We start from the raw sequence: 55638 nt of genomic DNA on the forward strand, positions 1-55638 counted from the left end.
TCCGGGCCATCGCCAACCCGCGCACGAACGTCCTCGGGCACTGCACCGGACGGTTGATCGAGGGGGACCGCGGCACCCGGCCGGAGTCGACCTTCGACGCCGAGGTGGTCTTCGAGGCGTGCCGTACGTTCGGGGTCGCGGTGGAGATCAACTCCCGACCCGAGCGACGGGACCCGCCGACCCGGCTGCTGCAGCTGGCGATCGACATGGGGTGTGTCTTCTCCATCGACACCGACGCGCACGCGCCCGGCCAGCTGGATTTCCTGGCCTACGGGTGCGAGCGCGCCGAGGGCCTCGGACTCGACCCGGACCGCGTGGTCAACACCTGGCCGCTGGACCGGTTGCTGGCCTGGTGCGGAGGCGCTGCGACGGGCGACTAGGGTTCGGTCCGTGAATGATCTGAGTCTGGCCGCCGAGCTGGTTCGAAGTGCCGGGATGCTGGCGCAGAAGATGCTGACCGAGGGCCTGGAGACCGAATACAAGACGTCGGTCTCCGACGTGGTCTCCGATGCCGACCGGGCCGCTGAGGAGCTGGTGGCAAGCCGGCTGCGGGCTGATCGGCCGGACGACGGGTTGGTCGGTGAGGAGGGTGCGGCCAGTCCCGGCGAGCGCACCTGGTTCATCGACCCCGTCGACGGCACCTACAACTTCTTGTCCGGCGTGCCCTACTGGTGCTCGGCGGTGGGTCTGACCGACGCCGAGGGTTCAGTGCTGGGCGCGGTGTACTACCCAGCGGTCGACGAGCTGTGGCTGGGCGGCCGGGACCATCCCACCACCCTCAATGGCGTTCCGGTGGCCCCACTGACCCGCCGGCCGCTGGCCGAGGTATCGGTCACCAGCTATCTGCATCCGGCGTCGATGTCGACCAGTCCGTCGCGGCCCAGCTGGGAGGCGGCCGTGGCCGGAGCTGCCACCTTGCGGATGCTCGGCTCCGCCTCGATCGACCTGTCGTACGTCGCCGGCGGGCGGCACGGAGTCTTCCTGCAGCCCAACGTGAACGACTGGGACTGGTATCCCGGGGCCGCTCTGGTCATCGGTGCCGGCGGTGTGGCCGAGGTGCTGCAGGTCGGCGAGACCCGCTGGCACGTCGCCGGCAACGCGCAGGCGGTGGCCGACGTCATTGCGGCGCTGCGCAGCGTGGCGTGATCACCGGCTGAGCCGGCCCGAACACCCGAGAAGGCCCGGATCCTCTGGAGGATCCGGGCCTTCGTCGTTCGCGGGGTGCTGGTCGGTGCCGCTCAGGCCCCGGCGCCCTCCTGGGCCACCCCGGCGACCGAGGTCGGGTCACCCAACGAGTAGCGGGCGAACGCCTCGGCGGCCGCGGTCGGGTCATACTTCCCGTCCCGAGCCAACGTCTGCAGCGTTGCCACCACGATCGACTGCGCGTCGACGAGGAAGAATCGCCGCGCCGCAGCGCGGGTGTCGGCGAAGCCGAACCCGTCGGTGCCGAGCGAGCACCAGGCGTTCGGGACCCAGGGGGCGATCTGGTCCTGGACCGCACGCATGTAGTCGCTGACCGCGATCACCGGGCCGTGCGTGTCCTCCAGCGCGGTGGTCACGAACGGCACCCGGCGGTCCTCATCCGGGTGCATCAGGTTGTGGTGCTCGGTATCGACCGCGTCGCGCCGCAGCTCGTTCCACGAGGTCACCGACCAGACGTCGGCGGACACGTGCCACTCCTCGGCCAGGATCTTCTGGGCCTGCAGCGCTGCCGACATGGCCACACCGGAGGCGAGCAGCTGAGCGCGGGCGTTCTCGCCGTTGGGCTCGGCCGGTGCGAACCGGTAGATGCCCTTGAGCAGGCCGTTCACGTCCAGGTCGGCCGGGGCGCTGGGCTGGTGCACCGGCTCGTTGTAGATCGTCACGTAGTAGATGACGTTCTCGCCGTCCGGGTGCTCGGGATCGTCATGGCCGTACATCCGCCGCAGTCCGTCGCGGATGATGTGGGCGAGCTCGAACCCGAATGCGGGGTCGTAGTGCACCACGGCCGGGTTGGTCGAGGCCAGCAGCGGCGAGTGCCCGTCAGCGTGCTGCAGACCCTCACCGGTCAGGGTCGTCCGGCCGGCGGTGGCACCCATCAAGAAGCCACGGGCCATCTGGTCGGCCATGGCCCAGATCGAGTCGCCGGTCCGCTGGAACCCGAACATCGAATAGAAGATGTAGAACGGGATCATCGGCTCGCCCTGCGTGGCATACGCCGAACCCGCCGCGATCGTCGACCCCATCGCACCGGCCTCGGAGATGCCCTCGTGCAGCAGCTGCCCCTTCTCGGATTCCTTGTAGGACAGCAGCAGCTTGCGGTCGACCGACTCGTACGTCTGGCCGTGCGGGTTGTAGATCTTGGCCGTCGGGAACATCGAGTCCATGCCGAAGGTGCGGAACTCATCGGGAGCGATGGGCACGATCCGCTGGCCGATCTCCTTGTCCCGCATCAGGTCGCGGAGCAGCCGGACGAAGGCCTGGGTGGTGGCCACCTTGGTCTTCTCGCCGGGCGACTCCATCAGCGGGGCGTACACCTTGTCGCCGGGCAGAGTGAACACCTTGCGCTTCACCCGCCGCTCCGGGAGGTAGCCGCCGAGTGCGCGCCGCCGCTCCTGCAGGTAGCGGATCTCCTCGGAGTCCTCGCCCGGGTGGAAGTACGGCGGGTTGTACGGATCCTCGAGCTGGTCGTCACTGATCGGCAGATAGAGCCGGTCCCGGAAGGCCTTGAGGTCGTTGGTGTTGAGCTTCTTCATCTGGTGGGTGGCGTTCTTGCCCTCCAGCGCGTCGATGGTCCAGCCCTTGACCGTCTGGGCCAGGATCACCGTCGGCTGCCCGACGTGCTCAGTCGCTGCCTTGAACGCGGCGTAGACCTTGCGGTAGTCGTGGCCACCGCGGGACAGATGCTGGATCTGCTCGTCGGTCATGCCGGAGACCATCTTCTTCAGACGTGGGTCGCCGAAGAAGTTCTCCCGGATGTACGCCCCATCCTCGACCAGGTAGGTCTGGAACTGACCGTCCGGGGTGGTGTTCATCTTGTTCACCAGGGCACCGTCGGCGTCGGCGGCCAGCAGCGGGTCCCAGTCGCGGCCCCACAGCACCTTGATCACGTGCCAGCCGGCGCCGAGGAAGATCGACTCGAGCTCTTGGACGATCTTGCCGTTGCCACGCACCGGCCCGTCCAGCTGCTGCAGGTTGCAGTTGATCACCCAGGTGAGGTTGTCCAGCTCCTCGCGGGCGGCGAGGCCGATGGCGCCGAGGGACTCGGGCTCACCCATCTCACCGTCACCGAGGAAGGCCCAGGTGCGCTGCTGTGACGTGTCGGCGATGCCACGGTTGTGCATGTAGCGGTTGAACCGCGCCTGATAGATGGAGTTGATGCCGGTGAGCCCCATGGAAACGGTGGGGAACTCCCAGAAGTTGGGCATCAGCCGCGGGTGCGGGTACGACGACAGGCCGTTGCCCTGACCGCGCGAGACCTCCTGACGGAACCCATCGAGGTGGTCGCTGGTGAGCCGGCCTTCGAGGAAGGAGCGGGCGTAGACGCCGGGGGAGGCGTGACCCTGGATGAAGACCTGGTCACCGCCGCCGGGGTGGTCCTTGCCACGGAAGAAGTGGTTGAAGCCGACCTCGTACAGGCTGGCCGCACTCTGATAGGTGGCGATGTGCCCACCGACCTCAAGACCCTTGCGGTTGGCCTTGGACACCATGATGGCCGCATTCCAGCGGATGAACGCCCGGATCCGACGCTCGATGTGCTCGTCACCAGGGAACCACGGCTCAGCCTCGGCCGGGATCGTGTTGATGTAGTCGCTGCTGCGCAGGGCGGGCAGCCCGACGTGGCGCTCGCGCGCGTGCTCCAACAGCTTCAGCATGATGAACCGCGCGCGGTGCTTGCCCTTGTCGTCCAAAACGCCGTCCAGGGACTCCAGCCATTCGGCGGTCTCCTCTGCGTCGATGTCTGGAATCTGGGACGACAGACCTTCCGCGGTGATGGCCGGGCGGTGTCCGGGCTTAGCCATTAAGGCTCCTATCGTTGCTCCCAGCGTGGGTGATGCTGGCCTATCTGATGATGGATACCCCTATCCTGTCACTTCTGGCCTGAGAGGCGCAGACCGGACACCGGTTGGCGCCGTTGGGTGCCCCGCCCGCGAGCGAACGGGGCCCAGCTGACGGTGCGGGGTTCCCCATCGCAGGCCGCTCTGGCAGGCTTGCCCCCAAGGGAGAGACCTTCTCCCCATCTGAACAGGCGGTGCAGATGCGCTGAGTGGAGGCAGGGGCGTGAGTTCGCAGGCAGGGCCGGGGGAGCTGAAGACTTCGGCAGCAGGAAACAAGTTCGGTCTGACTGAGGGCCTGGTGGTTCAAGAACTGGGCTGGGATGAGGACGTCGACGACGCAGTCCGCGTCATGGTTGAGGAAGCGATCGACGGCGAGCTGATTGAAGAGGCCGTGGAGGCTGTTGACGCCGTGCTGCTGTGGTGGCGCGACGGTGACGGCGACCTCGTCGACGGGCTGGTGGACGCCCTTCCCGACCTCACCGAGTCCGGCTACATCTGGCTGATGACCCCGAAGGTGGGGCGCGACGGTTACGTCGACGCCACGGACCTCGCGGAAGGTGCGGTGACGGCCGGGCTGGCGCAGACCAACAGCGTCTCGGTGTCGTCCGACTGGGCAGCGACCAAGCTGGTGCGCCCGAAGACCGGGCGCCGGTGACGGTTCCCGCGATCGGCACCACCGCCCCGGACTTCACCACCCGCAACCAGCACGGCCAAGATCTCACCCTGTCCGGTCTCCGCGGCACCCCCGTGGTGCTGGTCTTCTTCCCGTTCGCCTTCTCCGGCGTCTGTACCGCCGAGCTCGGTGAGCTGCGTGATCACACCGCCAGGCTGCAGGACGCCGGCGCCCGGCTGCTGGCGGTGTCCACCGACGCCATGTTCGCGCTCCGGGTCTTCGCCGAGCAGCAGCAGCTCGGCTTCGACCTGGGATCTGATCATTGGCCGCACGGGGCCATCGGCTCGGCCTATGGCGTCTTCGACCCAGCGATGGGCTGTGACCAGCGAGGCACGTTCGTGCTGGACGCGGACCACACGATCGTCTGGAGTGTGGTGAACCAGATCGGCCAGGCCCGGGCGATCGGTGATCTGCTCGCGGCCCTGCCGCGTGCCGCCGTCGACTCGCGCCGATAACGGACGACCCGGAAGAACTGGCCCGACGGCGGCGGAGCCGATATCGTGAGCCGCTGCACAGAGCTTTGCGGGCGCATAGCTCAGTTGGTTAGAGCACTTGGTTTACACCCAGGGGGTCAGGGGTTCGAGTCCCTTTGCGCCCACCGTTCGGTCGACGATCCAACCCTGTCCCCGTGATCGGTGGGCAGGGTTGCTTCGTTGTGGTCCAGGTGAGTGTCGGATGGAGCCGGCCGGTGCGCTGGCAGAACTCGGCGTGCAGCCGGTCGGCCGGGGTGAGGGTGGTTTCGCAGGCGCCGGTGAACTCCGAGGTCGGTGTGCGATTCGCAGCCAGGGTGCAACGATGCCCGCGACCTCTTTTAGATATTCCGCTTCACGTTTCGTCACGTCCTTCGGTTGTTCAGGGCTGCCGTAAGGCGGGCGGGTCCGCAGTGGCGCGGATCTCGAAGACGGCGACGTTGTCGCTGGCGGCGGCGAAGTCGGCGGGGTCGGCGCTCTTGACGAGTCCGATGCGGATGAAGAACTGGACGCCGTGGGGCACTTCGGTGGGAAACGCGGTCATGACCTGTTTGCGCAGGGAAGGGTCTGTGACTTCGATGAGGTCGATGTCCTCGTACGTGCGTCCTCTGGTGAGTCGGGCGCGGCCCGCGGCGCGGGCGTTCTGAGCCCAGCTGGAGTTCGCGAGTCCGGCGATGACGAAGCGGTGTCCGTCGACGGTGAGGGGTGAGACAGGTGTCGATCGTGGTTCACCGGTGGTTCGGCCGGGGATCGTGATGATGTGGATGGTCCCGAGCGGCACCCCGAGGCGATGCAGGAGCTTCACCACGCGGTTTGCTGGCTTCAGCCATCCGGGCAACCGGCCGGTGTCGGACATGGGCGTGCTCCTTCGCGGGGTTGAAGTTCGGCCAATGCGAGACGGCCGTCGGCGGCTTTGGCGATGACAAGCGCGTAGTGGTCCGCGGCGGTGGGAGCGGCGTTGTGATACCCGCGCCTCCGCTAAGGTTTGATGCGGGAACATCCCAACCTGGTTAAATGCCAGACCGGGATAGTCCCGTATCGGAGATACTATGTCCGGAGGTGTGCGATGTCCAGTCCCAACAGTGCCCGCATCCAGAGAGCGCTCCAGGGCGCGCTGGTCAACGCGGTGCTCGGGAACGAGCGCATCGCGCGCGAGTTCGACCTGCTCGTCACCGACCTCCAGACGCTGCACCTGCTCGTCTTACGTGAGGACGTCCGTACGCCCAAGCAGATCAGTCAGACCACCGGCCTGCCGACAAGCACCGTGACCCGTGTGCTTGATCGCTTGGAGTCGGCGGGATACCTGCGCCGCGCACGCGACAGCCAGGACCGGCGCGGCATCAACATCGAACTCGACGCGGAGAGGATCGAGCCGATCATCAACCGCTACGGCCAATACACGGAAACGCTCGATCAGACCAACGCCGAGTTCACCGAAGAAGAGCTCGGCATCGTCGCCCGCTACCTCGAACAGACCAGCTCCACCTTCTAGCAGCGCTCACCCCAGTGCCCGGCGATCCGCTATTCGGCGACCGATGGAGCGCGCTTGCTCAAATCGAACAGAAGTTCGATACTGGGCCGGTGAGCAGATGGTTCCGGCAAGATCGCCGGATCATCTACGCCCCGGACGCACCGCGCATCCGGCACGTGTGGGTGGAGGCACCCGGTGGGCACGGTCCGCCGTCGCCGGGGTTGGTGATCGCCTGGCGGATGGAGTCGCAGCCGTCCAGCCTGGCCACCGGCTGGTCCGCCCAGGTCGCCGTCTGCCGTACCGTCGACCGGCTGAGCATCGAATGGGTGCCGGCCGAGAAGCTGCAGCCGGTGCGTGACCCGTCTGCCATGCCGCCCGACGGCTCGGATCGCCCACCGGCGCCTCCACGAGATGCCCGGGCAGCACCACCGCGAGGGGCAGCCTGATCCACCCGACATGGCCGACGTGACTCGGCTGCGGTCGTTCGTGGGCTACGTTGGACGCACCGTGAGCTGGGCCGCGGCAGGTACAACTGAACCTGACGAACGCTTCGGCGCTCAGCATCACCAGCTCCAGCAGCACCCCTGGGAGAAGGCCATGTCGAACACTCGCCTGCAGTTCTGCCTCGGGGCCCTCACCGGTCTCGTCTGCCTCGTCGCGATGATCCGCCTGATCGGCGGCGCCTTCAGCGGCCCGCTTTCCGTCTTCGCGTGGGTGTTCATCCTGCTCGCGATGATCCCGTGGACTGCGTACGCGGCCTGGCGTGCCCGCCACGGACACCTCACCAGCCGCGCCCGACTGGCTGTCGCCCTGCTGGTCGTGGTGGGCGGGGTGGTCGTCTGGACGTCGGTCCTGGGCGAGGTGGTCGCCCTGGTCTGCTCGCTGGCGGCCTTCGGCATCATCTGGGTGCACGACTGGCCGGTACGTGAGCCCCGCGGCGAGGACGTGTTCGTCCGGATCGAGGAGCTCGCCACCGACGAGCGCGACTGAATCTGGCTGGGGCTACTGGCGGAAGGCAAGCGCTGCGGCGCCGAGCAGGCCGGCGTTGTCCAGCACGGCGGCTCGGACCTCCAGCCCGACGACGTAGTCCAGCACGGCGAAGTCGCGCAGATGTCGACGGAGCGGGTCGAAGATGACCGCGCCGGCCTTGGAGACGCCACCGCCCAGGACGAACGTGCGTACGTCCAGCTCCGTCGCCGTGGTGGCGATGCCGGCCGCCAACGCCCGCATTCCCTGGTCGATCACCGACAGCGCCACCGGGTCCGAGTTGCGCGCATCGGCCGTCAGAGCCTGGGCGTCGTCGCCGCCGGTCCACCCTTGGGCCTGGGCCGCGGCGACCAGCGCCGGGCCGCGGGCGTACATCTCGACGCAGCCGTAGCAGCCGCAGACGCATTGCGGACCCCAGGCGTTCACGCTGATGTGGCCGAGGTGCACCGCGTTGCCGGTCTGACCGGCGAACAGCTCGTTGTTCAGCACCGCGCCACCGCCGACCCCGGTGGACAGGACGAGTCCGACCATCGAGTCGACATCGCGACCGGCGCCCAGCCAGTGCTCGCCGAGGGCGAAGCAGTGGCCGTCACCGGCCAGTCCGACCTGGGGTCGTACGCCCAATGCCGTCTCCACCACGGCCGCCGCGCGCTCGACGACCGGGAAGTCGCGCCAGGCGGGGATGTTGACCGGCGAGATCGTGCCCTCCGGGGTGTTGACCGGGCCGGCCGAGCCGATCCCCACCCGCAGCGGTTGCTGCGCAGAACGAGACAGCGACTCCTGCGCGGTCGGCGTCGACAACACAGCAACGATGGCCTCTGCGGCCGGTGCGAACACAGCGTCCGGATCGGACGAGGCGACCGTGGGTCGGACCGCCTCGGTCAGCACGGTGCCATCTGCGGCCACCAGCGCGACGGCGATCTTCGTCCCACCGATGTCGATCGCCAGCACCTGCTCGCTCATCCTGCTCCTGTCCTCGCCGGGTCGGACGAGGAGCCTAGCCAACCCCGCATCGGGTGCGAACGGTCGGTGCCGGTGGTGGGGTTGAGTAGAGTGGACGATCGTGGCTGGTCCTGACATCTCTGTATCCCTGCAAGAACTCGACATGGCGCTGAGCTCCATCGAGGCCGTCATCGACCCCGAGCGCAAGCGCGCCGAGATCGACGCCCTGCAGGAGGAGGTCGCCGCACCCGATCTGTGGGACGACCAGGAGAACGCGCAGCGGGTGACCTCGCGGCTGTCCTATCTCCAGTCCGAGCTGGATCGGCTGACCTCGCTGCGTGCCCGCCTCGATGACCTCGCCGTGCTGGTGCAGCTCAGCGAGGAGGAGAGCGACGCCGACAGCCTGGCCGAGGCGCAGACCGAGCTCACCTCGCTGCGCCGTTCCATCGACGCCCTGGAGGTGCGCACCCTGCTCTCCGGCGAGTACGACCAGCGCGAGGCGCTGGTGACGATCCGGTCCGAGGCCGGCGGTGTCGATGCCGCGGACTTCGCGGCGATGCTGCTCCGGATGTATCTGCGCTGGGCGGAACGGCACGGCTATGGCACCGAGGTCTATGACACCTCCTACGCCGAGGAGGCCGGCATCAAGTCAGCCACCTTCACGGTGCGGGCCCCGTACGCGTACGGCACCTTGTCGGTCGAGCAGGGCACGCATCGACTGGTTCGGATCTCCCCGTTCGACAACCAGGGCCGTCGGCAGACCTCGTTCGCCGGCGTCGAGGTGCTGCCGGTCACCGAGGAGACCGACCACATCGAGATCCCGGAGGCGGACATGCGGATCGACGTGTTCCGCTCGTCGGGCCCGGGCGGCCAGAGCGTCAACACCACCGACTCCGCGGTGCGGATCACCCACCTGCCGACCGGCATCGTTGTGTCCTGCCAGAACGAGAAGTCACAGCTGCAGAACAAGGCGGCCGCGATGCGGGTGCTGCAGTCGCGGCTGTTGGAGAAGGCGCGGCAGGACCGTGAGGCGGAGATGAACCTGCTCAAGGGCGACGGCGGCAACAGCTGGGGCTCTCAGATGCGCTCCTATGTGCTGCACCCGTACCAGATGGTCAAGGACCTGCGAACGGACTTCGAGGTGGGCAACCCAGAGGCGGTGTTCGACGGAGAGATCGACGGGTTCATCGACTCCGGCATCCGTTGGCGTCGCACCAGCGAGCTCGCCGCGGGCTGAGACTCGCCGGGACCCGGGCGGCGCGCAAAGCGTGGAGATCACAGAACGGTCACTTAGACTCGCCTGTGGCCGGTGCCCGGGATGGGTGCCGACCGTCACGTCGTCTACCCTCCCTGAGGCCAACTGTGATTCGTTTCGAAGGTGTGTCCAAGACCTATGACGGACAGCGTCGTGCTGCCCTGTCGGGCGTGGATGTCGAGATCGAGAAGGGCGAGTTCGTCTTTCTCGTCGGCGCCTCGGGCTCCGGCAAGTCGACCTTCCTCCGGTTGATCCTCCGCGAGCAGCGGGCGACCCGCGGCAAGGTCTTCGTCGCCGGCCGCGAGCTCAACCGGCTGCACAGCTGGAAGATTCCGGCCATGCGACGCCAGATCGGCACCGTCTTCCAAGACTTCCGGCTGCTCCCCAACAAGACGGTGACCGAGAACGTCGCCTTCGCTCTCCAGGTGATCGGCAAGCCGTCCGCGACGATCAAGCGGGTCGTTCCCGAGGTGCTGGACCTGGTCGGGCTGGACGGCAAGGGCGACCGGCTGCCGGAGGAGCTGTCCGGCGGTGAGCAGCAGCGGGTGGCCATCGCCCGCGCGTTCGTCAACCGGCCGATGATCCTGATCGCCGACGAGCCGACCGGAAACCTCGACCCGGCCACGAGTGTCGGCATCATGAAGCTGCTGGACCGGATCAACCGGGCCGACACCACGGTGCTGATGGCCACGCACGACTCCACCATCGTCGACCAGATGCGCAAGCGGGTGATCGAGCTCGACAACGGCGAGGTCGTTCGCGACCAGAGTCGCGGCGTCTACGGGTACCAGTGATCCCGATGCGCCCGTCCACGACTTCCACCCCTCGTCCAGCTGAGGAACTCTGATGCGTTTCCGTCACATCTTCTCCGAGACCGGTAGCGGCCTGCGTCGCAACCTGACCATGACCCTGGCGGTCATCATGACCATGTGGGTCTCGCTGTCGCTGTTCGGCGCCGGCCTGCTGGCCAACCAGCAGGTCGACCTGATGAAGGGCCGGTGGTACGACAAGATCGAGATCTCGGTCTTCTTGTGCACCGCCGACACCCGCGGCGACCAGTGCTCGCCCGGCCAGGAAGTGAGCCAGCAGCAGAAGGACGTCATCCGGCAGACGCTGGAAGGCAATCCCGAGGTGGCCAGCGTCTATTTCGAAGACAAGCAGCAGGCGTTCGAGGAATTCCGCAAGGCGTACGAGAACAACCCCATTCAGGACTCGCTGACCGTTGAGCAGATGCAGGAGTCGTTCCGGGTCAAGCTGAAGAACCCGGAGCAGTACGAAGGTGTGGTGAGCGCTGTCGCCGGCCTGCAGGGGGTGCAGGCGGTGCAGGACCTGCGGAAATATCTCGACCCGTTCTTCAGCTGGCTCAACCTGCTCCAGTGGGGGACCATCATCTCGTCCGCGCTGCTGCTGTTCGCTGCCGCGCTGCAGATCGGCAACACCATCCGGATGGCGGCGTTCGCACGGCGTCGCGAGATCGGCATCATGCGGCTGGTCGGGGCGAGCAACCTCTATATCACGCTGCCCTTCCTCTTTGAAGCAGTCATCTCCGCCCTCATCGGCGCAGGCCTCGCATGCGTCACATTGGCATCAGGCGTTTACTTCATCATCACGAAAAAGGCTGAACCCTCGATTCAGTCTTTACCTTGGATTGGGCGCAACCAAGCGCTTTTGGCCTGCGGCGGGGTTGCCATCGTAGGACTTCTGCTGGCTATCATTCCCACGCTGATAACGACCAGAAAGTACTTGAGAGTGTGACCTGAGCTAACCCTCAATCACACCTTGAGCCTCAGATCTCGGGACTGAGGTCGCCATCGAATGATTGGGGAAAGCTGTGGTTCCGGATCTTCCCTACGCTCGCAAGAGCGTTCCGGACGACGACGCATCACGACGTGGGTGCATCGCCCGGCTCACGTCGAGCATGACGCTCACGATGATGTCCGTGTCTGAGGGCGCGACCGACCGACTGGGTCGCGGGCTGCAGTCGCTGCGCGACTCGACGTCCGGCTCGCGCCGCACCGTGCGGGTGTCCCTTGCCGTCACGGTGGCGTCGGCGGTGGGGTTCACCATGCTCGCCCCGGTGGCTTCGGCTGACGAGCTGACTGACAAGCGCGAGCAGGTCAAGCAGCAGATCGCCAAGACCAAGCGGGACCTCAACGAGTCCTCCAACGAGCTGTCCGCCGCGGTCGTCGCGGTTCAGCAGGCCCAGGGCTCGCTGGAGATCGCGCAGGCGGCGCTGGCCCAGACGCGGCTCGAGCTGGCTGAGGCGCACCGCAAGGACGTCGCCATGGCCGCCAAGCTGAAGAAGGCGCAGGTCGAGCTGGCCAAGGCCAAGGCCGCTGTCGTGGCCGGGCAGAAGAAGCTGGACGCCGAGAAGGCGATGGCCGGCAACATGGTCCGCGACCAGTACCAGCAGCAGACCAACCTGCTGCCGATCGCCATCTTGGTGGAGAGCAACTCCACCTCGGATCTGCAGACTCGGCTGCAGTGGTCCACGACCATGTTCGACACCACCAAGGCACAGATCGACCGGCTCACCGAGCTGCAGCGTCAGCTGACCGCCCAGCGGGCGAAGCAGGCTGAGATCGAGAAGCAGATCGCCGCGGACCGCAAGGTCGCCGCCGAGAACCTTGCCGCCAAGAAGGTGCTCGAGCAGCAGGCGGTGACCCAGCAGGCCCAGGTCGCGGCGCTGCTGCAGCAGCGCACCGTCGCTCAGGCGGCTGCCTCCGCCGAGGTCGCCACCGACCAGCAGCGGCTCGACAACCTCGCCGCCGAGCGGGCTGCGGTGGAGAAGCGGATCGCCGATCGGATCGCCAAGGCCAAGGCAGAGGCGGCTCGGAAGGCCGCCGCCGATCGCGCGGCGAAGGCGGCCGCAGCCAAGGCGGCCGAGCGGGCCGCGGCGAAGGAACGGGCGGAGCGGGCCGCACAGAAGAAGGCGCAGCAGTCCAGAAGGTCCAGCTCCAACAGGGCCAACACCTCACCCAGGGTGAGCGCGCCGAAGAAGGCCAGCACGCCGAAGAAGAAGGCGACGAAGCGGAAGAAGAGCTCGTCGTCGGGATCCAGCTCCAGCTCAGTGACGCAGGGCTTCAGCTATCCGGTCAGCGCCCCGATCACGTCGGCCTACGGGATGCGCTTCCACCCGGTGCTGCACGTCTGGAAGCTGCATGACGGCACCGACTTCGGCGCCGGCTGCGGCACCGCGATCCGCGCCCCGTACTCGGGTCGGGTCTCGGAGAAATACTTCAACGCCGGCTACGGTAACCGGCTGATGATCGACCACGGTGTGGTCAACGGTCGCTACGTGACCACCGGCTTCAACCACGCGATCCGCTACACCGTGGGCGTGGGGGAGCGGGTCAGCAAGGGTCAGGTCGTCGGCTACGTCGGGACGACCGGCTACTCGACCGGCTGCCACCTGCACCTGATGGTGTGGCTGGACGGTGGCCTGGCCAACCCGATGACCTGGTACTGATCGACCTGGACCACGCCGCGCCCCATCCGTCTGGTACGGGTGGGGCGCTGCTGGCTTGTCCGACCGGTCAAGGTCCTGTGACACCCTGGGTCCACAAGTCGTTGGACTGGACAGAGATGATGGAGCAATGGCGAAGCAGGGCGAACGCAAGATGGTGGCGCAGAACAAGAAGGCGCGCCACGACTATCACATCCACGACACCTGGGAAGCGGGCATCGTGCTGGGCGGCACCGAGGTGAAGTCGCTACGCGAAGGCAGAGCCTCTCTGGTGGACGCGTTCGCGACGGTGGACGACGGCGAGGTGTGGCTGCGTGCCGCGCACATCCCGGAATACAGCCATGGCACCTGGACCAACCACACCGCCCGGCGTACCCGCAAGCTGTTGCTGAACCGGCGAGAGATCGCCAAGATCCAGCGTGAGCTGGCCTCCAACGGCACCACCCTGGTCCCGCTGGCGATCTATTTCGCCGACGGGTACGCCAAGGTCGAGATCGCCCTGGCCACCGGCAAGCGGGAGTACGACAAGCGGCAGACGCTCGCCGAGCGGGAGCACCGACGTGAAGCCGAGCGGGCGCTGGCTGCCCGGAACCGGGGGGAGTGAGGATGCCGCAGTCGCGAGTCGTTGCCGCACGACAGTCCCCGCTCGCCACGCCGGCGATCCGATGGTTCCTCGCCGCGCTGCTCGGGCTGGCGGTGTCGCTGGGGCTGACGGTCACCGCCCCGTCGCAGGCCCACGCCGCAGGCGACGTGATCGACAGCTTCGACATTCGCTACGAGCTGGGGTCGGACGGCGTCCTGAAGGTCACCGAGAACATCGTCTACCGGTTCGGCTCGTCGGGCCGGCACGGGATCGACCGCTACCTGGTCACCCGCGAGCCCGACGGCAACACCGACCAGGACGTCGTCTACACGATCGACAACGTGAAGGTGTCCAGCCCGGACGCCCCTGATGAGTTCACCGAGACCACGGTGGAGAGCCAGAAGGGCCGCGAGGAGCAGCTTCGGATCCGGATCGGCGACCCGGACCGCACCATCCGAAGCGACACCGCCGAATACACGATCAGCTACGACGTGGTGGGGGCGATGCGCTCCTTCGCCGACTATGACGAGCTCTACTGGGATGCGACCGGGTTCGGGTGGGATGCCACCATCAAGCAGGTCAGCATCACCGCGACGGTGCCGGGTGGCGCGCGCGGCACCACCTGCTTCGCCGGAGAGCCCGGCAGCAAGGACACCTGCACCAGCTCCGTCTCCGACGGCGAAGCCGTGTTCCGGGCCGCCGACCTGTCGCCCGGCGAGGGCGTCACCATCGGCGTCAAGGTCGCGTCGGGCCTGGTCAGCGACAACAAGCCGCACCTCGAGCCGGACGGCTCCAAGCTCACCGCGGGTCAGAAGGTGCTGGCCGGCGTGGCCGGCGCCGGAGCGCTGGTCATCCTGATCGGGTCGCCTTTGGTCGGGGTGCTCTGGTATCGCAAGCACGGCCGGGACCAGCGTTACGCGGGCCTGGCGCCGGGCACGGTGCCGCGGCCCGGCGAGACGGCCCCGGTGGTCTACCACGATCCCGGCATGCCGATTCCGGTCGCGTTCTCGCCGCCGAAGATCCCGGTGGCCGAGGCCGGGCTGCTGGTCGACGGACAGGTGGACCCCCGCGAGACCGCCGCCACCATCATCGACCTCGCCGTCCGTGGCGCCCTGACTGTGCAGAGCGAGTCGGCCGACGACTTCCGGGTCACGCTGGTCGACCCGTCGCGCGCCGTCGCGCCGCACGAGATGGTGCTGCTCAACAGCCTGTTCGCCGGTCGTCCGCCCGGGGCCGTCAAGGACCTGTCCCAGCGCGGCAGCATGCTGGACGCGCACCGGGCGCTGCAGACGTCGGTCCGCAACCAGGTCGCCTCGCGTGGCTGGTTCCGCAAGGTGCCGTCCGCCACCGCAACCAGCGGCTTCGGGTTCGGCGCCATCGCCTTGGTGGCCTTCGGCATCTTCGGCGTCGGCGCCTGGGTCTTGTGGGTGGTGCTGCCGCTGCTGCCCATCCTGATCACGGTGATCGTGGTGCGCAACAAGATGCGCCGTGGGCAGCGCACGCCGGACGGGCGGGCGGTGTGCGACCAGGTGGAGGGCTTCCGGACCTACCTGGCCACCGCCGAGGCCGACCAGCTCCGGTTCGAGGAGGGCGAGGACATCTTCTCGCGCTACCTGCCCTGGGCGATCATGTTCGAGCTCGCCGACCGGTGGGCGAAGATCTGCGGAGACCTGGTCCAGATGGGACGGCTGCCCGATCAGCCGCCGAACTGGTATTACGGCAACTACAACATGGCGGTCTTCAACACCGCGTTCCTGACCAGCAGCCTGACCAACGCCGCGACCCCGGCGCCGTCCAGCAGCAGCGGGACCGGCTTCGGCAGCGGCGGCAGCTCGTTCGGCGGCGGCGGGTTCTCCGGTGGCGGCGGCGGTGGCGGTGGCGGCGGGAGCTGGTGAGATGCCACTGGCCGGAGAGCGCAGCGCGCTCGTCCGGCCAGTGGGTCGTCCTAGGTCAAACCGGTCAGCGGACGTCGACCAGGTCGAGGACGAAGATGAGCGTCTCGCCCGGCTTGATGATGCCGCCGGCGCCACGGTCGCCGTAGCCGAGGTGGGGCGGGATGACGAGCTGACGGCGGCCGCCCACCTTCATGCCGGCGACGCCCTGGTCCCAGCCCTGGATGACGCGGCCGGCGCCGAGCGGGAAGTCCAGCGGCGCGCCACGGTTGTAGGAGGCGTCGAACTCCTCACCGGTGCTGTGGGTCACACCTACGTAGTGCACCAATACCTGGCTGCCGGGCGTGGCCTCGGCCCCGTCGCCGACGATGATGTCGGTGATGACGAGGTCGGCCGGGGGAGGGCCGTCGGGAAAGTCGATCTCTGGTTTGTCGGTCATGCTCTTAACCTATGACAGCGTCGCAGGCGTGGCCACCGGCGACCTGCCTGCGCTCCAGTCAGGTAAGTCGCGGCGCAGGCGGCCGCGGATCGGTCGCCAGGACGGCCATCCAGATTTCGTCGTGCCATTCACCCTCCCAGCGCAGTGCCTCACGGAAGACGCCCTCCTGGCGGAAGCCGATCTTCTCGTACGAGCGCAGACCGCGGGGGTTGAACGGGAAGACGTCAAGGGAGATCCGGTGCAGCCCAACGACATCGAGTCCGTAGTCGACCACGGCCCGGCCTGCCTCTGTTCCGTATCCCTGGCCGTAGACCTCGGGTCCCACGAGCGCGATCCGATAGTTCATCGACTCGTTGTCCACGCTGAGGCTATTGAGAACCACCTCGCCGACGAATCGCTCGTCCGACGTACGGACGATTGCCCAGTCTGCCCGGTCATCGCTGGCGGCGACGCGGGAGAGATGATCCAGCACGTGCTCGCGGGTGTACGTCGCCCTGGTGGCGGTCATCATCTGACCCTCCGGGTCAGTGAGCAGTTCCATCGAGGCGTCGATATGGTGTGGTCCCAGTGGCTCGAGACGGAGCCGATCGGTGTACAGGTTGGCCGGTGGCGCCAGAGCGGAGATGTCGAGCACAGGGTCAGCCTGCCGGGCGACCTGAGTGTCGTCCACTCCTTTTCGGTGCGACCGTCGTGGCCGGAGGCAGTGTCGCCAACCGCGTCCACTGGCGGCGGATTCTCCGGGGTGATCCGGGGAGGTGCCTGATGTCTCGGGGGAGTCGAACGGGGATGCTTGGAACTATGAACGCCGCCTATGAGCACCCCAGCCTGAAGATGCAGGTCACTGATGAGCAACGCGACCGCGCCGAGCGGTGGTTGCAGAATGCGTACGCCGAAGGCCGGATCTCCGAGGACGAGTTCGACCGCCGGATCGGTCAGGTCATCTCCTCGGACAACCGGCGCGAGCTGAACGAGGCCTTCTACGGTCTGGTCACCGTCCCGATGCCGTCGCAGGCGCTGGGGGTCCACCCGGCGTACCAGCCGATGATCCGGCCTGAGACCAAGCAGCAGGCCGGTCGCGGCATCGCCGGTTTTGCGCACTTCTCGGTGTTCTTGTTCTGGATCTTCGGTCCGGGTCTGGTCTTCGCCGTCTCTCCGAGCGGGTCGTACGCCCGGCGCGAGGCCGCGAAGGCCTTCAACTTCCAGGTGATCTCCGCCATCAGCTTCATCGTGGCCGGGATCGTGTCGGCGATGATGCCCGGCGACATCTTCGACTGGATCTTCCCCTTCATGGGCCTCGGCTGGTTCCTGCTGACCATCATCGGTGGGGCGAAGGCGCTGCAGGGCGAGGACTGGCGCAACCCGGTCAAGTCGGTGCTCAAGCTCGATGTGCTGAGCGAGAAGTAGCCCGGGGGAACAACCCGGTGGAAGCCGGCGTTGGGAACCAGTAGAGTGGAAGGGCGCGAGCGGGGCAGCAGGTCGGCCCCGACCGCGAGTACAACTCAATAGGGGGTGATCGGTTTCGACTTGGGTCGATAGTTCCAAGAGAAGCGGGCCGAGAATCCAAGGTCAACTCGTAAATGTCCCTTGGAAACCAATAAGTGCCGAATCTAAGCGCACTGACTTCGCTCTCGCTGCCTGAGCAGTGATCGAAGGGTCAGACCGGGCGTGCCTCCGTCCCGGACCCTGGCCTCATTTAGGAGGCTCACCTGATGAGAGTCGTCTTAGGACTCATCGGGAAAATTAACTAGGACTGGGCTTGTCTGCAACGTGCTGGTGCGAGTGCAGGAGCCGAGTAGAACGTCTAGCCAGCTGCGCCCGGAGAAGTCTTGGTTCGTCGTCCGAGGACGCGGGTTCGATTCCCGCCACCTCCACCCCTGAGGTCTTCGCAGAATGCAGCGGAGATCTTCGCAAAATGAGTGTGCCTTCCGGCAACTATCGGGGGGCCGCCTGATCTGCGTACACCTGAGCCGCCCGCGACGTCTGTCGGGGCGGCTTCGGTGCGTTCAAGGTCCGGCCGTGGGCGGTTAGTTTGCCCACTTCGGCGGTTTGAGCGCGAGGCTCCATGAACAGCGGATAGCCTCCTCAAAGTGAAAGCAACCGACCTGGCCACGGTGCGGGCCACGCTGTGGGCTGCCGCAGATGAGCTGCGAGCCAACTCGAAACTCACCCCGGGCCAGTACCGCGACCCCGTGCTGGGCCTGGTGTTCCTCGCGTATGCCGAGAACCGATTCGAGGTGGTGCGCGACGAAGTCGAAGCCAATGCCAGCGCCCGCAACCCGGCGACGATCGCCGACTACAAGGCGAAGTCTGTGCTGTACGTCCCCGACGAGGCTCGGCTGTCGTACCTCAATGACCTTCCGGAGGGCGACGACATCGGCAAGGCCGTCGATGAGGCCATCAAGGCGATCGAGACCGCCAACCCCGAGCTCAAGGATATCCTGCCGCGGGGCTACCAGAAGCTTGAGCGCTCGACGCTGATCGAGTTGCTGCGTCTGTTCGCCCCGCTTCCAGATCAACTCGAAGGCGACGCCTTTGGTTTCATCTACGAAGATTTCCTCTCCAACTTCGCTGCGCAGGAGGGCAAGGGCGGTGGTGAGTACTTCACCCCCTACTCCATCGTCCGACTCATCGTGGAGATCCTGGAACCGTTCCAAGGTCGCGTCTTCGACCCAGCCTGTGGCTCCGGCGGCATGTTCGTCCAGTGTGCCAAGTTCGTCGAGCGCCACAACGGATCTGCCACTCGCAAGTTGTCCATCTTCGGCGCAGAGAAGACCGATGACACGCTTCCGCTGGCGAAGATGAACCTCGCCCTGCACGGACTGTCTGGTGACATCCGTCAGGCCAACAGCTACTACGAGGACCCGCACGGCGCCGTCGGCGCCTTCGACTACGTGATGGCCAACCCCCCGTTCAACGTCGACAAGGTCAAGAAGGAACAGCTCGCGGGCGACAAGCGCTTTCCCTTTGGACTGCCGCGAAACGACAACGCGAACTACCTCTGGATCCAAGAGTTTTATGCGGCCTTGGGTCCCGAAGGTCGTGCTGGCTTCGTCATGGCCAACTCGGCCGGCGACGCGGGCTACTCCGAGAAGGAGATCCGCAAGCAACTGATCGAGTCCGGCACCGTCGACGTGATGGTCGCGGTCAGCTCCAACTTCTTCTACACCGTAACCCTTCCGGTGACCCTCTGGTTCCTCGACAAGGCCAAGGTAAGTACTGCGCGCGAGGACACTGTCCTCTTCATCGACGCCCGGCACACCTACCGCCAGATCGACCGCGCCCATCGCGACTTCCTACCCGAGCAGGTCGAGTTCCTCGCCAACATCGCCCTGCTTTACCGAGGTGAGGAAGTGGAGAACATCGCCGGTAGCGAGGTCTTGCTCAAGGAGCACTTCCCCGACGGCGAGTACGTCGATGTTCCGGGCCTGTGCAAGGTTGCCACTCGCGCCGAGATCGAAGCCCAGGGCTGGAGCCTCAACCCCGGCCGTTACACCGGTACCGTCGCCGTCGACGAGAGCGACGTCGACTTCACGGGTGACCTCGAAGCGTTGTACGAGGAGTTCACGATGCTGAGTGACGAGGCGGACGTGCTCCGGTCCAAGGTGGATGCCGCCATCCGAGGGATCCTCGGCTCATGAGCGAGTGGCGAGAGGTAGTCCTAGGCGACGTGTGTGAGCGAGTAACGGTTGGACACGTCGGCAAGATGGCAACCGAGTACGTAGAGCAGGGTGTCCCATTTCTGCGCTCGCAAAATGTGCATCCTTTCGTCATCAACACGAAAGGGCTGCTATTCATCGGCGATGATTTCAACGCCAAACTGCGCAAGTCAGCGCTCGCTGCGGGCGACGTCGTTGTGGTCAGGACTGGCTACCCCGGGACCGCGGCGGTGATCCCTGATTATCTAGATGGTGCCAACTGCGCTGATCTTGTGGTCATCACCCCGTCAGATCGCCTCAATCCACACCTCCTGGCGGGCCTCTTCAACTCGGTCTACGGGCAGCAGACTGTGAAGTCACAGCTTGTAGGGTCGGCGCAACAACACTTCAACGTGGGTTCGGCGAAGGCCATGAAGGTTCGGCTTCCCGATCGAGCTGTACAAGACCGGATTGCCCAGGTCCTCTGCTCCCTGAACGACCTGATCGAGAACAACCGTCGGCGGATCGAGGTGCTGGAGGAGATGGCGCGGGCCATCTACCGCGAGTGGTTTGTGAAGTTCCGCTACCCCGGCCACGGCGAGGTGCCACTGGTCGACTCCGCCCTCGGCCCCATCCCTGAGGGCTGGACAGCGGGAACCGTCGGGGATGTTCTCGAACTCAAGTACGGCAAGGCCCTCAAGGCGGACGCCAGACGCGGTGGCCACGTGGCCGTCGTCAGTTCTGCCGGCGTCGTCGGTTGGCATGATTCGTCAGTCGTCGGTGGACCCGCGATCGTAGTCGGGCGCAAGGGCAACGTTGGGAGCATTCACTGGGTCGACGGGCCTTGCTGGCCGATCGATACGGCGTACTTCGTGGCCACCGACTTGCCGCTGAGATTCGTCGCAGAGCAATTACGGCGCACCGAGTTCACTAACTCTCACGCCGCCGTGCCCGGGCTCAGTCGCGAGAGCGCTTATGCGCGACAATTCTTGATCCCGCCGATGGCCTTGCTCGAGTCCTTCCAAGTACTCGTCGACCCACTAGGGTCACATGCGGCCGCACTCTCGCTTCAGAGCGAGAAGCTCGCAGAATTGCGGGACCTGTTGCTGCCCAGGCTGGTCACAGGCAGGATTGACGTGTCGGCGCTTCACTTGGACGGGTTAATTGGTAGGCGGGTGGCTTGATGGTGCCGACGGGGGCGGAGTACCTGTACGTGGAGAAGCCGAGCATGGAGTTGTTGAGGGAGCTCGGCTGGACGCCTGTTGACGCGTTCCACGAAATCCTCGGGTCGCAGGGAACGCTCGGCCGTGAATCGCAACACGACGTCGTCCTTACCCACCGACTGCGGTTTGCGATGCGCAAGCTTAACTCCGAGCATGTCCCCGATACGTCGATCAATGAGGCCATCGAGGCGCTGATCAAGGACCGCTCGGCCATGGACCGGGTCCGCGCCAACCGTGAAGTCCACGCCCTGCTGCGTGACGGCTACCTAGCTGAGTGGTCGGACGACAGCGGCGCGAAGCAGATCGAGACACTGCGCTACCTCGATCTGAGCAAACCCGCGACCAACGACTTGCTTGCCGTGCAGCAGATGTGGGTCAAGGGCAATCTGCACAGCCGACGCCTCGATGTTGCGCTCTTTGTCAACGGTGTCCCCTTAGTGCTGATGGAGTTCAAGGAGCCCAACGAGCCGGTCAAGTCGGCCTACGACAACAACCTGACTGACTACCGCGACACGATCCCGCAACTGTTCATCCCGAATTGCTTCCTGCTGCTGTCCAACGGCAGCCACGCCAAGGTTGGGTCGACGTACTCACCGTGGGAGTTCTTCAACGACTGGAAAGTCATCGACGCACTAGGCACCCGCGGCGCGATCGCCTTGGAGACGGCCCTACGCGGCACCTGCGATCCAGTGGTCCTGCTCGACTTGCTGGAGAACTTCGTGGCCTACATGGAGCGTCCGGGTGGCCTAATTAAGGTCTTGGCGCGTTCCCATCAGTACCTCGGCGTCAAGGCAGCAATCGACAATCTCCACCGGGCCCGTGCGGAGCACGACAAGCGCCTCGGGGTCTTCTGGCACACCCAGGGCTCGGGCAAGTCGCTGTCGATGTTGTGGTTCACCCAGAAGGTGCTACGCCAAGTGCCCGGCCGGTGGACCTTCGTCATGGTCACCGACCGAACCGAACTCGACACCCAACTCCACGGCGAGTTCGCCGACGCTGGAGCAATCTCACCGGAAGCAAGGGTGCACGCGGAGTCCGTAGCCCACCTGCGCGAACTCCTGGCGGCCGACCACCGCTACGTGTTCACTCTGATCCAAAAGTTCCAGCCGTCCAAGAGCCTGGAAGAGCGGCAGATGCCGGTGCTCTCAGACCGCTCAGATGTCATCGTCATCACCGACGAGGCGCACCGCAGCCAGTACGACACCCTCGCCCTCAACATGCGCACCGCGCTCCCCAACGCCTCGATGATGGGCTTCACCGGCACACCGCTGATCGCCGGCGAGGAGCAGGCGACCCGCGATCAGTTCGGTGATTACGTCAGCGTTTACAACTTCCGCGACGCCATCGAGGATGGCGCGACGGTCCCGCTCTACTACGAGAACCGCATTCCCGAGCTGCAGCTGGTCAACGAGAACTTCTCCGACGAGCTGAACACCCTCCTCGAGGAGGCTGAGCTTGATGAGGACGCCGAGGGGCAGTTGGCGCGAGCCTTCGGCACGCAGTACACGTTGCTGACCCGACCCGAGCGTCTCAAGACCATCGCAAAGGATCTGGTGGCCCACTTCGTCGGCCGCGGCTTCAGCGGCAAGGCGATGTACGTGGGCCTGGACAAGGCTGCTGCAGTCCGGATGTACAACTTGATCCAGCACGCCTGGGCCGAGCACCTGGCCGAGTTGAGGGCCGAACACGATGCGTTGCCTGAGCTGGAGCGTCCCTGGCTGGCCTCGCGGATCGAGCTGATGGAGACCACGGACATGGCCGTGGTGGTCTCGCAGAGTCAGAACGAGCTGAAGATGCTCGACGATCTCGGTCTGGACATCAGGCCGCACCGGGAGCGGACGATCCGCGAGGACCTCGCGGAGAAGTTCAAGGACGCAGAGGATCCGCTGCGGTTGGTGTTCGTTTGTGCGATGTGGATGACCGGCTTCGACGCGCCGAGCGTCTCGACCGTCTACCTGGACCGGCCGATGCGGAACCACACGTTGATGCAGACCATCGCCCGTGCCAACCGTGTCTTTCCGGAGAAGGACAACGGGCTGATCGTCGACTACGTCGGTGTCTTCCGGAATCTGGAGAAGGCCCTCGCGATCTACGGGGCTGCCGCCGCCGGCGAGTCGCCCATTGAGATCATCGACGCGCTCGCGGGTGAGCTGGGTGCAGCCGTGGCCGAGGTGTTCGAGTTCTGCTCCGGCCTGGGGGTGGACTTGGCCGCAATGCGGGACGCCGAAGGGTTCGACCACGTCGCCAAGCGCGACGCCGCCGTCGAGGCGCTACTCGTGGACGAGGAGACCCGCACCGACTTCCAGCAGAAGGCCCGCCAGGTTCGCAAGCTCTTCAAGGCGCTCCTGCCCAACCCGAACGCCGCCGCTCAACAGCGCAACGTCGCCGCGATCCGGGTGATAGCCGAACGCATCGCGGAGGTGACGCGTCCGCCTGAGGCAGACATCGCGGAAGCCGCGGACGCGGTCGACGCGTTGCTCGACCGATCGGTGGGCGCCGAGGAGTACGTCATTCGCGCGGCGGCTGAAGGGTCCAAGCCAGATCCACTGATCGATCTGTCTTTGATCGACTTCGAGGCGTTGGCTGCCAAGTTCGCCGGCCGTGAGCGAGCCGAAACCGACCGGCTGGCGCAGTTGCTCCGCCAGCAAGCCATCGGTGCTGCGGTGCGGAACCCGACTCGGTATGAACTTGTCGAGCGGATCGAGCAGCTGATCGATGACTACAACGCCGGCAGTGTGAACATCGACGAGTACTTGCGACGCCTGATCGACCTGTCCCAAACCCTGACGAAGGAAGAGGAACGCTCGACGCGTGAGGGGCTGACCGAGGAAGAACTCGCGATCTTCGACCTATTGACCCAACCGGAACCGGTGTTGACCGACGACGAGCGCGCGACGGTGAAGGCTAGCGCCAAGAGGCTTCTGGAGCACCTGCACGACAAGCTCGTCCAGGACTGGCGCCGCAAGGTTGACGTGAAGAACGACGTAGACAGCACGATTCGGCGGGTCCTGGACCAGGGCTTGCCCGAGACGCCTTACACCGTCGACATCTTTACATCGAAGGTGCAGCGAGTTTTCGATCACGTCCTCACTGCCTATGGCGACGATGGGCAGAGCGCCTACGACGGTCGAACTGACTACCAATTCCCACAGCACGTTTCGGCTGAGTTCTCGGGACCCATCGACGTCAACCGCATCGCCGACGATGTCGTGGCCCGCATCCACGCCGATCCGGCCTTCGCCCGGCACGTTGCTCAGCAACTCACGACGGACACGCGGAAAAGTGGCCAGCCCGCCAGCAACCGGTGACTGAGAGCTAGAGCGCGCGAATAAGCGGTCATCGACCTCCCGGCTTGCTGAGCCTCAGAGCCGGGATGACCGGAGGGTTCGTGCGAAGCGGCATGTCACCTCTTTCTTGCTTCGCACATCCCCAGCTCTGCTCTCCGGTCGCCTCGTCGTGTCCGACGTTCCAGCGCAGCGTGGGGCGGTGCGGCACCCCCGTCTGCCTGGCACGACCAGCGTGTGGCGGGGCCACTGTGGCGGCCGCTGTCATCGGGCTGCAGGTGCGGTGCGGACATCCACCTCCTCTCTGCCTCGCGCTGGTCCGCAGTCCGGACCGGGGGGCTGACCAAACCCTGTCGGAATCCAATAGCCCGAGCCTCCAACCAACCCAGGGCGATTCAGTCAGTGCTTCGCTGTTGAGTTGTCATGGTGCCGGTGCGCCTCCGGTGGGAGGGCAGTGTCCAATCGACGGTCAGGCTGCGTCCAGCTCCTGGTTCCCGGGGTCGACGCCTTCGCCCCGAGCGATCCGCAGGTACTTCTCGTCGATCGCTTTGGCTTGCTGCCTCGTGAGGTCGGTGAAGCCCCAGTCGTGCGGGTCGGGCTGGAGCAGCGGGTGGTCCGCAGGGCCGCGGACGGTTTCCTCGTGCCAGCTGCGGAGCTGCTCCTCGTTGAACACCGACGCTTTGAGGCCGTTGATGAGGTTGGCGATGGCGAGGCCGGGGAGCCGGTTCTGACCGCGGCGCATCCGCTGCCTGCTCGGGTTCTTCAAGATCCCGAACGCGCCTTCGACCAGAGTGCGCACGTTCATGGCCTTGCGCCACCGGCGGGTGCCAACGTGCTCGCGCTGCATCAGCTTGCGCTGGTGGTGCGGGTTGGTCGGGTCGGGGGTGAAGTCCATCGTCTTGTTCACGCAGCAGCCCCGGGTTTTCCAGTCCTCCGGTGGCGTGACGATGGGCAGACCTGACTCGCGTGCGGTGGTGACGTTGTCCTCACCGCGGGCCCAGCAGCCGGTACGGCCGGCGACGGCGAGGCAGATCCACTTGGAAGAAGGGTTCGTCGCCAGACCGGACTCCTTGCGGTCGAACGCCCGGTTGGCCCGGAACTCCTCCACCGCGTCGTAGTGCTCGTTGGTCTCTTCCCGGGCGAACTTCCCGGGCATCGGCCGCTGGTCCATGGGGGCGGCGGGGCAGTGCATCCAGCCGAACTGCATGACCGCCCCGTTGATGTCCACTAGACCCTCGGAGTCCTCGCGCATGGCGAGGATCTGCTCGATGCCGCGCTGGGCCAGCGGGACGGCCCACCGGTCGGCCTTGAGGTTGGTGTAGAGCAGGTCGCCGGCGAGCCTGGTGATCTTGGACCGCTTCGCAACTCGGTCGATGAGCCTCAGGGAGATGTCGACCACGTCGGTGTTGGCCGGGACGACGACGAGTCCCTCGACGAGCAGGGGTTCGGTCCTGTCTGCGGCGTTCGGGTCGGGCGTCCGGACGATGGTGTGCTGGTGGAACCCGTAGCCGACCTCCTTCTTGCCGGCCTTGCCCGTCTTGTAGCCCCAGGCCGCGTCGAGGCACCGGCGCAGCATCGGGGTAACGGTTCCCTCGGGCTGCGGCGCGTGGTCCTCGTCCTCTTCGCCAACGAGGATGTCGGTGACCGCCAGGGTGGACTCGACGTCTTCGCTGGCGTCGTGGTTGGTGCCGTTGTCGAGCTTCTTCTGCGCTAGGCCGCGCTCCTTGCGGGGGCCGAGGGTCCACGACCACTGTCCCGTGCCGTCAATGGCGCAGGTGCTCGCCGTGCGCGGGATGACCGAGATGGTGATGAGGCGGTCCACGGCTTCCTCGACCAGGTGCGTGCGACGCATCCGGTCCTCGTCGTCAAGGGTGGGCGCGGAACCGGTGCCGTAATCGAGCTCGCTGCGGATCTTCGCGACGGCATTGACGAGGTCGTCGTAGCCGAGCCGCTCGATCCCCTCCTTGATCCAAATCTCCTTGTGCGGCTTGCCGTTCCTGGTAAGCCGCGGCTTCTCGGGTCGAAGGAGCGTCTGCCGTCGACGCCCATGGTGGTAAGGGACCGGAGCACTCCGAGTTCCCACTGCATCTCCCGGGGCAAGGCTTGGGTGAGTACTGTGTGCACCCCGTGCAGGGTGGTCTCGTGGCCGAGGCGGGTGCACAAGACGGTGCCGATGGCCCAAAGTCGGATGTTCTCGCGGATGCGTCCGCGGCGGCCGGACCGGCCTGGTTGAGGTGGCGGGGCGAGGATGTCGAGCACTCCGCTCTGGTCGACGATGTAGAGCGTCCGCTCCAGCATCGGACGTGTCACGCGCTTCGCGCTCATCGCGTCGCACCGGGCAGGGCGGTCGCCTCGGTCACTGCAAGACCCTTGTGGGCGAGCCAGGGGCCTAGGTGGGGCTGCAGCTCGGAAAGCGTGCGCGCCGACCTCAAGCCGGCCGCCTGGAGGATCACCGCCAGGGGGATCGGGTCGGTCATCAGATCGGCCAACCAACGCTGGCGCCCCTGACTGTCGAGCTCATCGCGACCCCGACTGTGGTCGCTCAACCGATGAGGACTCGCCCCTGTGCCCCTGCGGCCGCCGCGGTGCAGGGACGCCAGGGTGGTGTGCGGGGTCAGCTCTGCGACGCGGTCGCCGTCGGGGCGCCGATCGGCCCGCCAGGGGCGTCCGCGGTGGGCGGCCTGCTTGGCTTCGATACCGACCTGCACGGAAGTGTCAAGACCAGGATGTCCTTCTCCACGCGCAGGCGGGCCTCGAAGAGTCCCGCGTACAAGACGAACTGGCCGAACTGGTCGCGGGGCTGGAAGCGGGCGCTCACCGAAGCGCGCACTGGCTTGACCCTCGTCCCGGGGCGCGAGACGTACGTCACCTCGTGCGGGCCGACGACCGCGCGCAGGTTCATGGCGGAGAGGGTAACGACCTGCTGGCGGCCGTGCGGGCAAGGGGTCGAATTCATGGTCTGTCCATCCGGTTGGGCACCCCACTCTGGGGCGACTTCCTCCCTGACCATCCGGAGGGTCACCACCTACGCCAGTCGCGCACACAAGAATGCTTCCGAAGAAGCCGAGGATGACCTATGTCGTGTTCGACACCTCGAGCCTGGAGACGCCGGGCGCCGTTGAGGTTTCTCGGAGGTGCCGGTCTACGTCTCGGAGTTGACGACCGCCGCGCGGCCGCGTCGCAGTCCTGCGGGTGCAGGTCTGGTCGGCGGCCGTGGGCTGGTCGATCACGGCAGCCAGTGGCGCACGAAGTACGCGATGACCTGGGCGACGATGGCGTGTGCCAGCCAGCCGGCGGCCCTCTTCGCGTCTGCGTAGCGCTGCGTCCGCGGCGTGCCGGGTTCGCCGGGGTGGGTGTTTGTTCCGGTGTCCATCTGCTGTTCTCCTTTCTCTTGTGGTCGGGACACCAGGGTCAGGGGCCAAAGCAGGGACCGCGCTAAGGTCAATGTCACACCTCGTCGGGATCGGCCCGCCCGAGCCAGAAGGCGCGGCGCCAAGCCTGGTCCATCGACATCTCGAGGTGGTGGGATGTGATGTCGATGAACGCGCCCGTGAGTGCACCGATCCGCGCCGTGGAGTGCCCTTGGCGGATCCCTTCGACGACGGAGTCGATGTGCCAGCGCCACCAGTCGTTCGTGAACCAGCAGGCGAGGCGGTGCCGGTTGGCAAGCCGGACGAACTGGCGGGGGTTGGCGGTGGCAGCGTGCAGTTCGGCAAGCTCGTCAGCGTCGAGCCGCGTGGCCGCGCGCTTGAGGGTTGTGGCGATCATCGAGGAGTTGCTCGCCGTCGCTTTGGCGATGAGGTCGTCGCGCTGGGTCTTGGTGATGAAGCCGAGCAGGTGGGCCTGGGTTGCCGGCAGGCCCGGGGTCATTAGTTCCTCGTGGTCGAGGAGTACTACCTCGGCGAGTCGTGCAGGAGGTACTTCGCGGCCTGCTTCGAGGCAGGCACTGAACTCCTCGACGGGCTTACCCCCCGCGGTCAGTGGCCAGTAGACGCGGCGCGAGCCGGAAACAGTGATGCAGACCTTTCCAGTCTCTGCGTGCGCCGCGAGAGGGGCGGGAACGGGCTCGTTATGGGCGAGGCAGACCTTGCTCCACTCTTCCGGCCAGCGGAGGGTCCACTTGGGGGTTGCGAGCTCAAGCTGTGGTGGTGCGGCACTGTTGGTGAGCCAGCTCTCGATCCTGGTCATCTCGAGCGCGCGTTTGGCGCGCCACACCGCGGTGCCTCCCCGTCCTTCGACACTGCTCCGGCGAGAGGTGAGGCTGAAGATGCCGTCTTGGAGCCACGCCGCGTCGGGATGCCTCCGTTGGAGGCGCTCGACAAGCGTGCGGAACTGGTCGGTCTGCGCCTCGAGCATGCCCATCCACTCCTCGGCGTCGTCCTCCGCCGTCAAGGTGGTGAGGAAGTGATGCGCGACCTCGAAACGCCACGGGTGGTGCCAGGCGATCTCCTCCTCGTTCAGGACCACGGCGAGGTCGGGGTTCTCGGAACTCCACAACGCTTGGGTTTCGGCGGCGGTCAGGGTCGCCGCGACTGCGAGCCGCCACAGTGCCAGTGCTACCCGACAAGTCAGGGTCTGGGGCAGGCCCTCGAGGCCGGCCACCACGAACGGTTCTGCGTTGTAGATGGCGGCCATGACGGTGTCGGTCAGGGGTCGCGCTGCGTAGTCGTGGTGGCCGTGGCGACGGGACTGGCCCGGCAGCCGGAACCCCAAGGCGTCCGCGTCCGCCTTCAGCTCGGGGTCGATCCTGAACCGGAGGTGTGCTCGCGGGTCCGGGGTGCCTCGACCCAGTGGCATCGGCGGGTGCCTGAGCACGGTGGTCAGGTGAGTTAGGCGGTCCTCGGGCTCGAGCTGTTGCTGGTGGTCGACGAACGTCTCCACCGCAGAGCGAAGAGCGGCGTCGCGCGATACGCCGAGAGAAGCCGCGTGAGCAGCTAGAGCGTCGACGGCTTCTGGCGGGACGCGGACGCTGGTCTGTTGCATGGCCCCCATGACCCGAGTCTCGCGCATCCATCCGAGGGAACATCGATGTTCAGATACTTCAATCGGGGAGCCGCGGGCTCGTCGGCTTGAGGCGGCATGCCGCCACCGTACCGGGAAGGAGTCGCGCGACATTGTCAAGGGCGAAGCCTGTCCGGTTGTCCACGGAGCGGACGGCGGAGACGCGGCCGCCGACATCCTGATCAGGACCCAAGCCCTCTCGATGCCCTGAGATCCCCACTTTTCGTTTGTCGGTGGCAAGTTTCTAGTTGTCGTTCGGCCGTTCATGGGTAGGTGTGTCGACGGACGTCCCGGAAGCCAGGGCCGGCCTCCACTACCCTCTGGTTCCAGGGCTAGCTCCTCTGCCCGGTTGGCTGGGCACAGGCGGACGTCGCCTGACCTGGGAACGAAGGAAGGACCTGTGGCATACGAACTAGACGACCGGCTGGTAGTCGGCGTGGCGTCCAGTGCGCTCTTCGACCTCACCGAGTCGGACGCCTACTTCCGCGAGCACGGCGAGATGGCGTACCGGGAGTACCAAGACGCCAACCTCGAAGTGCCACTCGCCAAGGGCGTCGCGTTCCCGTTCACCCAACGCCTAGTTCGGCTCAACGACCTTCGCGCCGATGACCCACTCGTAGAAGTGATCGTCCTGTCGCGGAACGACCCCGACACCGGGCTACGCGTGATGCGGTCCGTGAAGCACTACGGGCTCGACGTGACCCGGGCCATTTTTACTCAAGGTAAGGCGCCGTATGAGTACATCGGCGCGCTCGACATGTCCCTGTTCCTGTCCGCCAACCGGGCCGACGTCGATGCCGCGATTCAGGCCGGCTTCCCCGCCGGCCACGTCATGCCCTCGACAGCTGAGTACGACGAAGCAGATCCAACTCTCCGCGTCGCCTTTGACTTCGACGGTGTGCTCGCCGACGACTCCTCGGAGCGCAAGTACAAGTCGGCAGGGCTCGACGACTACATGGTTCACGAGGACGCTAACCGCGACCGTCCTCTCAAACCTGGTCTGCTCAAGCCGCTCCTCGCCGACCTCAACCGCATCCAACAGATTGAGGAGAACCGTCGGGCGAGTGAACCCGACTACACACCACGCCTTCGTATCGCACTGGTCACCGCGCGGAACGCCCCAGCCCACGAGCGTGCGGTGCACTCCCTCCGGGAGTGGGGTGTGCGGGTCAACGACGCGTTCTTCCTCGGCGGTATCGAGAAGGCGCGTGTGCTGCGGGTCATGCAGCCACACATCTTCTTCGACGACCAGGACCTGCATCTCACCGGGGCGCTTGAAGATGTCGTTGGCGTTCACATCCCCTACGGCGTCGCGAACGAGAGAAGCTCCTGAGCCCCCGCCCAGGAACCGGGCAGAGGTTTGGCGCTCCCCGGGCGGCGCCCACCGTCAGTCAGATAAGCGTGAGAAGCACCCGGGCCAGCGGCTCGCAGAGCACGTCCGAGATGGATGGGTGCTGATTGCGGCGGCTACGGGTGCAACTGCCCCATCGTGTTAGCAGATTCGAACCGCTGACCTGCGCTTTCGGAATTCTACGATCACCCCACCCCTGCATGGCCCCGAAAGGGTCGTGCGCTGTTCCGAAAGGACAGTGTGTGGCCCCTTTCGGGTTTCTTGTCCCCAGCACGTGTGCCTGGGGCGATGCCGGAGACGGCTTCGAGCGCCTTAGGGAAGCACCTATCGCACTGACGTGGTTCTCAGGTCGTGTGGTCAGCGTCGTTGACTGCTGGATCAACCTCGACCGTCTAGAAACTTGGAGAGCGGATAAGTCCCCGCATTGGTGCAAAGGCCCGTATCGTTTCAAGGGTGGACGAGCCGCGAACTCTCAAGCGTTCGATCGGCACTGTCGGGTTGACCTTCGTCGCTGTCGGCGGCGTGGTCGGGTCGGGGGTGCTGTTCGCTCCGCTGTTCGCGGCGCAGCAGGCCGGACCCGCTGCCATCATCGCGTGGCCGATCGCCGGTCTGATGTTGATCACGGTCGCGCTGGTGTATGCCGAGATCTCCGCGATGCTTCCGGTGGTCGGGGGACTCGGGTTGCTGCCCACCTTCAGTCACGGGCAGGGGGTCGGTATCGCGATCGGCTGGGTGGCCTGGGTCGGCTATGTGACGGCCGCGCCGATCGAGACGCAGGCCATGCTCGAGTACGTCAGCAACGATCAGGCCTTCGACTGGCTCTTCGTTGCTGCGAGTTCGTCGGACGGGGAGAGTGCCCTGAGCCTGCCGGGGGTCGTGGTGGCCGCCGTCGTGCTGGTCGCGTTCACTGTGCTCAACGCGTTCGGGGTAGCGCTGTTCACGCGGGTGAACAGTGCGCTCACCTGGGTGAAGGTGCTGATTCCGGTGGTCATCGCGGTGGCGCTGCTCATCAACTTCTCCTCCGCGCCGATTCGAGTGACGGGATTTGCCCCAGAGGGGTTCGCCGGGGTGCTGAGTGCCATCACGACCGGGGGTGTGGTCTTCGCGTTCCTGGGGTTCCGGCACGCGCTGGATCTTGCCGGTGAGGCTCGTCGGCCGCAGGTGACCATCCCGGTGGCTCTGGTCGGGAGCATCCTCATCTGCACCGTGCTGTTCACCCTGCTCCAGCTCGGCTTCGTCGGCGCTGTCAGCCCTGACGACCTGATCGACGGCTGGGCCGGTCTCGACAACGGCGGGGTGAACGGGCCGCTCGCAGCAGTGCTCGCTGGGCTGGGCATGGCGGCGCTGGCGAAGCTGGTGGTGGCCGACGCTGTGCTGGGGCCGTTCGGCGCCGGGCTCGTCTCCACGGCGTCGACCGGTCGGCTGGCGGTGGCGGTCGCGCAGAACGGTCTCTTCCCGCGCGCCTTCACGCTCCTCAATCGGAACGGCGTCCCGATGCGCGCAATTGCGCTGAACGTCGTGGTGGGATTCGTACTGCTGCTCGCGTTCCGGGACGGCTGGTCAGAGCTGCTCTCCTTCAACTCCGGCGCCATCGTGCTCTCGATGTGTCTCGGGCCGGTCACCGTCCTCGCGCTGCGTCGCCAGGTCCCCGACCGGGCGCGGCCATTCCGCCTCCACGCTGTATCGCTGCAGGCCCGGGTCGCCTTCGTGGTGATCACCCTGATCATCTACTGGACCGGATGGGAGACGATGAGCAAGCTGACCATCCCGATCGCGGCCGGCGTCGTGGTGCTCGCGTGGCGCGTCGTCCGCAACCCGGAGCTGCGCGGTCAGCTCGCGCTGCGATCGCTCACCTGGCTGGGGCCTTACTACGTGGGCGTGCTGGTGCTGACCTTCCTCGGCGGGTTCGGTGGTGGGCTTGACGTGCTGCCCTTCGGGTTCGACATAGCGTTGGTCGCCGCGTTCGCGCTGGTGCTGTTCGAGTGGGGCGTACGCTCGGCTCTGCCCGCCGCCATCGCCGCTGCCAAGGTCGCCGAAGTGCCGGAGGTCCGGGCGGACGAGAGCAGCTGAGGAGTCTGAGATCACGATCGAGCGCGGTCGTCTGCAGGCATCGTCATCGGCGATTTCGAGGTCGCTCGTCCCGCTCCCGTGTCACCTCTGCCGCGGGTCGCCATTGGAAGGCACCTGGAAGTGCCTGGCGACGAGAAGCGAACCGATCTTCGCCAAGATCTCACCCCGGCATGTTCTCGGAAGAGAGCTCGTACTGATGCGCCGTGGTCGTGAGTCGACAGTCGGCGTCCCGTGCGGCCTCAGCTGTCGACCTGTCCCTCGCCACGAAAGGGTGGTTGAACGCGGCGCCGCGGGAACGGGCAGCAAATCCTTCAGGTGGATCAAGTCGCGCCGAGCCGGGAAGCCCGATCGAGGAAGAGCGAACGCTCACCGGCGTTCCTGGTGAGCTCAGCCGCTCGCCGGTAGTCCGCGGCCGCCTCGAGCGGGCGTCCGCTTCGCTCCAGAAGATCACCCCGGACGGCGGCCAGCTGCGGATACCCCGCCAGCTCGCCCCGTTTCAGAAGTCCGTCGACGATGGTCAACCCATCCTGTGGGTCGTACGCCCGGCCCACCGCCACCGCGCGGTTGAGCTCGATCACCGGAGACGGGGTGATGTGGGCCAGCACCGTGTAGAGCGCCGTGATCCGGCCCCAGTCGGTCTCCTCGTCGTGACCCGCTCGCGCGTGGCAGGCGGCGACGGACGCTTGCAGGGCGTACGGGCGGAGCCCGCCACCGAGGGCAACGGCCTGGTCCAGGGCGGTGAGCCCTTGCCGGATGAGCACCCGATCCCAGCGTCGACGATCCTGGTCAGCCAGTAGCACCGGTCGGCCGGCCGAGTCCATCCGAGCCGGTAGACGTGACGCCTGGAGCTGCATCAGGGCGGACAGGGCATGGACCTCGGACTCCCCGGGCAGCAATGAGCAGAGGACCCTAGCCAGCCGGACAGCTTCGGCGCACAGGTCGGGCCGGACCCAGTCGCTGCCGGCGGTTGCGGCGTAGCCTTCGTTGAAGATCAGGTAGAGAACTTCACCGACGGCGGACACCCGGGCGGGCCACTCCTCGGCTGGCGGCAGTTCCAGTTGCGCCGCCACGTTCCGTAAGGTGCGTTTGGCGCGCGAGATCCGTTGCGCGACCGTCGCCTCGGAGGAGAGGAAGGCCCTCGCGATCTCCGCGGTCGACAGGCCCCCGAACAGGCGCAGGGTCAGGGCAACTTGCGACTCGCGGGTCAACGCCGGATGGCAGGTCAACAGGATCAGCTGTAGCAGGTCGTCAGACACTGGATGGCTCAGCCGCTCGTTGGCGATGTCTGGACGCGGCATCCGTTCCTGCTCGCGTCCGGCCCGCTCGGCAGCTGCTGCGGCACGCCCCCGGCGTCGGACGACATCGATCGCTCGATGCTTCGCCGTAGCCCGCAGCCACGGAGCCGGATCCCGGGGCACGCCGTCTCTCCTCCACTGCTCGAGGGCGATGACCGAGACGTCTTGGACGACGTCCTCCGCGGTGCCGACGTCGCCGACCAGGCGGGTCGCCATGGCCACCAGCGCCGGAAACTCCATCCGCCACACCGTCTCCACTGTGCGGCGGATCGAGTCAGCACCCTCGGCTGCCGGGCTCATCTCAGGCTGGGTCCGCTCCCGGCGGCGCGTACAACGGCAGCACCCTGGCCTCAGCGTCGTAGCCGGGCCATAGATCTCGGTGCAGCCGCAGGAACCGTTCGGTCCACTCCACAGTCTCCTCTCGATTGCGGGTCTCATAGATGGCGTAGCTCACCACCTCCTTCGCCTCGGTGAAGGGACCGTCGACTACGCGAATGTCACCCTGTCGAAGAGCGACCAGAGCCGCTTCGCCGGACGGCATCAGGCCGGACTGGTCGAGGAGCACGCCGGCGGCTGTCGCCTCCGCCCCCAGCTGCATGATGGCGCCGAACAGGTCGGGTGGGGGAGGGGTCGACGGTTGGGTGATTGTGTCGAGCAGGACGAGGTAGCGCATGAGCGTCTCCTGGCTGAGTTGTTTTGAGTGTACGGAAAGTCGTCGTCGTCGGTCAGTGGCGTGAGTGGTCTCGGGTCCTGCGGCGCAGGTGTAACGCGAAGAGGGTGAACCAGGTCCAGATGATCAACACGGCGGCCACGAAGATCACGATCGTGGTTGGACTGCCTCCCCCCGAGGCGATGCCCACGAAGGCGCCCAACAAGGCGACTCCGGAAGCGGCGGTCGTCGTCGCCCATACCGGACTGGCCTTGCCGAACCGGCGAGCGAGCAGCAGACAGGCGGCGGTGAGGCAGAGAAACCCCAGTGCTCCGACCATCAGATGAGCCATCCCGTGCCAACTGAGCGTCGGGGTGGCCGGCGTTCCGGGCGGGAAGCCTGGGACGGGATCGGCGCGGAGGAGCCCGGCACCGATCAAACTGAGGCCATAGATCCCGATCAGCCGAGGAACCCCACGACTGCCTGGCCCACCGCTCAGAACCCGGCGTAGGCCGAAGGCAAAGGCCGTCACCAAGACACCAGTCAGGATCAGGTTGATCACCTGAATCCAACCCCACTCACCGTTGGCCAGAACACTCCAAGGATGCCGGGACAAATCGAAGCCGGGACGGACGAACGCCTGGGCAAGCGAAGCGATGACATAGACCGGACCGGCGGCGACGCCGGCAGCTAGCAGCAACGAACTGCCCTGCTGCACATCCTCGTCTGCCGTTCGCGTGTCGCCAGTCGGGCCGGCGAGAGTGGACATGAAATCTCCCTCGTTCTGCGGCCCTCCGATGAGTGCCGTCATCACCTTCTCGAACGGGAACCCGTTTTCTCGACATCGGACAGCGAAGAATCTGAGGAGACATAGCTGGCTCGGGCGCGTCGAAGCCCGCGTCCGGCAGCCGTTGGTGGAGTCTTCCCACTCGTCGGTGGCGCCGTTGGCGGTCCCGGCCATCGTGGGCCTGGCCATGGTCACCGTGATAGACGTCGTGCCACCACTGCGGCGGTCGTTGCAACACCTTGGTCGTTGACCACGACACGGTAGATCGATGGGGGTGTTGACGATGAGGACGTTCGGGCTCGACGCCGAGGATCAGGCCGGGGTCTGGCAACGGTGGCGCCAAGGTGAGTCACTGCGGGCGAATTGCTCGGCGATTTGGGGGACCGTTCGGGCTCGGTGCGAGAGTTGAACTGCTATTCGCGATGAGCGCGTGTACATGCATGTCGTGCCAGCCGTCTTCATGTAGCGCGGCCGAGATTCGGGTCCCTTCTGACCGGAATCCAGCCTTGAGAGCAACACGACAGGAGGCCTGGTTCTGCGTCGAATGCTCGAGTTGAAGCCGGTGAAGCCCCACCACCTCGATCGCCCAGAGGGCGGCCGCTTGCACCGCCCGAGGAGCAACTCCTCGACCCCGTGCCCGCGGCGCCGTCCAGTATGCAACGCCTGCAACGCCCTCGTGCAGGTCGATCGATCCCAGGGCGACTCGACCGATCATGACGTCGTCGCTGGCGACTACCGCCCAGCTGGCACATGTCTCTTCAGACCAACCAGACCGCCATCCGGCGATCAGGTTCAGGGCTTCCTGCTCCCCAGTGAGCGTGCGGGCGTGCCATCGCTGCGTTTCGCGGTCTTGATAGACGGCGGCAACTGCCGCGGCATCATGATCGCTCCATGGGCGGAGCGTCAGCTCATCATCGACAACGATTGACGGCTGGCTCGAATCTGCCAGCCGTCCAACGGGGATCAGCGGTTCCGTCAGTAGCGGCACAGCCACATTCTGCACCGCGCGCACGCGAGCGGGGTGCACGAAGCCGGGTTGGATAGCGTCGCGTTCTCGATCCCCACCGCGTCCTTCGTCGTCAGTGGCGCCGGGATCCATACCGCGGCTCGGGGCGACGCGTGCAGCGCTCGCCATCACGTGGCGCATTGCGCAGACGGGCGTTGCTCTGGTGACAACGCACCGTCGGAAGGCTTCCGTCAGACGACGACGAGTTTGCTTCCGTCGGACGCGTGGTCGGCCATCGCGACCCGTTGGATCGCGGGGTCGTCGTAGGTGTTCCAGTAGTACGTCCGAGTCCGCGCTGAGTAGAGCCCGGTGTAGATGGTCTTCTCGAAGGCGCCCGAGCCCATGGCTGCGCTACCGTCCACCATCGCCACCTGCTGAAGCGTATGGAACGCTCTGCTGACGTTCTCCTCCTCACTCGTCTGTTCCGGATAGTGCGCGTTGACGTAGGCCGCGCGCACGAACCGGGACGGCGAGTAATAGTCCCCGGGGATACCTCGCATGTGGGAACCCGAGCCGAACGGGCCCAGGTGCGCCCGCCCGAGCACGGTCTCCTCGGGAAAGTCGGGCGCCGCGTTGAGGTAGTTGCGCAGATTCTCGTGGTGCCACGAGAAGCCGGGCTGGTTGGCAAGGACGTCGACGTCGTCGTCGAAGACCTGGAGACCCTCGCTCGTGAACTCCACCACGATGGCGCGCGTTGAGTCGCCGATGATCCAGTGCAGCAGCGAGCTCGGGTATTTCTCATTGATGGGCTTGTCGACGATGACGACGTCTCCGAGTGCGGCCTCGACCTCGTCGACGGTGGCGAACTGGGAAGCCACCCAGAGCGGGAACTCGAAGGCGGCGACGTTCGTCGCGCCTTCGACCGGGGCCGGCGCGTAGCTCGCGTAGCCCGGGAAGTTGAGGCCCGCCACGGCCAGACCCGCGTCGTTGCCGCAGTCGAAATACAGCGGCGTGTCCTCCTCGACAATGCCCATTCCGATGACGGCGTACTGGATGCGCGCGACCGCTCCGAACGGTGAGTTCGTTTCGTAGCCGGTGGGTGTTAGCACCACCTGCTCGCCATAACCGTTCGTCCAGTCGAGGTTGCGTGCGAGATAGAGATTGCTACGTCCGTCGGAGAACCTGATGCTCGTGCACATGTCGTTGCCCCTGCCTGTGAGGATGGCTGCGATGCCCTGCCTGACTGTCGCCGCCAGCCTCGCTCGTCCGGTGTGCCGTGGCCGATAAAGCCTCGGTGGTTGTCCTTTGCAGCGTAGCCCAGAAGGAAACGTCCGGGAATCCCTGCGCGCCATGGCAATCGAGCAAGATGGAGTGCCGCGAACTATCGAGCCACACGAGCATAAGATCCGGCAGGTGATGCGTGAAGTGCACCGGCGCCAGGTCATCTGTCGAGGCGTCCGTGATCACGGCTGATCGCCGAAGCTGATGCGCATCAGTCGGCTGTTGGCCCAGGTAGGTGGTGCCCGCAGCTCGGTAGAAGAAGATCTCGATGCGGCGTGGGCGGCCGGTGCGGCGCCCCAGTGTGGTGATGTCGATGATCCGTTCGCTGGTGCCTGCGGCGGGGGTGATCTCGATGGCACGTCGGATGTGGTCGGGCAGGTGGGACAAAGATGTGTCCCATGCGGAGTCGTCCGACCCGGTCGGGTCTGGAGTGCTCATGCGGACTCTGTCTGGAGGGCGGGGCCGAGGAGGAGTCCACCGTCGATAACGTACTCCGACCCGGTGATGAATGACGCGTCGGATGATGTGAGGAACAGGAGGAGCCGGGTGACGTCGGTCGGCTCTCCGAGTCGGGGGATGGCGAACGGCTCGGGTGAGTAGAAGTCGGCGATTGCCGCGGTGGCGCCGGCTGCTGGTTCTTGGATGAAGGGGGTCGCGATCACGCCGGGGTGGATGGTGTTCACGCGGATGTTGTCGCGGCCGAGCTCGAGTGCTGCCGTTCGGGTGAGGCCGCGTACGGCCCACTTGCTGGCGACGTACGGCGCGTAGTACGCCGTGCCGCCCAGGGCCATGGTTGAGGCGATGTTGACGATGGCTCCACCTGCCGCGCGGCGCAGAACCGGCGCGACGGCCTTGATGCCGAGGAAGGTCCCGGTGAGGTTTACGTCGAGGATGCGCGACCACGTGGCCTGATCCGTAGCCTCGATCGGCGCCGGCGGGTTCTGGACACCAGCGTTGTTGACGAGCACGTTCAGGGCGCCGAAGGCGGTCTCGGCGGCTAGCACGGCGGCGGACCACGAGCTTTCGTCGGTGACGTCGAGGGGGGTGAGGAGAGCGCGGGTCCCGAGCTCGTCGGCGAGGGCGGCGCCGCGGTCGGCGTCGATGGCACCGATCACCACGTTTGCTCCCTCCGCGTGAAAGGCGCGTACGTGGCTCGCTCCCTGGCCACCGGTGCCACCGGTCACGAGCACGGTCTGGTTGTGGAAGCGGCGCATCAGATGTTCCTTCACTATGTCGGTGACTGCCCGGGCTCATCGGTGATGAACTGCGGCCAATGGTGAGCCGAGCGACTCACCATCGCTCACACTAGGCCCGGGGTAATGGCGAGTCAAGCCACTCACCTCGTATACTCGGCCCATGAGCAGGGTCGTGACGACATATCACCAGCGCATCGCCCAGGAGAAGCGCGCGCTGATCTTGACGGCCGCGACCGCACTGTTCCTCGAATTGGGTTACGACCGGACGTCACTGGCGCGGATCGCGGAGCGCTCGGGCGTTTCGCGGGCCACCTTGTTCAAGCAATTTCCGACCAAGGCTGCCTTGTTCGACGCCATGGTCACCGAGTCGTGGTCGACCGCTGACGAGGAGGATCCTCCGCCAGCAGGCAATATCGTGGACGGGCTCAACACCATCGGCCGCCGCTACGCCGAGCTGTTGAGCCGCGCCCAGATGACCGACCTGTTCCGCATCGTCATTGCCGAGCTGCCGCGATTCCCCGAACTTGCCAATGCGCAGTTCTCGCACGGGAAGATGCCCTACTTCGAGTCCGTACGCGGCTACCTGCAAGCCGAGCACGAGGCCGGAACGGTGCAGGTCGAAGACGTGGACCTCGCAGCCACCCAGTTCCTGGGCATGATCTCCAACTACGTCTTCTGGCCGACGCTCTTGGTGCCGGGCTGGGAGGTGAGCGCCGAACGCGTCACTCAGGTGGTCGACGAGGCTGCCCGCACCTTTGCGGCCCGTTACGCCGCGACCGGCGGACTGACAAGCTCGAGAAGGTGACACCCGGCGGGTGGCCGTTCCTCGCCGCCTGCGTCGGCGACGACCTCGCAGGATTTGCGTACGTAGCACCGTGGCGACCACGCCCCGCAACCGCTGTAGGCAGCGGATGTTGCCGCCAGCTCTGACGTGGTTGAGGAACGTGGGCGCGGCCTGGACTCCCCAACGAGCTACGTCTGGAGGCGAAACGCCTCTTCGCATCGATGCAGGTATGTCTTCGTGGTGTCGTAAAGGTCCCGGTCGGCCGCGGGCCAATGGTCGCGCTGATCGTGCATCGACTCCATGGCTGCGTGCTCATGCTCGACCTGACCATCCGTTGCGTCGCGGACGGCCGTCGTCCAGTCCCGTCCGAGCCGTTTTCCACTGGCCGAGACGGGATCGAGACCGTTCTCCGCGTAGATGAGAGCGCGCACCGCGACGGCCTTCCATCCGAGGTAGAAGGCCACGATCCGTTCGATCTGCTCGGGGGTGAACGCCCCTGCGTCCACTCCGGTATCCAGCTGGGGGTACTGCAGCATCGTGTCATCGAGACTCATGGTCGCCGCGATCAGACCCGGGGGGATTCGCATCGCGGGGTCGTCGTGGAGCGCGTCCACGATCGCACCGAGCACGACGCGCTGGTGGCGCAGGCGCAGCTCCGATAGCTCCAGCAGCTTGAGCTGCTCGGTGTAGGCATCGGCCAGCGGATGGCCTTCCTGCTTCTGGAGCACCTCAGCAACCTCGGCGAGGCTGAACCCGGCCCGGGTGAGGAGCTGGATGCGGAGCAGCCGATCCAGGTGCGTATCCCCGTAACGGCGTCGCCCGCCAACGTCCCGGTCCGCGATCAGCAGGCCGAGGCGGTCGTAGAACTGCAGTGCGCGCACGGTCGCCCCGGATCGGCGGGCGAGCTCGCCGATCCCGAACCCTTGCGAAGCGGACATGTATCGATCGTCGCAGGTGACGCCGGGTCACCGGCAAACTATCGGCTCATGCGCTGGAGATGACGTTACGTCACTCTCTTATCGTCGCAGGCACGATGACCCGAGGAGGGCAGCTCATGGGAACCGACGGATCGGCCCGGCGCGGGCGCATGGCCGCGGTAGACGCGCTCGTTGCCGAGCGCGGGTGGATGCAGGCCGAAGGCGACCGGACGCTGCTCGAACGCTACCGGGGAGCCCCGCTCGGGCACGGGTGGGCCGAGAGGGTCGCCCGCGTGGTGTCCGGCGAGCACCGCAGCCGCCGCTTCACCGCTTTCGAGCATGCCTACAACACCACCTCGTCGTTCGGCACCGGAGCCAGCACCTCGACCCATCGGCACGTCGTCACCGCGGTAGAGACATCGGGACCGGGTCTCGGGCTACACGTCGGCGCGGAACACATCGGACGCAAGATCCTGAGCCTGTTCGGTGCCCGGGACTTCGAGCTGGGAGACGATCCGTTCGACCGGCGGTTCCATGTGCGTGTCGATGACGGCGAGGATGCGGAGGCGTTCGCGCGCGCGGTGCTCAATTCGGATCTGCGCGCCTGGCTGACCGGTGCCGAAGGCGGCCGCCGCGACCCGTTCCGATTCGCGGGATCCGCGGCGATCACCTGGCACTCGGGTCGAATGACCGCCGGCCGGCTGATCGAGGGCCTCGACTACCTGTCGGAGATCCTCGACCGGGTCCCGGCGACGGCGTGGCGGGAGGAGTGAAGGCGATGGCCTTGGGGTCCTTCCGCGACGAGGATGCGCGTGACCGCTACATGCGAGCGTACGAGCTGGCGTTCGCGCAGATGGACACCCCGGATCGGACGGCCGACATCGTGACCGGGTACGGCACGGTGCGCGTCTACGAGTGGGCCTGGGCCGGCGCCGCCGACCCGCCGGTCCTGCTTCTCCCGGGACGCAGCTCCGGCGTGCCGATGTGGCAGGAGAACCTCCCCGACCTCCTCCCGCACCGTCGCGTGATCGCCGTCGACGCGCTCGGCGACGCCGGCCTGTCGAAGCAGACCGCACCACTGACCTCGATGACCGACCAGGCGGCGTGGATCGATGAGACGCTCACCGGCCTCGGCGAGAACCGAGTCCACATCCTGGGGCACTCATTCGGGGGTGCGACCGCCGCCGCATACGCCAGAGGGTTCCCGCAGCGAGTGGCGTCGCTGACGCTGCTGGAGCCGGTGTTCACCCTCGCGTGGCCCCCCGCCTCCACATTCCTTTGGACAACCATCGTCTCGCTGCCTGTGCCGCAGCCGGTGCGCGACCGGGCGCTGGCACGCATCGGCGGCGTCGACGTGAGCGACATCCGTGCCCGCACCCCGCTCTCCGACATGATCGCCTCTGCGTCCGTCGGATACCGGGCAGCGCTACCCGTCCCGCGAGTCCTGACCGCCGAGCAACTCGCAGCCCTGCCCATGCCGACCTACATCGCGATCGCAGATCGCTCCTCACTCGCGGGCGGCAGACGGGCCGCCCGCCGCGGACACGAGATCCCGGGCGCTCAGGTGCAGATCTGGCCCGACACCACCCACTCGCTCCCGATGCAGGTCCACGAGCAGCTCGCCCACCGCATCACCCGCTTCTGGAACGACGCCGACTCCACGCAGCAGCCCGGCAGTTTTCCGGAAAGCTGACGTAGCGAGCACCGGACTCGGACCGGTGCCCAACCTCAGAATCCCCTCGACCTGCGAGGAGATTCTTGTGTCAGCACGGATAACGCGCCGAAGTGACGTGGCAGTAGCCAGCGCAACACTTACATCAGAGGCATGGCTCGGGCATCAGATGTAATTCCCGAACAGAACAACGGGCGCTAGCAATTATTCGAAGCGGTCGAAAGGTTACCGACCTTCGAGCTGACACCGCCCGGAGATGACACCCCGCGTACGCGCACACTGTCGAGGACACCATCTATCTGGATCCGGCTGTCACCGGCAGAGGCATCGGCACCGGACTGCTCAGTCAACCGCGTGCGCAAGGGTGCCGCGCACCTGAACGCATTCATCGTAGTGTAGTCGGCGTAGAGCTTCCTGATCGGACGGGTGGGGTCGTCGTCAGGGATGCTTACGACTTTCCCGCTGCCGTCCGTAGGGAACCGGCACACGTCTGTGGTCAGTAGGCCCCGGCGGACACGGCGCGCAGGATCTCGGACGTCGAGTCGGTGGTGACCGCGTAGCTGCACGGCGTCCCAACGCAACTCGAGGACAGCGGTGCGCTGGTCGGCGCTGACCGGGAACGTCAGTGAGTGGGTCCAGTGCACCAGCTTCGTTTCGGGATCCATGCCTCCACCGTGCGAATCCGGGCCTGCTTCCAGCGCGGTCAGTTGCCCCGTCGATGGTCAGCCGCAGATCGTAGGCACCTGGGTGCGGGTCACGAAAGCCAGCGAGAGAGTCCTCGTTCCAGGTCATCAGATCCTGAACTGCGTCATAGCTGTCGGTCTGCTCGCATGCCACGTGCAGCCGAATCCAGCAGCGGTGCGGGGTCGCCAGCACCGAGTTGAGGGTCGGCTGCACCACCTGCTCGCCGCTCTCGACTTACCCGCATTCATCGAGGGCCGAAACTTCGACGTGCTGGCCTCGAATCAGGCCGCGGTCGCCTTGTCGCCGCGCCTGGTTCCCGGTCAGAACCGGTTGCGGTCGTTGCTGTTGGACCCGGCGGAGAAGGAGTTTCATGCGGACTGGGAGCACGCGGTGGTCTCCTTCGTCGCCGCGGCTCGGCACACCCTCGACGACGAGGTCGGCGACCCCCGCGCAGTGGAGCTTGTCGGCGAGCTGTCCATCGCCAGTGCCCGCTTTCGCACGCTGTGGGCTCGACACGACGTGCGGGCGCTGGAAGGACGCAGCTCGACGGTCAACCACCCTGTCGTCGGCGCCCTTCGCCTGCACCGCGAGAAACTACCCGTGGGGGACCTCATTCTGGTGATCTACTACCCGGACGAGAACAGCGACGCAGAACAGAAGCTTCGTCTTCTCGCGTCGTTGGTTGCCGAAGCACCAGAGGCCGTGGTCAGCGTGCACAGAGTGTGACCCCCGCTGCGTGCGCCGGGCCGACTTGTGTGCGGTTAATGACGCCTGCGGTCAGGCGGCGGTGCCGTACAGTTCAGCGCATGGGCGGTCGAGCAGAGGGATTCGAGTACGTCCGTCGGTCAGACGGCAGCGTGATCATCACGCACCACGGCCGGGTGGCCGCGAGGCTACGGGGTGACCGTGCCGCCGCGTTCCTGGCCGAGCTCGGAAACGATCCCCAGTTGGCCATGGCGCGGTGGACCGGAAACTATCGGCGAGGCAACGAACGGGTGGCTCGGCAACACCCACGCAATCGAGGTTGAACGACGCACCACGCCCCGCAGCGGTGTGGTTGGCCGGTGAGACGTGTCTGGATTCAGCTGCCGGGTGCCTCCGACGCCTCGGTCCAGATCTCCCGGAGAGCTGCGAGCTGCTCGGCGATGGTCAAGCCATCGACGTCGAGGACCTCGTCGACGGCCGGCGGTGTGTTGATCAGGTCGTGCAGGAGATCGAATTCGCTCTCTGTTAGGTAAACCTTGCGCGTGCTCGCTCGCGCATGCGCTTCCGACGGCGAGATGCGTAGGTGGACGGCGAGCGCCGGGCAGCTGGTCGCGATAGATCTCGAGGGACGCCGGCGTCAGGAAGTCGGCGATCACGACATCGAACCCAGCCATCGTGAGGTTTCGGCCCAGCGCACTCACATTACGGGCTGACAGCAGCAGCTGCGCGGTTCCCTCAGGCCCGCTCCACTGCGTCACATCGCCGGACAGGATCAGTGGCCGCATGATTAAGGACGTTAGCGGAGCGACGCACCTTCCGACGCGTCACCAACCATGGTTTCGGGCCGGCGGCGTGAGCCTGGCTCAACTCCTAAACGTCTGCGTGGGCGATGACGGTGATCCGCTCGCCGTTGTGATCGAGAAAGGAGAACCGTCGGATTCCCCACAGCTTGGTGGTCAAGGGTTCCACGACGGCAAGGCCGCGATCGGTGATCGCCTCGTAGATGGCATCAACCTGGCCGGAATCTCCCACGTCGATGGCGAAGCCCGGTGGCAGTCCGACGTGACCGTTGTCGTTGACGATGATCTGCGCCGAGGGCGTGTCGGGGGAGGCAAACGACCGGAAGCCGGACTCGTCGTCTCTCATGGCGACTCTTAGCCCAAGGACATTGCAGTACAGGTCCTCGGTGGCCGGCAGGTCTTGGCTGCGGAGTTCAGGGATGATCCGGGTGACGGGCAAGGTGGCGGCTCCTGTCGTTGCAGGCTCGGGCTGGTCTACCTACGACGGATCATGACACAACCACGGACGGTCAATGGGGGAGTGTCGCCATGATCTCGACGGCCGCCTGGTACGGCGATGCCGTCGCTACGTCGAGCTGCAGATCGTACGTCTCGTCGGCGCCGATGAGGAAGTGGCCACGAGCGTTGCCCAGGTGCTGACCGCGGGTCCGTCCGGCTTCGCGACCTTCGATGACCTCGAGCGGGGCGGACAACCGCACCCAGTAGACCGAGTAGGTGGCAAGCTCACGCCGCCAGGCGGGGATGATCGAATCGTCGAGCGGCATCTCGTCGAGGATGACGTGGTTTCCGGTGTCGAGCATGGCCCGGACCGCCGCGCGCATCCCCGTGAGTAGTCGCTCGCCGGCCCGGCCGTACCGGATGCGTGCTCGTGGGCTGCCGTCCGGATCGGTTTCGTCCTCGTACCACATCCCGGGTCCGGGGCCACGCGGATGCCCTGCCCAGTGCTGGGGGAACATGTTGAGGAAGTGGTCAATGCCGACGACCAGGTACGGCTCCGGCAGGAGCGTCTGCAGCTGCTCGGCGACCGAGGTCTTGCCGACGCTGGATGTTCCGACGAGCGCGATCAGGTCACCCCTCATTCCGACAGTGTCTCGCGGACGGCGCTGACACACCGTGCGCCGTGCTGCGCCGTGCCGCCCGTCGGCGTTGCGTCAGCCGGCCGGCGGTCTCGGACGGCGTGATAACCCTTCGCGAGCGGCGATGCCCGCATGGGATTCTGTGGCGTGTGGTGGTGGGGCGAGCGGTCACGGCAGATTGGCAAGCGTCGCGCAGGATCCACCTGCAAGCACTCCGAGACTCGCCTTTGGCGTTCGCGTCCACGATGAAAGCCTGGTCAGTCACGGGCCGGTCAAAGCGGCCGGTCGACTCGCTCCGACAGCTGGTGAAGCGCGCGCACGGCTGCCTCTCGCACTGCCGACTCCGGATCGTCGAGGGCCCGCCGGATGCCATCGGCGTGCTCGGCCTCGCCGGTGATTCCGAGCACCCGCACGCCGGCGGCTCGTACCCGCGGCGTGGCGTCGTCGACGAGGACCATGCACGCGTCGGCGGCCGCGGCGACCTCCCAGCGGGCCGTCACCTTGGCGCACATCTCGCGCACCCGCCAGGACGGATCGCTCAGCGCCGCCACAACATCGCCCGTGCAGGCGTCGCTCCACACGTAGAGCAGGGTGCGCGCTGCCCATACCCGGACCCAGTAGCTGGTCTGATTCGTGAGGTGGTCGGGGGCTCCCCACGTACGGGCCGCCCGGCCGCCGATCCAGCCGATGTCCGGCAGGTCCGCCGCACCCCAGGGCGCGCGACAGGCGAGAAGGTCGGCACACCATGCTGTCAACGTCTCGTCGCCGAGCGCGTCCGCCGCCGCGCCGGCACGCTCGCCGGGTGTGCCGTCGAGAACGATGGCACTCGGGCTCTGCGCCATGGCGACACCCTACGTCGGCGTGATCACCACCGTGACCGTGAACGGCGATACGTTCGTCCGACTCGGCTCAGGTGATGATCGATGGCGGCAACATCGAGTTGACTGCCGCAGCCGTTGCTGCGGCGTCGAGATGCGTACTGTCGATCACTTCGTCATAGAGGTGGCTGTGTGCGCTGAGGCAGGACTGGAGGTAGCGGATCCGGTCGTGCCAGCCAGCCAGCGCGGCGGGATCGGGAGAGGGGTCGGGATCCCGATCGCGATCACGCGCCACCAGGACATCGGGCGATGCCGTCAACATCACGACGGACAGCTGCGCTGCGTCGCTGAGCAGTGTGCGATAGAGCGGCAGGACCTGCGGCTCGACCACGTCGACGATCACGACGTCGAACCCCTCGCTGGCGAAGTTCTGCGCGAGCGCACACGCGTTGCGCACGGCGAGTCGATACTGCCGCTCCCACTCAGCGCCACCGCCAGGTGCGGCGGTCGGCGAGACGACGAGGGGAAGCAGCGCGTCGATGTCGACGATGGCCGCTCGGGGGCGGGCGAGGCAGATGAGCTCGGCCACCGTGTTGTGGCCGACAGCAGGCGGGCCAGCGAGGACAAGGATCACCCGGTCACCGTAGAGCAGGTAGGAAGGCGGCGCTCGACCCCAGTGAGGTCAGCCATACCAGGCGTCGTGGGCAGCCTGCAGGCCGTCGCCGCTGGACTCGATGAACTCGAAGAACTTCCACTCGTATCCGAAGGGGTCCTCGAGCTCGACATACCTCTCGCCCCATGGCGCGTCTTCCGGACCATGGGTGATCAGGCATCCGCCCTGACGGGAAATCTCTGCGGCCCGGTCGACGCTGACGACTTCGAGACCCACGATGACTCCGAGCCCTCGCGGCCCGGCCTGGGTCTGACGTTCGCGAGCGGTGTCGGGGAACGGGATGCCTTCCAACGCGTCGACGGTCAGCTGGAGTGCACCCCGGCGGAGGATAGCCATCGCGACGCCGCCGTCAGGCCGAGGCACCGAGCCCACCAGCACGAAGCCGAAAGTCTCGTACAACGTGATGGCCGCGCTGACGTCTCGGACACGGAGTCCGACCCGGATCGAGGCCTCGTCAGTCATGGTTCGGACGCTATCCGAACCGGCGCACGTGCACCACGTCCTTTCCATTGCATCGCCGGCGCGACTGCACCAAAGTTGCTGGCGTCAACAGTGACACCTCAGGAGATTCCAGATGACCTCTGTTCGCTGCACCGCGTTGCCAGCGCTCGCCGACGCATACCATCGCCACACTTATGACCCGCTGCAAGCCACCGACCTCCTGCACGATGAAGTCCTCCAGCGGCAGGAGAGCGGCTATCACGTCGACGCAGTGATCAAACGGGCCAATGACACCGACCCGGATGACCGGCAGTCCGTGCTGGCGCTGGTGGACGGCATGGCCGATCTCGAGCGTCGCGATGACTGGCCCTTCGAAGAGCCGGACACGCTCGAGGAGATCCAGGCCAGCCTCTCCCACGTTCCCCGCCCCTCGACCGGCTCAGAGCACGACCTCCAAGATCGGATTCAGGCGGCTTGGTTGGGCCGGATCGCCGGCTGCAACCTCGGTAAGCCGGTGGAAGCGGGCGATCACTGGACCGCTGAGCACATCCGCGACTACCTGGAACGAGCTGGTGCCTACCCGCTCGCCAACTATTTCCCGGTGCTCGACCCGATGCCGGCCGAGTTCGAACTCCGGGAGAACTGGCCGGAGACCACGTTGGGCCACGTCAACGGCTCAGCCCGCGACGACGACATCGACTACCCGATTCTCGCGCTGCACCTCCTTGAGACGTATGGCACCGCGCTGCGGCCGGCGCAGGTGGGAGAGGCGTGGACGAGGCTCTTCCCGCTTCGACAGGTGTTCACGGCCGAGCGTGCTGCATACGTCAACCTGACCAACGGCCTCGCCGTGCCCGATGTGGCCACTCACCGCAATCCGTACCGTGAGTGGATCGGCGCGCAGATTCGGGGGGACGTGTTCGGCTACGTGTTTCCCGGCGACCCGTGGTCGGCGGCGGCGCTGTCCTATCAGGACGCCTCGTTATCCCATGTCGGCAACGGCATCTACGGCGAGATGTGGGCTGCAGCCCTGGTGTCGGCGGCCTTCACGGCAGGCTCGGCTCGTGAGGCGATCGTTGTCTCACTCGGCGTCGTGCCACCGAAGTCGCGTCTTGCCGCGGTTCTGCAGCACGTTCTGCAGCTGCACGCCGACGGGATCGACTGGGACGCTGCCCTGGATCAGATCCGGCTCAGCTATGGCCGCTATTCGTGGGTGCACACCCTCAACAACGCCGCCGTCGTCGCCGCCGGCTTGCTGTGGGGCGCGGGTGACTATATGTCCAGCGTCGGCAAGACCGTGATGAGCGGATGGGACACCGACTCCAACGGCGCGACCGTTGGATCGGTGGCCGGCGTTCTCGTCGGCACAGCCGGACTGCCATCGCAGCTGGTGGAGCCGCTGCACGACCGCACCCGCTCGGCGCTGTTCGGTTTCGACAACTCCTCGATCAGCAATCTTGCCGCGCGCACCCACGCCCTGGCCACCGGGGGACTGCCCCAAGCTAGCTATTGACCTCCGGCCTGAGCGATGCCCGTGCAAGCAGGAAAGGCGTCTTAGGAGGTCGTACGCCAGGTGTGTTTGCCCAGCTGCACCTTGTTGGCGCCGGCCGCGGACTCGGTCAGGAAGATCTGACACGCGGTGGTGCTTTCGCCGCGCTGCAGTGCTTGCTCATTGAGCGTGCCGAAGGGCTTGCACGGAACCTCGTTGCTGCGGCCCACGAAGATCAACTGCAGCGGCGTGGCCTCGCCATCCTCCCCGCTCACCTTCCACTTGCGGCTGTCGAACATGTTGCTCTGGTCGTCGCCGAACGTGCCGTCGACCATGGACACCGTGTAGCGAACGAAGACCGGGGTCATCGCCCTCTCCTCGGCGTCGAGATCGACGCTGGCGAGGTCTTCACTTTTGGCGGTGGTGATCGACTCGACCTTCAGCGACACGGTCACGCCTTCCGCCTCATACTCAACCGGCGTCCCAAGGGGAGTGTCGGAGGCGCAGCCGGCCAGGGCCAGGCCGGCAGCAATCAGAGCGGCAGGAATCCGGGTACGGGTCAGATTCGTCATGGGAAGCCTTCAAAGGACGAGGACGTGAAGTGGTGATCGAGCGGCAGGAATCTAGCAGTGGACGGTGTCACGCGGTGGCGGAGTGGTCCCCGCCGCGAGACGACAGCACCTCGGCGTACACGCCGAAGTGGGGCTCGCGGGCCCCGTTCGTCGGGCGATAGCCACCCAGGGTCTTCAACAACCTGCCAGTCCGGGCGCCGGTGACCGGGTCGAGGTCGATCACACCACAACGCGGGACCGGTGGGCCCAGCCGCAGCCGGATCGATCCGGCCCAGAACTCCCGCCCGCACCACGCGTCCTCGACGTACGGCTCCGCAGCCTCGACCACGAGCGTCGCCCGGAAGCGCGCGGCTTCCATGATCAGGTCCGGGTGATCGACACGGTGGCCGAGGTCGCGCAGCGATGCTGTGGTGATGATCGTCAGCGGGCCGCCGTACACCACGGCGCCACGCGGGGCGCGCGCCAGACGTACGTCGCGACCGAGCCATTGCGAGATCAGCGGAGCGTGGGGCCCGTCGGTGATGGCAAGGTCGACGGTGCGGCCCCAGTAGTCGCAGGGGACCGGACGTGACGTGCTGATCGCGGGACCACGGACCGACTCGCCCGTCGGGAGACTGATCTCGAGCTCATCGCCGTGCTGTCGCGCAACGACCGCGATCACGGCCGGGTTCTGCACCGTCTTGAGGACCCGCCGCGTGTTGGCGTCGACGAGGCAATAGCTCCGGTCGCCCCGTGGTCCGAGGTGGTCGAACTCGGCCCCGGGCTGGTCGAGATGGCGGGTGCCCTTGACGGGGGTGAAGCCCACCTGATCGACGCGCAGGGTGTCGTTCGCGGACGTCATGGGTTCACGGCTTTCGAGGCGGTCTGCACAGCCTCATCCCTACCACTCGCGGGTGGTGACAAGATGACGCCGTGCGAAGTCCCGGGACGTGGCGCCTGCGCCGGATGGCCGCGATGGCCGTTGCCGCCACCGTCATCGCGCTGGCCGGGTGCCATGACGTACCACCGAGTGAACAGTCCGTCGCCGACCCGCCGGGAAGTGCCGTGCAGGTTCTCGCCGTACTCACGGTCAAGGGTCGGGCGCCGATGACCGGGTATGCCCGCGACAAGTTCGGACCGGCCTGGTCCGATGTGGACCGCAACGGCTGTGACACGCGCAACGACATCCTGGGCCGAGATCTCAGCGATCCCGAGTTCAAGCCGGGTACGCACGACTGCGTCGTGCTCGCCGGTCACTTCACCGAACCGTACAGTGGCGCGCTCGTGACGTTTCGGCGGGGCCAGCGGACCAGCACCGCCGTCCAGATCGACCACGTCGTCTCCCTGGGCGATGCGTGGCAGACCGGGGCCCAGCAGTGGAGCCCCGCCAAGCGACTCGCCTATGCCAACGACCCACTCGTCCTCCTCGCCGCGGACGGCCCGCTCAACGGGCAGAAGGGCGCCTCCGACGCAGCGTCTTGGCTGCCGCCGAACCGGCGCTTTCGATGCGCCTACGTGGCGCGGCAGATCTCGATCAAGGCGGTGTACGGCCTGTGGGTGAAACCAGCGGAGAAGGCTGCCATGGAGCGGGTGCTCGCCTCGTGCCCAACGGAGCCGGTGGTGGAGCCAGGGAAGGAGCGGGAGTTCGCCTCCTGACTCGACAACCGCACGGAGTTCATGCACAGCAGGGATCTGCGACCTAGCATGGTGATCACCACGCCAATGGCCGTGCGGGTGATCAGCTGGGACCGGCGGCTATGCCGCGAGAGCACCAGATGTTTCTGCGCGTCCCCCACAACGGTCGGCCACTGACCTGCTCCGCACACGGGTCTCTATCGCGTGCTCTGCACAGGGGGTCGTCTATCGCGTGCTCCGCACAGGGGTGAGCTACTGAACGGTGGGGTCCACGGTGAGCTGACCGGCGTCGGCGTCGAGGACGGCCGGGACACCCAGCGGCACCGGCATGGGGTCCTCGATATGTCCGAGCGGTAGGCCACCCAGTATCGGGACCCCCAAGTCGTCCAGGAGGTCGTGCAGCGTGTCCACAACCGTCCACTCTCGATCCTGATGCCCGGCGAACTGATCGAAGCTGCCGACTGCGACACCACTGATGTGATCGAGTGCGCCGGATAGGCGCAACTGCGTCAACGCGCGATCCACCATGCCCAGCCCTGCGGCCTTGTTGGCCTCGAGCATAACTATGCAGCCCTCCCACGAAACCTCAGTCACGCCCACGGAGCGGGCGAGCATTTCGAGGTTGCCTCCCACTAAGTGGCCACGTGCTTCACCGCTCGTAGTCAGTGCAGCCGTGATCATGCTGGGGTCACTCTTCACCAAGGTGGAGGCACCACCCAGGAGCTGGTCGCGAACGACCACCTCATACGCCCCGTAGACCGCGCCGTGGATGACCGGGACATCTGATCGCCGCCAGACTTGGTGGAGCGCGGTGACGTCGCTGTAGCCGACCAGCGGCTTGGGGTCCCGCTCCAACGCTTCACGGTCGATCCCGTGCACCAACCGTAGGCCGCCGCATCCTCCACGCGATGCGATCAACGCTCGGACTCCTGGATCGTGTAGCGCCTCGTTAATGTCTGTGAGCCGGTCGGCGACTGTGCCGGCCATGTACCCGTGTCGGTCCATGACGTGAGGGCTCAACTCGGGACGTAGTCCCCACGACTTCATGGTGCCCACCAGTTGGTCCAGAGCCTCACGCGCTTCGGGCCAGCTGCTGGGAGATACCACGGCAACCCGATCACCTGGAAGCAGTCGTGTGGGAAGAAGCGTCATCGAGGGTCCTTCGTCCTGTTGGTCGGGCCGCCAAGGACTTTAGATGGAGGGTCTGACATCCGCTTCGAGCTCGCCCAGATCCCGCCGGTCGCCGTTGGTCCCGCAGCTTGGCCACGCGTCCCCCAGAGGGGTGGTCTATCGCGTGCTCCGCACGGGGGCCCGCTTCCCCTCCGGGCCGCCCAGCTGTCAGCGGACAGCTGGGCGAGACCCGTCCTCAGAAGTACGGACGCGTAATCAGCTCGAGCCCATGTCCGGCTGGGTCCTTGAAGTAAACGCCGCGGCCGCCGTGATCGGTGTTGGTCTCCCCGGTCCGCGTCATCTGGGGGTCAGCCCAGTGCTGCACATCGTGATTGATCAGCCAGGCGTAGGCCCGGTCGAAGTGAGCGTCATCGACGAGGAAGGCGTAGTGCTGCATCTGAATCTCGACGGGCGGTGCCGCGAACTGCAGCATGACGCCGTCAGCGAGGCTGATGTTGGTGAAAGGGCCCCAGCTCGGGGCTGGCTCGGCTTCGAGCAGCTCGGTGTAGAACTGCGCCGACGCTGACCCGTCGAGTGAAGCGATGATGGTGTGGTTGAACGTTGCGGGCATGTGGTTTGGTCTCCTTGGTGGTCGTGGTTGATGAGGTCACGAGCAATCAGGAGGGCCGCGGGCCCAGCGGCGGTTCAGAGCAGCGCCGGATCACCGATCTGTGCGTGGCCATTGGCCGATCCGGTCATCATGTGGATGACTATAGCGTCGTCGTTGCCACTTCCCGGTGGCCGTTCGTGCTGGCGTTGCTAGGCCCTTCGCGATAAGGGCGTGCACATGCATGTCGTGCCAACCGTCTTGGTGCAGAGCAGCCGAGACTCGAGTCCCCTTTTGCCTCAAATCCGGCCTTCAGCGCGCTGGCCACAGTCGCGTCGGTGCTGGTGCCGGGTGGCTGGTTTCACGCCTCGCTGTTCCACCCGTGCTTTCCCGGACAGGCCCAGCCCGGCGGAGACTCCCTGCCCAGCTGCCACCGGCGGACGGCTACAGCGCGGAGGGCTGGTGGACGACGTCGTCGACCGGTGTCCGCGGCCATGTCGGAGGCAACCACCGCAGACTGTCGACCTATCTCAACGCCATCCTGACCGCCGGACTCGTGTTCACCCGCTTCGTGGAGCCGGACGCCGAGCTGCCGCGCATCTTGATCATCGAGGGCCGTCGGCCCGAACCGGATGACCGCCGTGGGCCGTCGGTCCGAACGGGTTGACCGCCGCGTTCCAGCACTCGTACACCCATGTGCAACGCTGTAAAAGCGGTGTAATGTTCGGCGGGTCAAGGCATGTACAGCGTAGTGAACGACACGTGCCGTCATCGACAGGACTCCGCGGACGTGGAGTTGAAGAGGGGTGCGCCACCGTGGCCGGACCGGGAACCATCGGAGGCCTGGCCGGGGCAGCTGTCCTAGGCGGCTGCAGCGGTGAAGCCGCCGACCCGGGTGTTCCAGCGGGCGGTCACGGTGGCTCCCTCACCTGGTGGGACGAGTTCAAGCCGCTGGAGAAGCCGCAGAAGGCAACCTTCGAGAAGTTCGCCGCGGATGGCGGGCCGACAGTCACCTACACCGTCTACAACCCGAACGACCAGGGCAAGGCGCTCCAGCTGCCCCATGTCTTCACCCTGGCCGGGGTGGGGGTCGCGGCACCGGTGTCGGCTGAACTCGTTGTGCGGCATTGGGGTGCCGCTTGCCGGCGGTGGCCACGCCGCGGCGATCTTGCTCTATCTCTATATTTCCGCGGCATTCCGCGGGAGCTGGAGGAAGCCGCGGTCATGGTCGGATCGACCTGCGTACGTTGAGCGTCGGGATGCAGGCGTTCATCGGCGAGAGCTCTACGGACTGGCCCGGGATGGCAGGGGCGGCGACCTTGTCCGTCGTGCCCATCCTCTTGTTGTTCATCTTCTTGCAGCGTTATTTCTTCGACGGGATCGCGGGAGCCATCAAATCATGAGCCAGTCAGATCAGACCTCAGCCGCACCCAACATCTTGTTGCTGTGCACCGACCAGCAGCGGTTCGACGCGCTGCGGTGCTATGGCAACGGCGACATCGAGACGCCGAACATCGACCGGCTGGCCGCGGAGGGCGTCGTCTTTGACAGCTGCTATGTGCAGAACCCGGTCTGCTCGCCGTCTCGGGCCAGCCTGATGACAGGGCAGTACGTCGCCGCTCACGGGTTGCATGCCAACGGCGTCGACCTGCCAGACCGTCACCAGCTGTTCACCCGGCGCCTGGCCGATGGTGGCTATGACTGCGGTCTGGTCGGGAAACTGCATCTGGGCGCATGTCAGAACGGCCGGTCCGAACCGCGGCCCGACGACGGCTTCCGCGTCTTCCGGTGGGCACACGATCCATACCGGGGCTCGTCGGAGAACGCCTATCACCGCTGGCTGCAGGCGCGATATCCCGATCTCTATCAGAGCGCCATCACCGGCGGTGGGGAGCATTCGTGGGACACGATGCCGACCGAGGCGCACTACAGCCGGTGGATCGGGAACGAGACGATCGACTTCCTCGAGTCGTCACGACGAACCGACCAGCCGTTCTTCTTCGTCGCCAACTTCTTCGATCCTCACCACGGGTTCGGGGCACCGAAGGAGTACGCCGACCGGTATGACCCGACCACGTTGCCATCCCCGGTGACGACCGACGGCGAGCTCGATGACGCCCCAGCGATCTTGGGTGAGGCATCCCAGCGGTCCTACGCGGGCCACGCGCGTGGCTTTGCTGAATACACACCGGCCGAGATCCAGGAGGTCCGCGCGGCCTACTACGCCATGGTCACCCTGATCGATGACGAAGTGGGACGGATCCTGGACTCGCTCGACCAGCTCGATCTGGCCGACGACACCATGGTCGTGTTCACCAGTGACCACGGGGAGATGCTCGGTGATCACCAGCAGATGCTGAAAGGGCCGTTCATGTATGACTGCGCAGTGCGGGTGCCGTTGATCGTCCGATGGCCAGGCAGAGTGACACCAGGGCGGCGCGCCGAGCTGGTGCAGTGGGTGGACCTTGCTCCGACCTTCCTTTCCGCCGCGGGTCAGACGGTGCCATCGTCGTATCAGGGTGCTGACCTCAGCCGGCTCTTCCACGCCAGTGACCCGACCTGGCGCGACTGGGCACTGTGCCAGTACCGCGACAGCGGGCACAGCTATGACCCACCGGTCTACGTCACCATGCTGCGGACCGGGGACTGGAAGCTGGTGGTGCACTCCGGCCGTCCTGCGACCGACCGGGAACGCAGCGGCCAGCTGTTCAACCTGGCAGACGATCCGAACGAGCTGCGCAAC

56 protein-coding genes, 1 tRNA gene and 1 other RNA gene (2 of these 58 only partly in view) are annotated in these 55638 nt (G+C 66.3%); 32 read left to right on the forward strand and 26 right to left on the reverse strand.

Going from position 1 to position 55638, the window contains the following annotated elements; genetic code table 11:
* Positions 1 to 380, forward strand: partial view of a PHP domain-containing protein gene (locus tag AC1XX3_RS11355; RefSeq protein WP_483321236.1) — the final stretch only. Its footprint begins 658 nt before the window's first position; 380 of the gene's 1038 nt are visible here — the last part of the coding sequence; the start codon falls outside the window, past its left edge; its stop codon occupies positions 378 to 380.
* 10 nt (positions 381 to 390) lie between these two features.
* Positions 391 to 1146 carry an inositol monophosphatase family protein gene (locus tag AC1XX3_RS11360; protein WP_483321237.1) on the forward strand — a complete coding sequence of 252 codons (756 nt, stop codon included), beginning with the start codon at positions 391 to 393 and terminating at the stop codon, positions 1144 to 1146.
* A gap of 92 nt (positions 1147 to 1238) precedes the next feature.
* Here AC1XX3_RS11360 and aceE read toward each other — a convergent pair whose 3' ends face one another.
* Entirely contained in the window at positions 1239 to 4001 is a 2763-nt protein-coding gene (gene aceE, locus AC1XX3_RS11365; protein WP_483321238.1) for a pyruvate dehydrogenase (acetyl-transferring), homodimeric type, read from the reverse strand.
* Positions 4002 to 4260: 259 nt separating this feature from the next.
* Between aceE and AC1XX3_RS11370 the strand changes: the two genes are divergently transcribed.
* The 3 genes from AC1XX3_RS11370 to AC1XX3_RS11380 all read left to right on the forward strand — a co-directional run bounded on the left by AC1XX3_RS11370 (position 4261) and on the right by AC1XX3_RS11380 (position 5308).
* Positions 4261 to 4692, forward strand: coding sequence for a DUF3052 domain-containing protein (locus tag AC1XX3_RS11370; protein ID WP_483321239.1), 432 nt, complete (start codon positions 4261 to 4263; stop codon positions 4690 to 4692).
* On the forward strand, positions 4689 to 5165 hold the full coding sequence (locus AC1XX3_RS11375; protein ID WP_483321240.1) for a peroxiredoxin: 477 nt from the start codon (positions 4689 to 4691) through the stop codon (positions 5163 to 5165). Before AC1XX3_RS11370 ends, AC1XX3_RS11375 begins: the two co-directional genes overlap by 4 nt.
* A gap of 69 nt (positions 5166 to 5234) precedes the next feature.
* Positions 5235 to 5308: transfer RNA gene (locus AC1XX3_RS11380), tRNA-Val, on the forward strand.
* 254 nt (positions 5309 to 5562) lie between these two features.
* On the opposite strand, the gene AC1XX3_RS11385 is transcribed toward AC1XX3_RS11380, so the two are convergent.
* Positions 5563 to 6036: a nitroreductase/quinone reductase family protein gene (locus AC1XX3_RS11385; RefSeq protein ID WP_483321241.1), complete on the reverse strand. Its 474-nt coding sequence runs from the start codon at positions 6034 to 6036 to the stop codon at positions 5563 to 5565.
* Positions 6037 to 6246: 210 nt separating this feature from the next.
* On the opposite strand from AC1XX3_RS11385, the gene AC1XX3_RS11390 reads away from it, so the two are divergent.
* From AC1XX3_RS11390 to AC1XX3_RS11400, 3 genes are all read left to right on the forward strand, one after another.
* Positions 6247 to 6672 carry a MarR family winged helix-turn-helix transcriptional regulator gene (locus AC1XX3_RS11390; RefSeq protein WP_483321242.1) on the forward strand — a complete coding sequence of 142 codons (426 nt, stop codon included), beginning with the start codon at positions 6247 to 6249 and terminating at the stop codon, positions 6670 to 6672.
* A gap of 89 nt (positions 6673 to 6761) precedes the next feature.
* The gene (locus tag AC1XX3_RS11395) at positions 6762 to 7097 is read left to right on the forward strand and encodes a hypothetical protein (RefSeq protein ID WP_483321243.1); all 336 of its coding nucleotides are present in this window, start codon (positions 6762 to 6764) and stop codon (positions 7095 to 7097) included.
* Between the two features lie 151 nt (positions 7098 to 7248).
* Complete coding sequence (locus AC1XX3_RS11400) at positions 7249 to 7641, forward strand: hypothetical protein (RefSeq protein WP_483321244.1); 393 nt, start codon at positions 7249 to 7251, stop codon at positions 7639 to 7641.
* A 12-nt stretch (positions 7642 to 7653) separates the two neighbouring features.
* On the opposite strand, the gene AC1XX3_RS11405 is transcribed toward AC1XX3_RS11400, so the two are convergent.
* Positions 7654 to 8601 (reverse strand): ROK family protein, encoded by a 948-nt coding sequence (locus AC1XX3_RS11405; RefSeq protein WP_483321245.1) that lies wholly within the window; start codon positions 8599 to 8601, stop codon positions 7654 to 7656.
* A gap of 142 nt (positions 8602 to 8743) precedes the next feature.
* On the opposite strand from AC1XX3_RS11405, the gene prfB reads away from it, so the two are divergent.
* The 6 genes from prfB (at position 8744) to AC1XX3_RS11435 (ending at position 15779) form a co-directional block, all read left to right on the forward strand.
* Positions 8744 to 9817, forward strand: coding sequence for a peptide chain release factor 2 (prfB, locus tag AC1XX3_RS11410; protein WP_483322088.1), 1074 nt, complete (start codon positions 8744 to 8746; stop codon positions 9815 to 9817).
* A 125-nt stretch (positions 9818 to 9942) separates the two neighbouring features.
* Complete coding sequence (gene ftsE, locus AC1XX3_RS11415) at positions 9943 to 10629, forward strand: cell division ATP-binding protein FtsE (protein ID WP_483321246.1); 687 nt, start codon at positions 9943 to 9945, stop codon at positions 10627 to 10629.
* Positions 10630 to 10681: 52 nt separating this feature from the next.
* Positions 10682 to 11590 carry a permease-like cell division protein FtsX gene (gene ftsX / locus AC1XX3_RS11420; RefSeq protein ID WP_483321247.1) on the forward strand — a complete coding sequence of 303 codons (909 nt, stop codon included), beginning with the start codon at positions 10682 to 10684 and terminating at the stop codon, positions 11588 to 11590.
* Between the two features lie 184 nt (positions 11591 to 11774).
* Complete coding sequence (locus tag AC1XX3_RS11425) at positions 11775 to 13304, forward strand: peptidoglycan DD-metalloendopeptidase family protein (RefSeq protein ID WP_483321248.1); 1530 nt, start codon at positions 11775 to 11777, stop codon at positions 13302 to 13304.
* A gap of 127 nt (positions 13305 to 13431) precedes the next feature.
* Positions 13432 to 13905 carry an SsrA-binding protein SmpB gene (gene smpB, locus AC1XX3_RS11430; protein ID WP_483321249.1) on the forward strand — a complete coding sequence of 158 codons (474 nt, stop codon included), beginning with the start codon at positions 13432 to 13434 and terminating at the stop codon, positions 13903 to 13905.
* A 2-nt stretch (positions 13906 to 13907) separates the two neighbouring features.
* Entirely contained in the window at positions 13908 to 15779 is a 1872-nt protein-coding gene (locus AC1XX3_RS11435) for a DUF2207 domain-containing protein (RefSeq protein ID WP_483321250.1), read from the forward strand.
* Between the two features lie 64 nt (positions 15780 to 15843).
* Here AC1XX3_RS11435 and AC1XX3_RS11440 read toward each other — a convergent pair whose 3' ends face one another.
* Complete coding sequence (locus tag AC1XX3_RS11440) at positions 15844 to 16215, reverse strand: FKBP-type peptidyl-prolyl cis-trans isomerase (RefSeq protein ID WP_483321251.1); 372 nt, start codon at positions 16213 to 16215, stop codon at positions 15844 to 15846.
* 58 nt (positions 16216 to 16273) lie between these two features.
* Positions 16274 to 16885, reverse strand: a complete 612-nt coding sequence (locus AC1XX3_RS11445; protein WP_483321252.1) for a GNAT family N-acetyltransferase — start codon at positions 16883 to 16885, stop codon at positions 16274 to 16276.
* A gap of 128 nt (positions 16886 to 17013) precedes the next feature.
* Here AC1XX3_RS11445 and AC1XX3_RS11450 point away from each other — a divergent pair, with 128 nt between their 5' ends.
* The 5 genes from AC1XX3_RS11450 to AC1XX3_RS11470 all read left to right on the forward strand — a co-directional run bounded on the left by AC1XX3_RS11450 (position 17014) and on the right by AC1XX3_RS11470 (position 24381).
* Positions 17014 to 17619, forward strand: a complete 606-nt coding sequence (locus AC1XX3_RS11450; protein WP_483321253.1) for a magnetosome magnetite crystal formation protein family — start codon at positions 17014 to 17016, stop codon at positions 17617 to 17619.
* 101 nt (positions 17620 to 17720) lie between these two features.
* Positions 17721 to 18089, forward strand: a transfer-messenger RNA (tmRNA) gene (ssrA, locus tag AC1XX3_RS11455).
* Between the two features lie 237 nt (positions 18090 to 18326).
* Positions 18327 to 19853: a type I restriction-modification system subunit M gene (locus tag AC1XX3_RS11460; RefSeq protein ID WP_483321254.1), complete on the forward strand. Its 1527-nt coding sequence runs from the start codon at positions 18327 to 18329 to the stop codon at positions 19851 to 19853.
* Positions 19850 to 21034 (forward strand): restriction endonuclease subunit S, encoded by a 1185-nt coding sequence (locus tag AC1XX3_RS11465; RefSeq protein WP_483321255.1) that lies wholly within the window; start codon positions 19850 to 19852, stop codon positions 21032 to 21034. The genes AC1XX3_RS11460 and AC1XX3_RS11465 overlap by 4 nt, the downstream gene beginning before the upstream one ends.
* A 29-nt stretch (positions 21035 to 21063) precedes the next feature.
* Positions 21064 to 24381 (forward strand): type I restriction endonuclease subunit R, encoded by a 3318-nt coding sequence (locus tag AC1XX3_RS11470; RefSeq protein WP_483321256.1) that lies wholly within the window; start codon positions 21064 to 21066, stop codon positions 24379 to 24381.
* A 445-nt stretch (positions 24382 to 24826) separates the two neighbouring features.
* On the opposite strand, the gene AC1XX3_RS11475 is transcribed toward AC1XX3_RS11470, so the two are convergent.
* The 4 genes from AC1XX3_RS11475 to AC1XX3_RS11490 all read right to left on the reverse strand — a co-directional run bounded on the left by AC1XX3_RS11475 (position 24827) and on the right by AC1XX3_RS11490 (position 29238).
* A complete protein-coding gene (locus AC1XX3_RS11475; RefSeq protein ID WP_483321257.1) occupies positions 24827 to 26440 on the reverse strand; it encodes a hypothetical protein in 1614 nt (537 codons plus the stop codon).
* A gap of 531 nt (positions 26441 to 26971) precedes the next feature.
* Positions 26972 to 27259 carry a hypothetical protein gene (locus AC1XX3_RS11480; protein WP_483321258.1) on the reverse strand — a complete coding sequence of 96 codons (288 nt, stop codon included), beginning with the start codon at positions 27257 to 27259 and terminating at the stop codon, positions 26972 to 26974.
* Between the two features lie 324 nt (positions 27260 to 27583).
* Complete coding sequence (locus tag AC1XX3_RS11485; protein WP_483321260.1) at positions 27584 to 27730, reverse strand: hypothetical protein; 147 nt, start codon at positions 27728 to 27730, stop codon at positions 27584 to 27586.
* 74 nt (positions 27731 to 27804) lie between these two features.
* Positions 27805 to 29238, reverse strand: coding sequence for a hypothetical protein (locus AC1XX3_RS11490; protein WP_483321261.1), 1434 nt, complete (start codon positions 29236 to 29238; stop codon positions 27805 to 27807).
* Between the two features lie 556 nt (positions 29239 to 29794).
* Here AC1XX3_RS11490 and AC1XX3_RS11495 point away from each other — a divergent pair.
* The gene (locus tag AC1XX3_RS11495) at positions 29795 to 30691 is read left to right on the forward strand and encodes a 5'-nucleotidase (protein ID WP_483321262.1); all 897 of its coding nucleotides are present in this window, start codon (positions 29795 to 29797) and stop codon (positions 30689 to 30691) included.
* Positions 30692 to 31162: 471 nt separating this feature from the next.
* Complete coding sequence (locus AC1XX3_RS11500; RefSeq protein WP_483321263.1) at positions 31163 to 32779, forward strand: APC family permease; 1617 nt, start codon at positions 31163 to 31165, stop codon at positions 32777 to 32779.
* A gap of 320 nt (positions 32780 to 33099) precedes the next feature.
* Here the strand turns inward: AC1XX3_RS11500 and AC1XX3_RS11505 are convergent, their stop codons facing one another.
* The 7 genes from AC1XX3_RS11505 to AC1XX3_RS11535 form a co-directional block, all read right to left on the reverse strand.
* A complete protein-coding gene (locus AC1XX3_RS11505; protein ID WP_483321264.1) occupies positions 33100 to 34374 on the reverse strand; it encodes an RNA polymerase sigma factor in 1275 nt (424 codons plus the stop codon).
* A 1-nt stretch (position 34375) separates the two neighbouring features.
* Positions 34376 to 34747, reverse strand: a complete 372-nt coding sequence (locus tag AC1XX3_RS11510; protein ID WP_483321265.1) for a YciI family protein — start codon at positions 34745 to 34747, stop codon at positions 34376 to 34378.
* Positions 34748 to 34799: 52 nt separating this feature from the next.
* Positions 34800 to 35534 (reverse strand): DUF998 domain-containing protein, encoded by a 735-nt coding sequence (locus tag AC1XX3_RS11515; protein WP_483321266.1) that lies wholly within the window; start codon positions 35532 to 35534, stop codon positions 34800 to 34802.
* Between the two features lie 325 nt (positions 35535 to 35859).
* Positions 35860 to 36645, reverse strand: a complete 786-nt coding sequence (locus AC1XX3_RS11520; protein ID WP_483321267.1) for a GNAT family N-acetyltransferase — start codon at positions 36643 to 36645, stop codon at positions 35860 to 35862.
* Between the two features lie 62 nt (positions 36646 to 36707).
* The gene (gene bsh, locus AC1XX3_RS11525) at positions 36708 to 37655 is read right to left on the reverse strand and encodes a choloylglycine hydrolase (RefSeq protein ID WP_483321268.1); all 948 of its coding nucleotides are present in this window, start codon (positions 37653 to 37655) and stop codon (positions 36708 to 36710) included.
* Positions 37621 to 38175 (reverse strand): hypothetical protein, encoded by a 555-nt coding sequence (locus AC1XX3_RS11530; RefSeq protein WP_483321269.1) that lies wholly within the window; start codon positions 38173 to 38175, stop codon positions 37621 to 37623. The genes bsh and AC1XX3_RS11530 overlap by 35 nt, the downstream gene beginning before the upstream one ends.
* On the reverse strand, positions 38172 to 38951 hold the full coding sequence (locus AC1XX3_RS11535; protein ID WP_483321270.1) for an SDR family NAD(P)-dependent oxidoreductase: 780 nt from the start codon (positions 38949 to 38951) through the stop codon (positions 38172 to 38174). Before AC1XX3_RS11535 ends, AC1XX3_RS11530 begins: the two co-directional genes overlap by 4 nt.
* Positions 38952 to 39093: 142 nt before the next feature.
* On the opposite strand from AC1XX3_RS11535, the gene AC1XX3_RS11540 reads away from it, so the two are divergent.
* Positions 39094 to 39738: a TetR/AcrR family transcriptional regulator gene (locus AC1XX3_RS11540; RefSeq protein ID WP_483321271.1), complete on the forward strand. Its 645-nt coding sequence runs from the start codon at positions 39094 to 39096 to the stop codon at positions 39736 to 39738.
* A 167-nt stretch (positions 39739 to 39905) separates the two neighbouring features.
* Here the strand turns inward: AC1XX3_RS11540 and AC1XX3_RS11545 are convergent, their stop codons facing one another.
* Positions 39906 to 40655, reverse strand: coding sequence for a MerR family transcriptional regulator (locus AC1XX3_RS11545; protein WP_483321273.1), 750 nt, complete (start codon positions 40653 to 40655; stop codon positions 39906 to 39908).
* Between the two features lie 116 nt (positions 40656 to 40771).
* Between AC1XX3_RS11545 and AC1XX3_RS11550 the strand changes: the two genes are divergently transcribed.
* The 4 genes from AC1XX3_RS11550 (at position 40772) to AC1XX3_RS11565 (ending at position 44018) form a co-directional block, all read left to right on the forward strand.
* Positions 40772 to 41407, forward strand: coding sequence for a hypothetical protein (locus AC1XX3_RS11550; RefSeq protein WP_483321275.1), 636 nt, complete (start codon positions 40772 to 40774; stop codon positions 41405 to 41407).
* A 5-nt stretch (positions 41408 to 41412) separates the two neighbouring features.
* The gene (locus AC1XX3_RS11555; protein WP_483321277.1) at positions 41413 to 42327 is read left to right on the forward strand and encodes an alpha/beta fold hydrolase; all 915 of its coding nucleotides are present in this window, start codon (positions 41413 to 41415) and stop codon (positions 42325 to 42327) included.
* 726 nt (positions 42328 to 43053) lie between these two features.
* On the forward strand, positions 43054 to 43716 hold the full coding sequence (locus AC1XX3_RS11560; RefSeq protein WP_483321279.1) for an MmyB family transcriptional regulator: 663 nt from the start codon (positions 43054 to 43056) through the stop codon (positions 43714 to 43716).
* Between the two features lie 80 nt (positions 43717 to 43796).
* Positions 43797 to 44018 carry a hypothetical protein gene (locus AC1XX3_RS11565; RefSeq protein WP_483321281.1) on the forward strand — a complete coding sequence of 74 codons (222 nt, stop codon included), beginning with the start codon at positions 43797 to 43799 and terminating at the stop codon, positions 44016 to 44018.
* A gap of 547 nt (positions 44019 to 44565) precedes the next feature.
* Here AC1XX3_RS11565 and AC1XX3_RS11570 read toward each other — a convergent pair.
* The 5 genes from AC1XX3_RS11570 to AC1XX3_RS11590 all read right to left on the reverse strand — a co-directional run bounded on the left by AC1XX3_RS11570 (position 44566) and on the right by AC1XX3_RS11590 (position 47524).
* Positions 44566 to 44934 carry a VOC family protein gene (locus AC1XX3_RS11570; RefSeq protein WP_483321283.1) on the reverse strand — a complete coding sequence of 123 codons (369 nt, stop codon included), beginning with the start codon at positions 44932 to 44934 and terminating at the stop codon, positions 44566 to 44568.
* Between the two features lie 70 nt (positions 44935 to 45004).
* Positions 45005 to 45574, reverse strand: coding sequence for a phosphotransferase-like protein (locus tag AC1XX3_RS11575; protein ID WP_483321285.1), 570 nt, complete (start codon positions 45572 to 45574; stop codon positions 45005 to 45007).
* A gap of 269 nt (positions 45575 to 45843) precedes the next feature.
* Entirely contained in the window at positions 45844 to 46413 is a 570-nt protein-coding gene (locus AC1XX3_RS11580) for a HEAT repeat domain-containing protein (RefSeq protein WP_483321287.1), read from the reverse strand.
* A 67-nt stretch (positions 46414 to 46480) separates the two neighbouring features.
* On the reverse strand, positions 46481 to 47023 hold the full coding sequence (locus AC1XX3_RS11585) for a hypothetical protein (protein WP_483321288.1): 543 nt from the start codon (positions 47021 to 47023) through the stop codon (positions 46481 to 46483).
* 48 nt (positions 47024 to 47071) lie between these two features.
* The gene (locus AC1XX3_RS11590) at positions 47072 to 47524 is read right to left on the reverse strand and encodes a VOC family protein (protein ID WP_483321290.1); all 453 of its coding nucleotides are present in this window, start codon (positions 47522 to 47524) and stop codon (positions 47072 to 47074) included.
* Between the two features lie 112 nt (positions 47525 to 47636).
* On the opposite strand from AC1XX3_RS11590, the gene AC1XX3_RS11595 reads away from it, so the two are divergent.
* A complete protein-coding gene (locus AC1XX3_RS11595; protein ID WP_483321292.1) occupies positions 47637 to 49016 on the forward strand; it encodes an ADP-ribosylglycohydrolase family protein in 1380 nt (459 codons plus the stop codon).
* A gap of 41 nt (positions 49017 to 49057) precedes the next feature.
* Here AC1XX3_RS11595 and AC1XX3_RS11600 read toward each other — a convergent pair whose 3' ends face one another.
* Entirely contained in the window at positions 49058 to 49564 is a 507-nt protein-coding gene (locus tag AC1XX3_RS11600) for a hypothetical protein (protein WP_483321294.1), read from the reverse strand.
* A 67-nt stretch (positions 49565 to 49631) separates the two neighbouring features.
* Positions 49632 to 50405 carry an MOSC domain-containing protein gene (locus tag AC1XX3_RS11605; protein WP_483321295.1) on the reverse strand — a complete coding sequence of 258 codons (774 nt, stop codon included), beginning with the start codon at positions 50403 to 50405 and terminating at the stop codon, positions 49632 to 49634.
* 104 nt (positions 50406 to 50509) lie between these two features.
* Here AC1XX3_RS11605 and AC1XX3_RS11610 point away from each other — a divergent pair, with 104 nt between their 5' ends.
* Positions 50510 to 51199, forward strand: coding sequence for an HNH endonuclease family protein (locus AC1XX3_RS11610; protein WP_483322089.1), 690 nt, complete (start codon positions 50510 to 50512; stop codon positions 51197 to 51199).
* 231 nt (positions 51200 to 51430) lie between these two features.
* Here the strand turns inward: AC1XX3_RS11610 and AC1XX3_RS11615 are convergent, their stop codons facing one another.
* Positions 51431 to 52330, reverse strand: a complete 900-nt coding sequence (locus AC1XX3_RS11615; RefSeq protein WP_483321297.1) for a S66 peptidase family protein — start codon at positions 52328 to 52330, stop codon at positions 51431 to 51433.
* Positions 52331 to 52544: 214 nt separating this feature from the next.
* Positions 52545 to 52919 carry a VOC family protein gene (locus tag AC1XX3_RS11620; protein WP_483321299.1) on the reverse strand — a complete coding sequence of 125 codons (375 nt, stop codon included), beginning with the start codon at positions 52917 to 52919 and terminating at the stop codon, positions 52545 to 52547.
* 358 nt (positions 52920 to 53277) lie between these two features.
* On the opposite strand from AC1XX3_RS11620, the gene AC1XX3_RS11625 reads away from it, so the two are divergent.
* From AC1XX3_RS11625 to AC1XX3_RS11640, 4 genes are all read left to right on the forward strand, one after another.
* Positions 53278 to 53562 (forward strand): hypothetical protein, encoded by a 285-nt coding sequence (locus AC1XX3_RS11625; RefSeq protein WP_483321301.1) that lies wholly within the window; start codon positions 53278 to 53280, stop codon positions 53560 to 53562.
* 149 nt (positions 53563 to 53711) lie between these two features.
* Positions 53712 to 54146 carry a hypothetical protein gene (locus AC1XX3_RS11630; RefSeq protein WP_483321303.1) on the forward strand — a complete coding sequence of 145 codons (435 nt, stop codon included), beginning with the start codon at positions 53712 to 53714 and terminating at the stop codon, positions 54144 to 54146.
* Positions 54147 to 54154: 8 nt separating this feature from the next.
* On the forward strand, positions 54155 to 54298 hold the full coding sequence (locus tag AC1XX3_RS11635) for a hypothetical protein (protein ID WP_483321305.1): 144 nt from the start codon (positions 54155 to 54157) through the stop codon (positions 54296 to 54298).
* Positions 54295 to 55638, forward strand: partial view of a sulfatase-like hydrolase/transferase gene (locus tag AC1XX3_RS11640; RefSeq protein WP_483321307.1) — the 5' portion only. It continues 111 nt past the right edge of the window; the window shows 1344 of its 1455 coding nt (coding positions 1–1344); its start codon is at positions 54295 to 54297; its stop codon lies off the right edge, out of view. Before AC1XX3_RS11635 ends, AC1XX3_RS11640 begins: the two co-directional genes overlap by 4 nt.

Source organism: Microlunatus sp. M237, from assembly GCF_056896895.1.

What these genes read in the sequence shown, in the direction of transcription:
- aceE (WP_483321238.1), bottom strand. Translation starts at nt 4,001, where the DNA reads ATGGCTAAGCCCGGACACCGCCCGGCCATCACCGCGGAAGGTCTGTCG.
- AC1XX3_RS11385 (WP_483321241.1), bottom strand. Translation starts at nt 6,036, where the DNA reads ATGTCCGACACCGGCCGGTTGCCCGGATGGCTGAAGCCAGCAAACCGC.
- AC1XX3_RS11390 (WP_483321242.1), top strand. Translation starts at nt 6,247, where the DNA reads ATGTCCAGTCCCAACAGTGCCCGCATCCAGAGAGCGCTCCAGGGCGCG.
- AC1XX3_RS11400 (WP_483321244.1), top strand. Translation starts at nt 7,249, where the DNA reads ATGTCGAACACTCGCCTGCAGTTCTGCCTCGGGGCCCTCACCGGTCTC.
- AC1XX3_RS11405 (WP_483321245.1), bottom strand. Translation starts at nt 8,601, where the DNA reads ATGAGCGAGCAGGTGCTGGCGATCGACATCGGTGGGACGAAGATCGCC.
- prfB (WP_483322088.1), top strand. Translation starts at nt 8,744, where the DNA reads ATGGCGCTGAGCTCCATCGAGGCCGTCATCGACCCCGAGCGCAAGCGC.
- ftsX (WP_483321247.1), top strand. Translation starts at nt 10,682, where the DNA reads ATGCGTTTCCGTCACATCTTCTCCGAGACCGGTAGCGGCCTGCGTCGC.
- smpB (WP_483321249.1), top strand. Translation starts at nt 13,432, where the DNA reads ATGGCGAAGCAGGGCGAACGCAAGATGGTGGCGCAGAACAAGAAGGCG.
- AC1XX3_RS11435 (WP_483321250.1), top strand. Translation starts at nt 13,908, where the DNA reads ATGCCGCAGTCGCGAGTCGTTGCCGCACGACAGTCCCCGCTCGCCACG.
- AC1XX3_RS11440 (WP_483321251.1), bottom strand. Translation starts at nt 16,215, where the DNA reads ATGACCGACAAACCAGAGATCGACTTTCCCGACGGCCCTCCCCCGGCC.
- AC1XX3_RS11450 (WP_483321253.1), top strand. Translation starts at nt 17,014, where the DNA reads ATGAACGCCGCCTATGAGCACCCCAGCCTGAAGATGCAGGTCACTGAT.
- AC1XX3_RS11465 (WP_483321255.1), top strand. Translation starts at nt 19,850, where the DNA reads ATGAGCGAGTGGCGAGAGGTAGTCCTAGGCGACGTGTGTGAGCGAGTA.
- AC1XX3_RS11480 (WP_483321258.1), bottom strand. Translation starts at nt 27,259, where the DNA reads ATGAACCTGCGCGCGGTCGTCGGCCCGCACGAGGTGACGTACGTCTCG.
- AC1XX3_RS11485 (WP_483321260.1), bottom strand. Translation starts at nt 27,730, where the DNA reads ATGGACACCGGAACAAACACCCACCCCGGCGAACCCGGCACGCCGCGG.
- AC1XX3_RS11505 (WP_483321264.1), bottom strand. Translation starts at nt 34,374, where the DNA reads ATGAGCCCGGCAGCCGAGGGTGCTGACTCGATCCGCCGCACAGTGGAG.
- AC1XX3_RS11510 (WP_483321265.1), bottom strand. Translation starts at nt 34,747, where the DNA reads ATGCGCTACCTCGTCCTGCTCGACACAATCACCCAACCGTCGACCCCT.
- AC1XX3_RS11515 (WP_483321266.1), bottom strand. Translation starts at nt 35,534, where the DNA reads ATGACGGCACTCATCGGAGGGCCGCAGAACGAGGGAGATTTCATGTCC.
- AC1XX3_RS11520 (WP_483321267.1), bottom strand. Translation starts at nt 36,645, where the DNA reads ATGGCGAGCGCTGCACGCGTCGCCCCGAGCCGCGGTATGGATCCCGGC.
- bsh (WP_483321268.1), bottom strand. Translation starts at nt 37,655, where the DNA reads ATGTGCACGAGCATCAGGTTCTCCGACGGACGTAGCAATCTCTATCTC.
- AC1XX3_RS11530 (WP_483321269.1), bottom strand. Translation starts at nt 38,175, where the DNA reads ATGAGCACTCCAGACCCGACCGGGTCGGACGACTCCGCATGGGACACA.
- AC1XX3_RS11535 (WP_483321270.1), bottom strand. Translation starts at nt 38,951, where the DNA reads ATGCGCCGCTTCCACAACCAGACCGTGCTCGTGACCGGTGGCACCGGT.
- AC1XX3_RS11540 (WP_483321271.1), top strand. Translation starts at nt 39,094, where the DNA reads ATGAGCAGGGTCGTGACGACATATCACCAGCGCATCGCCCAGGAGAAG.
- AC1XX3_RS11545 (WP_483321273.1), bottom strand. Translation starts at nt 40,655, where the DNA reads ATGTCCGCTTCGCAAGGGTTCGGGATCGGCGAGCTCGCCCGCCGATCC.
- AC1XX3_RS11550 (WP_483321275.1), top strand. Translation starts at nt 40,772, where the DNA reads ATGGGAACCGACGGATCGGCCCGGCGCGGGCGCATGGCCGCGGTAGAC.
- AC1XX3_RS11555 (WP_483321277.1), top strand. Translation starts at nt 41,413, where the DNA reads ATGGCCTTGGGGTCCTTCCGCGACGAGGATGCGCGTGACCGCTACATG.
- AC1XX3_RS11565 (WP_483321281.1), top strand. Translation starts at nt 43,797, where the DNA reads ATGGGCGGTCGAGCAGAGGGATTCGAGTACGTCCGTCGGTCAGACGGC.
- AC1XX3_RS11575 (WP_483321285.1), bottom strand. Translation starts at nt 45,574, where the DNA reads ATGAGGGGTGACCTGATCGCGCTCGTCGGAACATCCAGCGTCGGCAAG.
- AC1XX3_RS11580 (WP_483321287.1), bottom strand. Translation starts at nt 46,413, where the DNA reads ATGGCGCAGAGCCCGAGTGCCATCGTTCTCGACGGCACACCCGGCGAG.
- AC1XX3_RS11590 (WP_483321290.1), bottom strand. Translation starts at nt 47,524, where the DNA reads ATGACTGACGAGGCCTCGATCCGGGTCGGACTCCGTGTCCGAGACGTC.
- AC1XX3_RS11595 (WP_483321292.1), top strand. Translation starts at nt 47,637, where the DNA reads ATGACCTCTGTTCGCTGCACCGCGTTGCCAGCGCTCGCCGACGCATAC.
- AC1XX3_RS11600 (WP_483321294.1), bottom strand. Translation starts at nt 49,564, where the DNA reads ATGACGAATCTGACCCGTACCCGGATTCCTGCCGCTCTGATTGCTGCC.
- AC1XX3_RS11605 (WP_483321295.1), bottom strand. Translation starts at nt 50,405, where the DNA reads ATGACGTCCGCGAACGACACCCTGCGCGTCGATCAGGTGGGCTTCACC.
- AC1XX3_RS11610 (WP_483322089.1), top strand. Translation starts at nt 50,510, where the DNA reads ATGGCCGCGATGGCCGTTGCCGCCACCGTCATCGCGCTGGCCGGGTGC.
- AC1XX3_RS11615 (WP_483321297.1), bottom strand. Translation starts at nt 52,330, where the DNA reads ATGACGCTTCTTCCCACACGACTGCTTCCAGGTGATCGGGTTGCCGTG.
- AC1XX3_RS11620 (WP_483321299.1), bottom strand. Translation starts at nt 52,919, where the DNA reads ATGCCCGCAACGTTCAACCACACCATCATCGCTTCACTCGACGGGTCA.
- AC1XX3_RS11635 (WP_483321305.1), top strand. Translation starts at nt 54,155, where the DNA reads ATGCAGGCGTTCATCGGCGAGAGCTCTACGGACTGGCCCGGGATGGCA.